Genomic DNA, 56,389 nt, shown 5'->3' with positions numbered 1-56,389 from the left:
GAGCTCGACTACGCGTTGCGAAAAAGCTTGTGGGACTTCCACGGCAACCGCATCGCCGTGCGGTTCCAGTACGAGTGCCACGACGCGAGCGGCCAATGGTATCGCAGCTACGGCAACGAGTTGTGGGAGTTCTCCCCGTCGGGGTTGATGGCACGCCGCGAGGCCAGCATCAACGACGTGCGGATCGACGAGTCCGAGCGCCGCTACTTCGGGCCCCGGCCGGAGGCGGAGCACGGGCGGGACATCCCGCTCTGGTAGCCGGCAGGCCACAACCCCGTCTTGTGGGTCCACAACGCGGCGGCCGCTTCTGCGTGCGGCTCGGGCAACGAACCATCGACGGGAGTCGATCTGCCGCGCCGGCGGTATCCCCGCTCGGTCGATCGCACGTCCGGGGCGAAATTCGGCAGGCGTTAAGGTAGCGAAGCGTGCGGCCAGCCAGCGGCACGTCAAACGGCAGGAAAGTGCGGGAAAGCAGATGTACGCGCCATGACAGATGCGCAGACGACGGTAGGGGTGGTCGCCGAGTCCGGGGCCGACGAACGGCGGGTCGCGCTGGTACCCAAGGCGGTGGCGTCGCTGGTCAGCAGCGGTGTGGCGGTAGTGGTCGAGTCGGGCGCGGGCGAGGGCGCTTTGCTTCCCGACCAGCTCTACACCGAGGCCGGCGCCAGCATCGGGGACGCCTGGGCCGCCGACATCGTCGTGAAGGTGGCGCCGCCGACCAAAGAAGAGGTCGGGAGGTTGCGCCGCGGCCAGACCCTGATCGGCTTCCTGGCACCGCGTAACGCGGACAACTCGATCGGCGCCCTCACCGAGGCCGGTGTGCAGGCGTTTGCGCTGGAGGCCATTCCGCGAATCTCGCGCGCCCAGGTCATGGACGCGCTGTCGTCGCAGGCCAACGTGGCGGGCTACAAGGCCGTGCTGCTGGCGGCGTCGGAGTCGACCCGGTTCTTCCCGATGCTGACGACGGCGGCCGGCACCGTGAAGCCGGCCAGCGTGCTGGTGCTCGGCGTCGGGGTGGCCGGGCTGCAAGCGCTGGCCACGGCCAAACGGCTGGGGGCGCGGACCTCCGGCTACGACGTGCGTCCCGAGGTGGCCGACCAGGTCCGCTCGGTGGGGGCGCAGTGGCTCGAGCTCGGGATCTCAGAAACAATCACAGCGGCCGGTGAGGGTGGGTACGCCCGCGAACTCACCGAAGAAGAACGCGCCCAGCAGCAGAAGTCCCTGGAGAAGGCGATCGCCGGGTTCGACGTGGTGATCACCACCGCGCTGGTCCCGGGACGGCCCGCGCCGCGCCTGGTGACCGCCGCGGCGGTGGAGTCGATGAAGCCCGGCAGCGTGGTGGTGGACCTGGCGGGGGAGACCGGGGGCAACTGCGAACTGACCGAACCGGGGCAGACGGTCGTCAAGCACGACGTCACCATCGCCTCGCCGCTGAACCTGCCGGCGACCATGCCCGAGCACGCCAGCGAGCTCTACAGCAAGAACATCACGGCGCTCCTGGACCTGTTGATCACCGACGGCAAGCTGGCCCCCGACTTCGACGACGAGGTCGTCGCGGCGGCGTGTGTCACCCGGGCCCAGTGACCCGGTAAGAGAGGACTACATGTACGACGAGCTATTGGCCAATCTGGCGATCCTGGTGCTGTCCGGGTTCGTCGGATTCGCGGTCATTTCCAAAGTGCCCAACACGCTGCACACACCGCTGATGTCGGGGACGAACGCCATTCACGGCATCGTGGTGCTCGGCGCGCTGGTGGTCTTCGGCGAGGTTGAGCATCCGTCGCTGGCGGTGCAGATCATCCTGTTCGTCGCGGTGGTGTTCGGGACGCTCAACGTGATCGGCGGCTTCATCGTCACCGACCGGATGCTGGGCATGTTCAAGGGCAAGAAGAGAGCCGCACCGGTCAAGACCGAGGACCTGGCGGCGAAATGAACTACCTCGTCACCGTTCTCTACATCATCTCGTTCGCCCTCTTCATCTACGGCCTGATGGGCCTCACCGGGCCCAAGACCGCGGTGCGGGGAAACCTGATCGCCGCGGTCGGCATGGCCCTCGCGGTGACGGCGACGCTGATCAAGATCCGCCACACCGACCAATGGGTGCTCATCATCGCGGGCCTGGTCGTGGGTGTCGTTCTCGGCGTGCCGCCGGCGCGGCTGACCAAGATGACCGCCATGCCACAGCTCGTGGCGTTCTTCAACGGCGTCGGCGGGGGCACTGTCGCGCTCATCGCGCTGGCGGAATTCATTGAGACCAAGGGTTTCTCGGCCTTCCAGCACGGGGAGTCGCCGACCGTGCACATCGTGGTCGCGTCGCTGTTCGCCGCGATCATCGGGTCGATCTCGTTCTGGGGGTCGATCATCGCCTTCGGCAAGCTGCAGGAGATCATCTCCGGTTCGCCGATCGGCTTCGGCAAGATTCAGCAACCGATCAACCTGCTGCTGCTGGCGGCGGCGGTGGCCGCCGCGGTCATCGTCGGCATCCACGCCCATCCCGGCACCGGTGGCGCGCCGCTCTGGTGGATGATCGGCCTTCTCGTCGCCGCGGGTGTGCTCGGCCTGATGGTCGTGCTGCCTATCGGCGGCGCCGACATGCCGGTGGTCATCTCGCTGCTCAACGCGATGACCGGGCTGTCGGCCGCGGCGGCCGGCCTGGCACTCAACAACACCGCGATGATCGTGGCCGGCATGATCGTCGGCGCATCCGGGTCGATCCTGACCAACCTCATGGCCAAAGCGATGAACCGCTCCATCCCGGCGATCGTCGCCGGTGGCTTCGGCGGTGGGGGCGTGGCCCCGGGCGCCGGCGGGGACGGCGGCGACAAGCACGTCAAGGCGACCTCGGCCGCCGACGCCGCGATTCAGATGGCGTACGCCAACCAGGTGATCGTGGTCCCAGGCTACGGGCTGGCGGTCGCGCAGGCCCAGCACGCGGTCAAGGACATGGCCAGCCTCCTCGAGGAGAAGGGCGTGCCGGTGAAGTACGCGATTCACCCGGTCGCGGGGCGGATGCCCGGGCACATGAACGTGCTGCTGGCCGAGGCCGAAGTCGACTACGACGCCATGAAGGACATGGACGACATCAACGACGAGTTCGCCCGTACCGACGTCGCGATCGTCATCGGGGCGAACGACGTCACCAACCCGGCGGCCCGCAACGAACAATCCAGCCCGATCTACGGCATGCCCATCCTCAACGTGGACAAGGCGAAGTCGGTGATCGTGCTCAAGCGATCAATGAACTCCGGATTCGCGGGCATCGACAACCCGCTGTTCTACGCCGACGGGACGACGATGCTGTTCGGGGACGCGAAGAAATCGGTGACCGAGGTCGCCGAGGAACTGAAGGCGCTGTAGCTAGTGGTGATCGCGAGCGCGGCGGAGCCGGGCGAAGCGGGTCACCACTAAAGAACGTGGCTAGTGGTGATCGCGAGCGCGGCGGGGCCGGGCGAAGCGGGTCACCACTAAAGAACGTGGTTAGACCGGCGGGTAGGCGGGCGGCGGATAGCCGTTGCCGTCGACGACGCCACGCAGACCCCACGGGACGTAGCGGAAGAAGAACTCGATCTCGTCGCTCATGTCATAGTCCGGGTTCGGATCCATGAAACCACCCCTCCAGTCGCGACTTGAGCTTTCGAAGCGAGTCTAGTCCCATCCTCGTCGGGGCAACACCTGGCGTTTGCCTAAACTGTCCAACCAGTTGATTGATAATTGGCCTTGCCCGGCACCCCAGCGCCCCGCCCGGCAGTGACGATAGCGAGGACAGATGCCATCCGAGAACGGACTAACCCGGCGTGAAGAGTTGTTGGCGGTTGCCACCAAACTGTTCGCCGCCCGCGGCTACCACGGCACCCGGATGGATGACGTCGCCGACGTGATCGGCCTGAACAAGGCGACGGTCTACCACTACTACGCCAGCAAGTCGCTGATCCTGTACGACATCTACCAGCAAGCCGCCGAGGGCACGCTGGCCGCCGTCCACGACGATCCGTCCTGGACGGCCCGCGAGGCGCTCTACCAGTACACGGTCCGGCTGCTCACCGGCATCGCGGCCAATCCCGAGCGGGCCGCCGTCTACTTCCAGGAGGCGCCCTACATCGCCGAGTGGTTCACGGAAGAACAGGTCGCGGCGGTCCGGGAGAAGGAGACGCAGGTCTACGAGCACGTGCACGGCCTCATCGACCGGGGAATCGCCAGCGGCGAGTTCTACCAATGCGACTCCCACGTCCTGGCACTCGGATACATCGGCATGACGCTCGGCGCCTACCGGTGGCTGCGGCCGAGCGGGCGCCGCAGCGCCAAGGAGATCGCCGCCGAGTTCAGCACCGCGCTGCTGCGCGGCCTGATCCGCGACGAAGCGATCCGCACGAGTTCCCCGCTCGGGCCCTAGCCCAATGGGGGCGACCCGCCTCGCCCGACTACGCCGCGTTCGCGATCGCCCCTAGGCGCCCTTCAGGTGCTTGTCGAGGAAGGCGATCTGGTCGGCGACGACACGGTCGAACGCCTCGTCGACGTAGATCTCGAAATGGCGCTCGGGATAAAGCTTGACCTCACCGCGCGGGGCCTTGGCCGCATGGCGCAGCGTCGCACCCGCGGGGGCCACCGAGTCGGCTTCGCACACGCAGAACAAGATCGGGCAGGTGATCTCGGACGCGAGGCGTCCCGGGCGATAGGTGAAGACGTGCAACGCGATTCGGGCCGCGACCTCATTGCGTAACTCGACTCCGTCGGGCACCAGCCGCAGGTAGCCCGAATACGCGTCGGGTGTGTTCATCAACGCCACCTCGTCGGGCTTGCCCGCCGTCGCGACCATCACCGGCGGCCGGCCCAGCCGGGCGCCGATCGCGTCGCGCACCGCCCGCGTGGTGATGCGCGCGGTGATCAACGGATTGGTGATGGTGCGCGCGGACGCGATGCCGTCGGTGAAAGGGCATTGGACGACCGCGGCGGCAATACCCGGCAGCCGCGCCGCCGTGGCGATGACGTGCCCACCGGCAAAAGATGTGCCCCACAGGGCAATCCGCTTGGCATCGATTCCCGGGATGGTGCGGGCGTGGGCGACCGCCGCGGCCCAGTCGGCGAGCTGCAGCCCGATGTCGAGCACCTGGCGCGGCCGGCCCCCGCTGTCGCCGAAGTTGCGGTAGTCGAACACCAGGCAGGCGTAACCCGCCGCGCTGAATCGTTCGGCATAGGCGTCGAGCCGCATGCTGCGCACCGCCCCCAGGCCGTGCGCCATCACCACGAGCGGAGCGGGCCCGGGGCCCGGCGGCCGGTAGAGCCAGGCGCTGATCAGATCGCCACCGGAGGGGAATTGGACGTCTTCACGTTGTGTCATCAGCGAGTCATTCTGCCCGGGGAATCGGCGGTCGGTCCGCCGGTATGCGCAACAAATGTTATGGACTAGTGTCTGGAAAAGTTTTGAGCGCCCAAAGGACGGAGACTCTCATGGCGATCCGCGTCGCGCACGTCGGTACCGGAAACGTCGGAGGGTTAGCCCTGGCCGAGCTGATCACCAACCCTCAGTTCGAGCTGACGGGCGTGTGCGTGTCCACTCCGGAGAAGGTCGGCAAGGACGCCGGCGAGCTGTGCGGGGTGGGCCTGCAGGCCGGTGTCGTCACGGGTGTCACGGCCGTCTCCGACCTCGACGCCCTGCTGGCCACCAGGCCCGAGTGCGTCGTCTACTGCGCCATGGGCGACACCCGGCTGCCCGACGCGATGGCCGACGTCATGCGCATCCTGGCCGCCGGCGTCAACGTCGTCGGCTCTTCGCCCGGGCTGCTGCAATACCCGTGGGGCGTGATGCCCGGCAAGTACATCGACCGCGTCGAAGACGCGGCCCGGCAAGGCAATTCGAGCATCTTCATCAGCGGTGTCGACCCGGGATTCGCCAACGACCTGATCCCGTTCGCGCTCGCCGGGACCTGCCAGCGCATCGAGCAGGTGCGCTGCATGGAGATTCACGACTACGCGTCGTACAACGGGACCGAGGTCATGGACTACATGGGATTCGCCAAGCCCATGGACGAGATCCCGATGCTGCTGCAGCCGGGCATCCTCAGCATCGCCTGGGGAACCGCTATCCGTCAGCTGGCGGCCGGCCTCGGCATAGAGGTCGACGAGATCACCGAGTCGTACCAACGCGAGCCCGCGCCCGAGGATTTCGACATCGCGGTCGGCCACGTGGCCAAGGGCACGGTGGCCGTGCTGCAGTTCGAGATTCGCGGCATGGTCAAGGGCCACCCCGCCATCGTCATCGAGCACGTCACCCGGCTGCGGCCGGACCTGCGCCCCGACCTACCCCGGCCCGCCGCGGGCGACGGCTCCTACCGCGTGGAGATCACCGGCGAGCCGTCGTATGCGGTCGACATCATCCCGAGCAGCCGCAAGGGCGACCACAACCACGCGGCGATCGCGGGCGCCGCGGGCCGTGTCGTCAATGCCATCCCCGCAGTGATCGCGGCGCCGCCGGGCATCCGGACCACGCTCGATCTGCCGCTGGTAACGGGCAAAGGCGTTTACGCACCAAGCACTTTGGTGACCACCTAAATCGAAAGGAGACCCACGTGGGTCGGGTAGACGGCAAGGTAGCGCTCATCAGTGGTGGCGCCGGCGGTATGGGAGCCGAAGATGCGCGTCTGCTGGTCCAGGAAGGCGCCAAGGTCGTTATCGGCGACATTCTGGACGACCAGGGCAAGGCGTTGGCCGAGGAGATCGGCGACTCCGCGCGCTACGTGCACCTCGACGTCACCCAGCCCAGACAGTGGGACGCAGCCGTCGCCACCGCGATCGGCGAATTCGGCAAGCTCAACGTGCTGGTCAACAACGCCGGCACCGTCGCGCTCGGCCCGCTGAAGAGCTTCGATCTGGCCAAGTGGCAGAAGGTGATTGACGTCAACCTGACCGGGACGTTCCTGGGCATGCGGGCGGCGGTCGAGCCGATGATAGAGGCCGGGGGCGGCTCGATCATCAACGTGTCGTCCATCGAGGGCCTGCGCGGTGCGCCCATGGTGCACCCCTACGTCGCGTCCAAGTGGGGCGTGCGCGGGCTGGCGAAGTCGGCGGCATTGGAGCTGGCGCCGCACAATATTCGGGTGAACTCGGTGCACCCGGGGTTCATCCGCACCCCGATGACCGCCCACCTGCCCGAGGACATGGTGACGATCCCGCTCGGGCGTCCAGGCGAGGTTCGGGAAGTCGCGACGTTCGTGCTTTTCCTGGCGAGCGACGAGTCGTCCTACTCCACCGGCAGCGAGTTCGTGATGGACGGTGGCCTGATCACCGACGTGAATCACAAGGAGTTCTAGGGCCGATTCGTCGCCGAGCGTGCACTCACGGCGAGAATCCGGCTTATTTTTCGCCGTCAGTGCACGTTCGGCGTAGGGGATGGTGTCGATGCTGCGTAGCCTGGCCGAGGTCGTCGGATCGAAGCACGTCGTCACCGATGCCGATGTGCTCGCGGGCCGCAGCGTCGACCACACCGGCCGGTACCGCGGGCGGGCCGGCGCGCTGGTGCGGCCCGGCTCGGCCGAACAGGTCGCCGAGGTGTTGCGGGTGTGCCGGGACGCCGGGGCGCACGTGACGGTGCAGGGCGGCCGCACGTCGCTGGTGGCCGGCACCGTGCCCGAGCACGACGACGTGCTGCTGTCCACCGAGCGGCTGCACGACCTCGATGACGTCGACGTCGCTGAGCGCCGCGTCCGGGCAGGCGCCGGCGCGACACTGGCGGCGGTGCAACGGGCCGCGGGCGCCGCGGGCCTGCTGTTCGGCGTGGACCTGGCCGCGCGCGACACCGCGACCGTCGGGGGGATGGCGTCGACGAACGCCGGCGGCCTGCGCACGGTCCGCTACGGCAACATGGGCGAACAGGTGGTCGGTCTGCAGGTGGCGCTGCCCGACGGTTCGCTGCTGGACCGGCACAGCCGGGTGCGCCGGGACAACACCGGTTACGACCTGTCGTCGCTGTTCGTCGGCGCCGAGGGCACCCTGGGCGTCATCACCGCGCTCGATCTGCGGCTGCACCCCATCCCCTCGCAGCGGGTAACGGCGGTCTGCGGGTTCGCCGAGCTGGATGCTCTCGTGGCTGCCGGCCGGACGTTCCGCGACGAGGACGGCATCGCGGCGCTGGAGTTGATCGACGGCCGCGCCGCCGCGCTGACCGCCGAGCACCTCGGCGTCGGCTCACCGGTCGATGGTGACTGGCTGTTGCTGGTGGAGCTGGCCGCCGATCACGACCAGTCGGACCGGCTCGCCGAACTGCTCGACGGCACGCGGTTGTGCTCCGAACCCGCGGTCGGCGTGGATGTTGGTGCACAGCAACGGTTGTGGCAGGTTCGCGAGTCACTCGCCGATGTGCTCGGCGTGTACGGGCCGCCGCTGAAGTTCGACGTCTCCTTGCCACTGTCGTCCATCGACGAATTCGCCAGGGGGGCAGTCGGTTTGGTGGCCGGCCACGCCCCGGAGGCGGTGCCCGTGCTGTTCGGACACATCGGGGAGGGCAACCTGCACCTCAACGTGCTGCGCTGCCCGGCCGACCGGGAGCGGGCGCTGTACGAGCCGATGATGGAACTGATTTCGCGATCGGGCGGCAACGTGAGCTCCGAACACGGCGTCGGCACCCGCAAGCGGCACTACCTCGGCATGTCACGGGAGGCCGCAGACATCGCGGCGATGCGGACCATCAAGGCCGCCTTGGACCCGACCGGCTACCTCAACGCCGCCGTGCTGTTCGACTAGCTGCCCTTGATTCCGACGGCGTGCCGCAGCTGGGCCAAGAACTGGTCCGCGTCGTCGCTGCGGACGATGTAGTGCGATATCGCGATCCGGATCACGGTCGCCGCCTTCACCGCGGCGTTGGGACCGGGCAGGTGCCGCTGCAGGCCCTCGCGCATCTGCGGGATGACCCAGGAGAACTGGGCGATGGTGTGCTCGGGCTCGACGTCGACCATGCGCACGCCCGAGTACGAGTGCTGGTATTCGACGATGAATCGCAGCACCGCGTCGAGTTTGTCGACCCCCTTCAGACCGGCGGTCGCCCGGACCAGGCCGCTCTCGAAGATCTGTCGCTCATAACTCGAAAAGGCCGACAGCAACTCCTCTTTGGACGCGAACCAGCGGTAGAGCGTCGGGCGAGACACCCCGGCCTGGGTGGCGACGTCGGACAGGCTGAGCTTGGTCTTGCCGTTGCGGCCGAGGACCTCGGCGGTGGCATCGAGGATGCGCTGACGCGTCGAGGTGTCAGGCTCTGCGGCCTGGGCCGGCCGGCTCATATCTGCAACTCTACGAAGTGGTTCAAGGTCATTTCGCTTCCCGGCCCGACTTGCCCGGGCGTGGGCGCACCAGCACGGACTGCTGGATGGCGCCGACCGCGCCCTGCTCGTCGAACAGTGTGCCGATCGTCGTCCCGATGCCGTCGGGGCCGTAGCTGGTCTCGGCGCGAATGCCGATCCAGTCGCCGTCCGGAACCCGGAACACGTGCACGGCCAGATCGATGTTGAGGAACGTCCACCGGGTGATGTCCAGCTTGCTGCCGATGCCGTTGGCGCAGTCGGCCACCGCGAACAGGCGCTCCATCGGGGTCATGCTCTCGCCGGTGACCAGGTCCGCGTTCGGGTGGATCCACGATTCGCCCGGGCCCTCGCTCAGCGGCTCCGTCAGCCAGAGCCAGTCCAGGCTGTGCACGTAGTTGCGGTCCCAATCCCGTGCCTTGAGGTTGCGGTTGCGCGCCGCGCTGCGCGGCCCGGGCAGGGGAGCCGCCGCGTGGGCCACCGCCCGGGTGTCCAGCGTCTGCAACCGCCATCCGCTGGCCCGCGCCACCGGCCGGGGTTCGCCATCGGGGCCGGGGGCTAGCATCTCGGCGCTCACGAGTTCGATCTGTTTGCCGCCCCGCTGCACCTGCGAGCCGACCCACAGGTCGCCTTCGGCGGGCACGCCGCCCAGCAAGTCGATGACGACGCGGGAAAGGCGGGTGTCGTCGCGCTGTTCGCACCGCTCCAGCGCCCGCACCAGCAACGCCGACACCGGCCCGCCGTGCTGTATCGCGGCCGACCAGGTGCCGCGTGCCAGGTCGGTGGCGCGAAACTTCTCACCTAACGGGTCGGCGCCGTCGATGAGCTCGTAGTAGGAGTCGGTCATCGTCAACCTCTCGTCAGGGCAGTCCGGCGCCGGGCGTGGTCACCGTGACGGCATCCAGCCGGGACAGCCGGGTGCCGACCAGGCGCTGGGGATAGGCCTCCGTGCTCGACAGCAAGAACAGCGTCCGGCGTTCCGGGCCGCCGAGGGCGCAGGCGATGGCGACGCGCTCGGCCATGTCGATGCGGTCGGTGACGGCGCCGCCCTCGATGATCCGCTCGAACTGGTGGGCCAGCGTCATCGACGCCCACACGGCGCCGTCGGCGTCGAGCGCGATGCCGTCGGGTGGCCCGTCCAAACCGTCGGCGAAGACGCGGCGGTCGGTGAGCGCGCTGTCCGCACCGATTGTGAACGCGGTCAGCCGCCGGCCGACCGACTCGGCGACGATCAGCGTCCTCCGGTCCGGCGTGATCACCATTCCGTTGGGAAAGTCGAGGTCTTCGGCGACGACGACGGCGCTGTCGTCGGGGTCGAGCCGGATGATGCAACCGCCGCTCATCGCCTGGCATCCGATGTACGCGCGGCCGGCGTCGTCGATGACCATGTCGCCGAGGTTGGCCGGTGCCAGTTCGGTGAGATCGGCGATGACGTCGACGGTTTCACCGTCGTAGCGCAACACCTTGCGGTCTTCGACCGAGACGATCAGGAGCGATCCGTCGGGGCGGAAACCCAGGCCCGACGGGCAGTGCCCGGGCAGCGGCAGCGTGGTCAGCGAGCCACCCATGGTCGAGGTGTGTACCGCCTCGCCCAGCATGTCGGAGAACCACAGCAATCCCTCGAACCAGCGCGGTCCTTCACCGAAGCAGAAGCCGTTGGCCAGCGGCTCGGGAATCATCCGCTGCCGCCTTTGACCACGTCTTCCGCTTTACAAAACACCGCCAAAGTGTCATGCACGGTGGGTGCCGGTGTCAATCTCGCGACCGGGCCAGTTCGCGCGCGACGGCCTCGTGGTACGCGTCGATCTTCGCCGGATTGACCTGCTGAAAGAGCTGATCCGGCGGCGGGGCGTCCTTGGCCGCCTCGATCGTCATCGTCCGGGAGAACAGCGTGATGTCCTGGCCCGGCCTGGTGAACCGGTACGTCACGGTGATGCGGCCCTCCATCCCGCCGTTGCCGTCGCGATCGTGGCCCAGGCGACCGATCGAGGTGAACACGAAGAGCGTCGGATGCGCGGCGATGGCCAGCTGCCAGCTGAAGATCCGGTCGCCGTCGGGTCCCGCCTCCTTCCACGTGTCGCCGACACGCAACGGAAGCTCCGGCAGCTTGCCGATGTGCGCGCTGCCGGGATAGGTCATCGTCGGGAGTTCTCCGGATTGGTGACGAAGTCGTAGACGGTCTCTGCGGACTGGGTGAATGCGGTTTCCGAAGTACTGGTCACGATGCCCAATTGCGTTGCCCCCCTGCCTTTGTTAGCCAAGCTTTACAAATCTTAGTCAAAGTGTCACGCTGAGCGATGAGCTGCCAACGAGAGATGGAGCGGATTTGACTACCGAATCTGAGCAGACTGAGTGGACGGTTCAGGGGCTGCTGGATCTGTTCGACGTGCAGGGGGACGGTCAGGACCGGTTCACCGGTGACACCGGCGGTGATGTTGGAGCCGCCGGCGACGAACGGCAGGTGGTGGAAGGCACCCAGGTGCTCGCCCAGGCGATTGTTGCGGTGGCCAAGCGATTTCCGGACAAGTCCGTGCGCTCGGCGCACGCCGTGTTCTCCCGCGCCGTCACCGTCGGCCCGCCGATCGAGCTCGTCCTCGACGTCGTCGCCGAGGGGCGGTCCACCGCCACCGCAGTGGTCGCCGTGCACCAGAACGGGCGGCGCTGCCTGAGCATCACGGTGCTGGCCGACGTCCCCACCGGTGACGTCATTCGCCACCACCTGCCGCGCCCCGACGTGGCCGCGCCCGCCGACGCCCACCCCTCGCCGATGCCGATGGTCGGCCGGGAACTGCGCCTGGTCGACGTGGTCGACGTCAACAGCCCCGACGAGGTCGGGCCGCCGGAGCTGTACGCGTGGCTGCACTACGACCCGATCCCGACCCGCGACGACCTGGCCAAGGCGCTCATCGCATACTTCACCGGACATCTCGGGATTTCCACCACGATGCGGGCGCACCCCGGTATCGGCACCGCCCAGGCGCACCTGACCGTGTCCACCGCGCCGATGAGCATCTCCGTGGCGTTCCACGAACCGGTGCGCTGGAACGGGTGGCTGCTCTACAGCCACGAAAGCACCCAGGTCGGCTCGGGCATGTCGTACGTGCGCGGCACGGTGCACTCCGAGGAGGGCGAGCTGCTGGCCTCCTTCGCCCAGGAGGCGTTGATCCGGCCGCTGCGCACCAGCGACACGGCGATCGATTCCCGCGCACGATTCTGACCGCCATGCGCTTCACCATCACCCACCCGATGCACAGCCACCCCTACAACCCGGAGCTGGTGAGCGGGGACGGCATCGGGAAGGTGGCCGCGGCCACCGAAGCGGCCGGCATCCACGGGTTCGGCTTCACCGATCACCCGGCGCCGTCGCAGCGATGGCTGGAAGCCGGGGGGCATGACGCGTTGGATCCCTTCGTCGCACTGGGTTTCGCGGCGGCCACGACGACCACGCTGCGGCTGATCCCCAACATCGTTGTGCTGCCGTATCGAAACCCGTTCGTGGTGGCCAAGTCTGGCGCGACGCTGGACCTGCTCTCCGGCGGCCGGTTCACGCTCGCTGTGGGCGTGGGTTACCTCAAGCGGGAGTTCGCCGCGCTGGGGGTCAGCTACGACGAGCGGGCCGAGCTGTTCGAGGAAGCCCTGCAGGTGATCCGCGCGGTCTGGACCGGCGACGACATCGCCTTCGAGGGAAGGCATTTCAGTGCGCGCGGGATCACCGCACACCCCCGCCCGCTGAGTGAACCGCACCCGCCGATCTGGATCGGCGGCAACACGTCGTCGGCGCGCCAGCGCGTGGCGCGATACGGTGACGGCTGGTGCCCGTTCCCCGCGCCGCCCCAACTGGCGCAGACGGCCGGCACGGCGGTCATCGACTCGCTGGCGCGCCTCACCGACGGCATCGACGACCTGCGCCGCCGGTGCGACGCCGCCGGCAGGGACTGGTCGGCGATCGACGTCACCTTCACCAACTTCGAGGGCGGCAGCCCCGCCGACGACGAATTCAACGCCAGCGCCTACCTCGACGGCCTGGAGAAGCTGGCGAAACTGGGCGTGACATGGGTGAGCGTGCACCTTCCCGGCGACAGCATGGCGCACGCGCTCGAGACGCTCGACCGGTTCCGCACCCTCGTGATCGACGCGGCCTGATGGACTTCTCCCGCGTCGAACTCTCCCCGGAGGACCAGGCCTTCCGCGACGAGACCCGCGCGTTCATCGCCGAGCACGTCACGGAGGAAGTGCTGCACCGGCAGGTGGAATTCGGCGAAAACTTCGACGAGCGCGTGCATCTGGCGTTGGGTGAAGCCGGCTACCTGGCGTCGGACTGGAAGCTCGAGTCCGAGGGCGGATTCAGCCCGGTTCGTCGCCGCATCTTTCACCTCGAGATCGCCCGGGCCCATACGCCGTGGTACCACTGGGGCACCACGTCCGTTGTCGCCCGTCTGGTGCGGCAATTCGGCGCGCCGGAACTCACCGACCAGGTGGTGCCGGGTGTGCTGTCCGGCGAGATCCGGCTGTGTTTGGGCTACACCGAGCCCGAAGGTGGCTCCGACGTCGCCACCTGCAAGACGCGGGCGGTGCGGGAGGCGGATGGATCTAGCTGGATCATCAATGGCTCCAAGATGTTCACGTCGAACGCGCAGAACGCCAGGTACGTCTTCCTCCTCACCAACACCGACCCCCAAGGCCCGAAACATCGCAACCTGACCATGTTTCTGGTGCCGCTCGATTCGCCCGGCGTCGAGATCCAGGGCATCCGCACCCTGGACGGTGACCGCACCAACATCGTCTACTACAGCGACGTCCGCGTCGACGATCTCTACCGCATCGGTGAAGTGAACGGCGGCTGGACGGTGATGCGCGCGGCGCTGGACTCCGAGCACGGCATCGTCGATCCGGAAGACCATGGCCTGCAATACATTGCCGCGATGGGAGCGCACGGCGATCTGATGGCCGAAGTGGTCGACGCCGTCGCGGCCGTGGTCGCTCAGCCGGGGCCGGATGGCCGGCGGCCGTTGGACGACGATTCGGTGAAGTACCGGTTCGGACGCGACGTGGCCCGGATGGAGGCGGCGCTGTCCACGCCCGGGATGTTCGGGCGGGTCGCGGTCGCGCAGACGATGCGTGACGTCACGCCGGATCTGATGGACCTGCTGGGGCCCGCGTCGGCGTTGCCCACCGAGACTCCGGGCTCGGCGACCGACGGCGCCGCAGAACACCTTTACCGGCTGGCGCTGCCGCTGGGGATCTATGGCGGCACCCTGGAAGTGTTCCGCAACATGATCGCCCAGCACGAGCTGAAGCTGGGCCGCCCTAGCTACGGCGGGTGAGCGGCAGCTCGGCCACGACATCAACGCGAGCGAGGTCGAAGCTCAGAAATCCCTTGATGGGCAGGCTTTCCGGTGGCGGGTCCGGATAGCTCCAAGCGATGTCGTCGACCAGATGGCCGTCCACGTCGGCGGACCAATAGGTGGCGAAGCCCTTGTAGTTGCAGTAGCTCAACGTGTCCGAGCGGCGCAACAGGTCGGTGCGCACGTGCACCGGATCGACGTAAAGCCTTGGAGCCAAGGATGTTTCGAACACGATCACCGTATCGTCGGTGTCCACCAGCACGGTGCCGCCGACCGACACGCGCAGGCGGCGCTTGGTGGGGCGGCAGTCGACGCGGTGGTAGGGATTGGGCGGGTAGTGGACGAGTTCGCGGCCCTCTTCCAGCCAGGTGTCGACGGCGTCCCAGGGCACGTGTACGAAGCCCGGCGCCTCCGGCTCGTGTTCGCTGGGCAGGTCACCGACCTCGTCGGCCCGGAAGACGTAGCTGAGTGGTTGGCCCCGGCGGTGCACCAGCAGCGCCCGTTCGGTGTCGATCACCAGCCGCCCATCCTGGACAGCTTGCACGCGGCGCGGATGAGGCTCGATGAAGACGACGTCTGCGGGCAGCGGGGGCGAGAATCGCCCGGCCGGATCACTGCTGAGCGGACCACGTCCGGCTACCAGACTCATGGCGCTCCTTCCATCGCACGCAAACGCCAACGGATGTCACGCTAGCGTGGCACTCACTATGCAGCGTCACGCTGGCGTGACATTCGGAGAGCGCAGGGTAGGAACTTAGCCATGGCGGGACCAATGGAGGGCGTCACGGTCGTCGAGCTCGGGGTCTGGGTGGCCGGGCCGGCCACCGGCGGCATCCTGGCCGACTGGGGCGCCGACGTCATCAAGATCGAACCGCCGACCGGCGACCCGGGGCGCATGTTCGGCAGGATGCTGGGCTGCGACCTGGGGGTCAACCCGCCTTTCGAAATGGACAACCGCTCCAAGCGCAGTATCGTGTTGAACCTCGCGGAGGAGGCGGACCTGAACACCGCCTTCGAATTGCTGGCGGGCGCCGATGTTTTCGTGACCAACGTGCGGCCGGGCGCGCTACAACGGCTGGGGCTCGACTTCGAATCGGTGTCCGCCCGCAACCCGAGCCTGGTGTACGGGCTGATCACCGGATACGGCGAAACCGGACCCGATGCGGACCGGGCCGCTTACGACGTGGCCGCTTTCTGGTCGCGCGCCGGGGTGGCACATCTGCTCACCCGGCCCGGCGACACGCCGCCGTTCCAGCGCGGCGGCATGGGCGACCATTCGGCCGGCATGACGCTGGCGGCCGCCATCTGCGCGGCGCTGGTTGCCCGCGCCCGCACCGGGACCGGTCAGCTGGTGAGCACGTCGTTGTATCGCCAGGGCGCCTACACGGTGGGCTTCGACCTCAACACCTACCTGCTCACCGGCCAGCCGATCGCGATCGGGCAACGCGAATCGATGGGCAATCCCTGCATGAACAACTACGCGACCGCCGATGGGCGGCGATTCTGGATCGTTGGGCTCGAAGGCGATCGGCACTGGCCCCCGCTCTGTCGCGCCGTCGGCCACCCGGAGTGGCTGACCGATCCGCGGTTCTGCGACGCTTACGCTCGCTTCGTCAACTCGACGGAGCTGATCGCCGAGCTGGATGCCATCTTCGCCACCCGCACCCTCGACGAGTGGGCGCAGGCCTTCGCGGCCGAGCCCGATTTTTTCTGGTCGCCGGTGAACAGCCTCGAGGATGTCGTCGCCGACGAGCAGTTTCACGCCGCGGGCGGCATCGTCGACGTGCCGGACGGGGAATCCAGCGTTCCGATGGTGGCCACACCGGCCGATTTCCACGGCACACCATGGGCACCGCGTTCTGCGGCACCGGAACTCGGGCAGCACACCGAGGAAGTGCTCGCCGAACTCAAGGCGCGCCGCGGCTCGTGACCACCGGTCGCACCTTTACAAATTTACTCTCAAGTGTCACGCTGTCCGGTGAGTCGCGTGAGGCGGCCCCCAGCCCAGAACAAGCGTTGCGGTAAAGGCCGATGCACCCATTCGGTGCGGCGGTGAGGAACGGATTAATGGTCACGTCAACGTTCGACATCAGGAAAGGCAGCCGGGCCCACGCCGCCCGGCCGAGCCGTGCCGAGCGGGAATGTCTGCGCTATCGGCTCGACGTCATTGCGGTCAGCGCCCTGGACGTCGTCGCATCGGCCGGAGGTTGGCTCTACGACCGGGCGATGGCCGGCTGGCACGTCACGGTGCTGCTGCCAAACCCCGGCGACGCCCGGCCCCTGCGGATTCTCGGCGTGCAGGCGCGCGACCTCGGCGAGTGGCTCGACGCGAACGGGCCCGGCCCGGCGAGTCAGAGCCTGGCGGTCAGCGCCGAGGCGTTCGCCGCGGATGCGCGCGTGCGCGACAAGGTGCTCACGTCGCTGGACGACCGATTGACCGAAGTCGCGTTGTGGGGCCAAGCGCCTTGCGGGTGGCCCCCGCGGGTGGACCGCGGGGTGGCCAGGGCGCAGTACGCGCTCAGTGCGGCCGCGCAAAGGTTCAAGGGCCACGCGCTGGCGGCGGGCGGAATCGGCTGCCCGGCAGTCTATTCCACGGAGACATTGCTCTGCGATTTGGTGACCTGTGAGCGCGGCGACTCGGGGCTGATCCGGCTCGACCGATGAAGAAGTACTACCGCCACACGCTGCTCTATCTGCACGAGACCATATCGCTCGGCTCCGGGCGAAGCGACCGCTTCACCGAGGTGTTCTCCGACACCTACCGGCCGATGATGGAAGAGATCGGCGCCCGGCTGTTCGCGATCTGGGAGACCACGCCCTACAACGGCCACTGGCCGCAAGTGACGATCATCTGGGAGATCGACGGGTTCGCCGACTATGCGCGGATCGGGAGCGCCCAGACCCGCGGCGGCAGTCACGAGGCCGCGGCGGGCAAATGGTCCGCCTTTCTGGCCGACATCGGCGCCGCGGGGGAGGGGCGAATCATGTACCCCAGCCCCAGCAACCGGACCCTTGCCCAGTTGCGTGAATCGAATTTCACTGCGCCGCTGGTGATTCAGGAGATCATGCAAACCAAGCCGGGCCGTCAAGACGACTACATCCGCGAGCTGGAGCGCCTTTACGTCCCGTGGTCGGAACGCACCGGCAAGCGCTGGCTGGGTTCGTTCACCACAACCTTCCGCTACAACGAGGTCATCCACTACTGGGCGCTGGACGGCGGCTGGGAATGCTTCGCCAACCACTACCCCTCGTGGAAGGAGAGCCCACCCGCCGAAATCGTCACCTGGATGAGTGTGGCGCCCGCCCTGCGCGACGGCTGGGAAGACTCGATCCTGCAGGCCCTACCGCCCTCACCGCTGCAGTGATGCGGCAGCACGAGGCCGTGAACTTCGCCTACGACCCCTTCGACGCGCAGGTGATGGCGAATCCCCTGCCGTATTACCGAATGCTGCGCGACCACCATCCCGTGTACTACATGCCGCAGTGGGACACCTTCGCGTTGTCCCGCTTCGAGGACATCTGGCAGGTGCTGGAAGTCAACGACGGGACGTTCGTCGCGTCGGAAGGGACCCTGCCGGCGGCGTCGGTTCTGGCCAAGCGCAACACCGGCCCGGTCGACGACCCGCCCCTGCACCCGCTGCCATTCCACGCGGTTTTCGACACGGATCTGTACGCCGAGATCCGGCGCGCGCACTCCCAGCCGCTGCGCCCCCGGGCCGTCACCGGCTGGGAGACCAGAATCCGCGAGCTGGCCAACGAGCGTCTCGATGAGCTGCTGCCCCGCGGTTCGTTCGACCTGACCCAGGACTATGGCGGTATCGTGGTGGCGTCCGTAGTATGCGAACTACTGGGCATCTCAGTAGATCTCGCGCCTCAAGTGCTGGCTGCGGTCAACGCCGGTAGCCTCGCCGAGCCCGGCGTCGGGGTGGACACCGCCGAATCGCGGCCCAACTATTTCGAATACCTGCTGCCGGTGGTGCGGCGCCGCCGCGCCGACCAGTCGGGGGGACCGCTCGCCGTCGTGGACGGCTTGCTCGGCTACCGCCTGCCCGACGGCAGCCCGCTCGATGACGTCGAAGTCGCGACGCAGATGCTCTGCATCTTCATCGGCGGCACCGAGACGGTGCCCAAGATCGTCGCCCACGGACTCTGGGAGCTCGACCGGCGGCCCGACCAGCTCGCCGCGGTGCGCGCCGACCCCGGAAACAACGTGCCGATCGCGCGCGAGGAGATGATCCGGTTCTGCGCGCCGGCGCAGTGGTTCGCCCGAACCGCCCGGAAGCCCTTCACCATTCACGGCGAGACCATCCGGCCCGGACAGCGCGTCATCACCCTGCTCGCCTCGGCCAACCGCGACGAGCGGGAATACCCTGAACCCGACGAATTCGTCTGGGACAGGCCCATCCGTCGCTCGCTGGCCTTCGGCCGCGGTCAACACTTCTGCATCGGCTACCACCTAGCTAGGCTGGAAGTCGCTGTGCTGCTGCAGGAATGGCTGCGCCGCGTGCCCGACTACGCGATCGAAGCCGAGGGCGCCAAGCGGCTGCCCTCCAGCTTCCAATGGGGATGGAACAACATCCCGGTGGAGGTCTGACGTGTGGTCCTACCGGATCGTCGCCCCCTACCTGTTCGAGCGGACAACGATTCCAGAGAAGACGCCCGAGTGCCTCGCCGAGGACCAGGTGTTGTTGCGGTTCATGGCCGCCGGTGTCTGCGGCAGCGATTTGCCTGCCTTTCGCGGCGCCCGCGGTCGCCTTCCGGGTGACGACGGAACCAGCGCCGCCGAAAAGGACGGCTTCCCCATCCACGAAGTCGCCGGGGAGGTGATCGCCAGCCAGCATCCCGAGCACCATGCGGGCGACCTCGTGGTCGGCTGGGCGTCCGGGTTCGACGGCATGATGGAGCGCGTGGTCAGCAATGGCGACGGCCTGGCGCCCTACGACCCCGCGCTGACCCCGGCGCAGGCCGTTGGTCTGCAACCACTGGCATGCGTCCTCTACGCCCTCGAGCAGCTGCCGGATCTGGCCGGCAGGCACGTGGCGATCATCGGCCAGGGCTCCATCGGCCTGTTGTTCTCCTACGTCGCCAAGGCGGCCGGCGCGCGGCGCGTCACCGGAGTCGATCCCGTCGACCGGTCAAGTCTGGCAACCGGATTCGGGGTCGACGACCCGGTGCGCGCCACCAGCGACCGCTGGGTGAGCCAGCTTGCGCCCGGCGACCGCGCCGACGTCGTCATCGAGGCCGTCGGTCACCAGGTCGCCACGCTGGGTCACGCCATCGACGCGACCGCGCCCGGCGGCACCGTCTTCTACTTCGGGGTCGCCGACGACGACGCCTATCCCATCAACATGCGCGCCATGTTGCGCAACAACCTGACGCTGAAATCCGGTGTGACACTGGACCGCCGGCGGATGCTGGAGCTGGCGGGGAAGTTCGCCGCCGAACATCCCGAGCTGCTCGCCATTTACCTGACGCACACCTTCGGGATCGACGACGTGCAGGGCGCGTTCGAGTTGGCCTGCCGTCCGGTGCCCGAACGCATCAAGATCGCGATCGGACAGTGAGCGTGGCCGACAATTCACAGAGCGCGTTGCAGCGCGCATTGAGCCGCGGCGGCCCGCTGTGGGGCGGCTGGATCACCGGGCCGACGCTGCTCGGGCCCGAGGAATTCGCCGGGGCCGGTTACGACTACGTGGGTTTCGACGCCCAACACGGCTACCTCGACGACGCCGGCATCGCCGGGATCCTGCGCCGGATCGAACACCTGCCCATCGGCACCGTGGTGCGGCTGCCCAACGCCGACGCTGCCCCGATCGGGCGCGTGCTGGACGCCGGAGCCGACGCGGTCGTCATCGCCATGATCGAATCGGCGGACCAGGCCGCCGCGGCCGTGGCCGCCACCCGGTACCAGCCCGCGGGCATTCGCAGCTTCGGCCCGCTGCGCGCCAGCCTGGGCCGCGACACCGCCGCGCTGGAATCCCGGGTGAGCGTGTTCGCGATGATCGAGACGGCCGCGGCGCTGTCCGGTCTCGACGAGATCTGCGCGGTCGACGGACTCGCCGGGCTGTACGTCGGCCCCGCCGACCTGGCCCTGTCACTGGGTGTGGACGTGGTTGGCGCAACCAAGGCTCCGGCCGTCCTGGATGCCATCGTGCGAATCCACCGAGCGGCCACCGACGCCGGATTGGTGACCGGCATTCACGCCGGCGACGGCAAGACGGGCCGCGCCATGGCGAAGCTGGGGCTTTCGATGATCACCCTGACGGCCGAAGCGCACGCGCTGCGGCGGGGAGCCGCCGAACACCTGCGCGAGGCGAAACATGACGGATGACCGGGCCGCGATCCGGGAGCTCATCGCCGGCTACGCCCTCGCGCTCGACGCGGGAGACGTCGACGAGTGCCTGGCCTTTTTCGCCGAGGACGCCGAATTCCTGGTCTATGGGCGGACATTCGCCGGCCACGACGGCATCGGGCGAATGTTCCGCGATGCCCCGCGCGGACTGCACCTGACCGGGGTCTCCCGAATCGCCGTCGACGACCACACCGCGACGGCCCGGTCGCAGGTGTTGTTCGTCCGGGCGGGCGACCTGCACCTGCGCCCAGCCCTCTACGACGACGAGTTGATCCGCACCGACGGGCAGTGGCGTTTCCGGCGTCGGCGCTGCCAGTTCGTCACGAGCCGCGGCCTGTCCGACTCCCCGGAGGTCACGTCATCATGACTCAACGCGTCGCATTGGTGACCGGCGGTGCGGGCGGACAGGGCTGGGCTATCGCCAAACGGCTGCGCACGGAAGGGTATTCGGTGGCCGCGTGCGACCGACGCGCCGACGAGCTGACCGCTTTGGTCGATGAATTCGGCGATGACAGGGTGATGGCGATCGAACTCGACGTGACCTCCGAATCGGCGTGGGAGTCGGCCGTGCACACCGTGATCGGTCGATTCGGGGCACTGACCACGCTGGTGAACAACGCCGGCGTGCTGCACCGGGCCTCGTTGGCCAACGAGACGGCCGACGGATTCGCCAATTCTTGGCGGGTCAATTGTTTCGGCGCTTTCCTCGGCATTCATGCGACGCTGGAGCACCTGCGCGCGGCGCAGCACGCCGCCATCGTCAACATCTGCAGCACCGGAGCGATCCGCGCGTTCCCGCACCATGCCGCATACAGTTCGGCGAAGTGGGCGCTTCGCGGCCTGACCCAAAACGCCGCCGCCGAACTGGCGCCCTTCAGCATCCGGGTCAACGCCGTGTTCCCCGGGCCGGTTGCCACCCCGATGCTCGATGACGCCACCCAGCTGCGACTCGCCGCGTCGTCGGCCTTCGGGCGGATCGGCCAACCGCGCGAGATCGCCGATGCCGTCGCGTTCCTGGCCTCCGAGGAGGCATCGTTCATCACCGGTGCCGAGTTGGTCGTCGACGGTGGCCAATGCGTGCAGATCCGATGAGCGGCCCCACGATCGGCATCATCGGCGCCGGGCCCGGCGGCTCGACCGTCGGGATTTTGCTGTCCTGAAATGGGTTTCGGAACTTCACCATTTTCGGTCGGGAAGACGATGTCGGCGCACTGACGCTGTCGGACAGTGGACCCGGATGACCGAATTGGGCGGAGCCGAACGGCTCGACCCGGAACTGCGTGCTGTCGCGACCACCCGGACCGATTTTTCCTTCAGCTCAATCCAACTCACCCGCGCCCCGTTCAACGAGCGCCGTCGCGCCGCGGCGGAACAGACCCACGCGCGGGGCGTGCGGATCGCCGAGCACAGCCCGCCGGACTCGGCTACGAAATCCGTTGGGACTACATCGAAGAACACCGTCTGCCGGACGCGGCGGTGGAACCCGTCGCGCCCCTGCACCCGAGATAGCGGCTAGTCGAACCTGATGAGCTGCCGCACGGCGGTGCCGTCGGCCAGGTTGTCCATCGCCTCGTTGATCTCATCCAACCGGATCGACGACGACACCAGCGATTCCACCGGCAGCCGCCCCGATTGCCAGAGCGCGACGAACCGGGGGATGTCGCGGCTGGGCACCGCCGAACCGAGGTAACTGCCGATCAGTGAGCGCCCCTCGGCCACGAAGCCCAACGGCGACACGGTGATTCGCGCATCCGGCGGTGGCAGCCCGACGGTGATGGTGCGGCCGCCCGGCGCGGTCAGGTCGATGGCCGTCTCGAGCGCGGCGGGATGACCGACGGCCTCGATGACCACGGCAGCCTTCACCCGAGCGTCGGCGGCCTGCTGCGGCGTGTACGCCTCGTGCGCACCGTGGGCGCGGGCGGCGGTCAACTTGTCGGGCAATTGGTCGACCGCGACGACGCGCACGCCTTCGTAGGTGAGCGCGGTGAGCACCGCCGCCATGCCGACACCGCCCAGGCCGACAACGGCCACCGTCTCGCCCGGCTGCGGATCGCCGACGTTGAGCACGGCACCCCCACCGGTCAGCACGGCGCACCCCAGCAGCGCGGCGACTTCGGGCGGCACGTCGGACGGCACCGGAACCACGCTGGCCCGGTTGACCACCGCGTGCGTCGCGAAGCCCGAAACCCCGAGGTGGTGATACACCCGATGGCCGGCTTGGTGGAGCCGGATGTCGCCGTCCAACAACGTCCCGGCGGCGTTGGCCGCGCTGCCCGGCTCGCACGGGGTCAGCCCCTGGGTCGCGCACGCCGCGCAATGACCGCACCGCGGCAGGAACACCAGCACCACCCGCTGACCGATGGCGAGGTCAGACACCCCGTAACCAACCTGCTCAACGATTCCGGCCGCCTCGTGACCGAGCAGCATCGGTACCGGCCGCACCCGGTTGCCGTCGACCACCGACAGGTCGGAGTGGCACACGCCGGCCGCCTCGATGCGGATCATCACCTCATCGCTGCCCGGCGGGTCCAGGTCGAGATCGACGACGCGGATTGGCCGGGAATCGGCGTACGGGCGGGGCAGACCGATCCGGTCCAGCACGGCCCCCCGAATCTGAACCATGTTGGAATACAACCATGGCTTCGGAACCCCCGGCCTCGCCGGCTCCGGCGGTACCGCCGGTCCCGGAGGGGCTCACCAGTGACGACTTTCCCGTGCTGTGGCCGGTGGGCACCCGGTGGGCCGACAACGACATGTTCGGCCACCTGAACAACGCCGTGTACTACCAATTGTTCGACACCGCCATCAACGCCTGGATCAACACCAGCACCGGGCTGGACCCGCTCACCACGCCGGCGCTGGGCATCGTCGCCGAGTCGGGCTGCCGGTACTTCTCGGAACTGCATTTCCCCGAGGGCCTCGCGGTGGGGCTGGCGGTGACGCGGCTGGGCCGCAGCAGCGTTACGTACCGGCTCGGCGTGTTTCTTGCGGCGAACGGCGAACGGGCGCAGCCCATCACCGCGGTGGGCCATTGGGTACACGTCTACGTCGACCGGTCCACTCGCAAGCCGATCGAGATTCCCGACGCCGTCCGCTCACTGCTGTCGACGGCGCGCGTGGACCGATAAACCCGAGAATGCCCGCAGGACCGGGGCTTTCGTGCAAAACCGCAGCCGGGCAGCACTGCCGGACCGCGTCGCCCGCCCGGCTATGCTTCGCCAATGCCCGTAATGAGCAAGACCGTCGAGATCAGCGCCGACGCCGCCTTGATCATGGCCATCGTCGCCGACTTCGAGGCTTACCCCCAGTGGAACGAGGAGATCAAGGGCCTCTGGGTGCTCGCCCGGTACGACGACGGGCGCCCCAGCCAGCTCCGGCTCGACACCGATTACCAAGGCATGCAGAGCATGTTCATCCAGGCCGTGTACTACCCGGGGGAAAACCAGATCCAGACCGTGCTGCAGCAGGGTGACCTCTTCACCAAGCAGGAGCAGCTGTTCAGCGTCGTGGAGATGGGCGCTTCGAGCCTGCTGACGGTGGACCTCGACGTCGAGACCTCGATGCCGGTCCCGGCGCCGATGGTGAAGCAGCTCCTCAACAACGTCCTCGACCACCTTGCCGAAAGCCTCAAGCGGCGCGCCGAGCAGCTGGCCGGCGGCTAATCGAAGATGCCCGTGCGGTCCCGCATCTCGGTCAGCCGGGCGGCGGCATCGGTGAATTGCCACACGGTGTGTTCGATCACCGCGGCGGCGTCGCGCCGGCGCAGCGCTGCGATCAGCTGCCGGTGATTGTCGACTGCGGCCGTGCCCCACTGCTGATCGGCGGCATACATCAGCACCGGCATGTAGCGCGCGGCGTTGAGCAGGAACCAGGCCAACTTGATCCGCCCGCTCGCCTGATTGAAGACCCGATGGAACGCGAACTCGATGCCCGCGATGGTCTCGGCATCGCTGGATCCGACGGCCGCGGTGAGCGTCTCGTTGATGCGTTCCAGCTCGTTGATTTGGGCGTCGGTGATGTGATCGGTGGCCGCGGCCGCCAGCTCCTTGGCGATGGTCGCCTGCAACCAGAAGATGTCCTCGACGTCTTGGCGCGTGAGCGGAAGCACGACGTGGCCGCGGTGCGGTTCGAGCTGCACCATGCCCTCACCGCGCAGCTTCAGCAGGGCTTCGCGCACCGGCGTGACGCTGACGCCGAGTTCGGCGGCGGTCTCATCGAGGCGAATGAACGTTCCCGGCCGCAGGGCCCCGGACATGATCGCCGCACGCAGGTGGCCCGCAACCTCGTCCGACAGCTGCGCCCGGCGCAGGGGCCCTCGGCGCCTCAGTCGTGTGGATATCGGTGCGTTCACGGGGGCTGCCAGGGCTTTCGGGGCGTCGCGGAGGTTGGTTTGAAACTTCTCTCGGGGGTTGTCAGCTGGGCGTTAAGGCCATAATGTGACCCAGACAACACCATGTTTTATCAAATATCAACCTGGCGCAAGCGGTGCGCGAGTGAAGGGAAGGGCGGGGTTGACCGCGCAATTAGCGAGCCATCTGACGCAGGGAACCGAGCAGCCGTACCTGGCCCGGCGACAGAACTGGGTGAACCAGCTCGAACGGCATGCCCTGATGCAGCCGGGCGCGACGGCGCTGCGGTTCCTCGGGAAGACCGTGACGTGGGGCGAACTACGGCGCCGGGTGGCGGCGCTGGCCGATGCGTTGAGCCGTCGGGGAGTCGGCTTCGGCGATCGGGTCATGGTCCTGATGCTCAACCGCACCGAATTCGTCGAGTCTGTGCTAGCGGTCAACATGCTCGGCGGGATCGCCGTTCCGCTGAACTTCCGCCTCACCGCCGCCGAGATCGCCTTCCTGGTGCAGGACTGCGAAGCCCGCGTGATGATCACCGAATCGGTGCTCGCCCCGGTTGCCACCGGGGTTCGCGACGTCGAGCCCCTGCTGGGCACGATCGTCGTGGCCGGTGGAGCAGGCGACGACAGCGTGCTCGGCTATGAAGACCTGATCAACGAGCCCGGCGCTTCGCACGAGCCCGTCGACGTTCCGAACGATTCGCCGGCGTTGATCATGTACACCTCAGGCACCACCGGCCGCCCGAAGGGTGCCGTGCTGACCCACACCAACCTGACCGGCCAGACCATGACGGGGCTGTACACCAACGGCGCGGACCTCAACAGCGACGTCGGTTTCGTCGGCGTCCCGTTCTTCCACATCGCCGGCATCGGCAACATGCTGACCGGGATGCTGCTCGGCACCCCCACGGTGATCTACCCGCTCGGCGCCTTCGAGCCCGGGCAACTGCTCGACGTGCTGGCCGAGGAGAAGGTCACCGGTCTGTTCCTGGTGCCCGCGCAGTGGCAGGCCGTCTGCGCCGAGCAACAAGCGCGGCCCCGCGACCTGAGGCTGCGGGTGATGTCGTGGGGGGCGGCGCCGGCACCCGATGCGCTGCTGCGTGAGATGTCGGCGACGTTCCCCGGCACCCAGATCCTGGCCGCGTTCGGCCAGACCGAGATGTCGCCGGTCACCTGCATGCTGCTGGGCGAAGACGCGATCCGCAAACGTGGATCGGTCGGCAAGGTGATCCCGACCGTGGCCGCACGCGTGGTCGACGAAAACATGAACGACGTACCGGTCGGCGAGGTCGGTGAGATCGTCTATCGCGCACCGACTTTGATGAGCGGTTACTGGAACAACCCGGAGGCCACCGCGGAGGCGTTCGCGGGCGGTTGGTTTCATTCCGGAGACCTGGTCCGGATGGACGCCGACGGCTACGTCTGGGTGGTCGACCGCAAGAAGGACATGATCATCTCCGGCGGCGAGAACATCTACTGCGCCGAGGTGGAGAACGTGCTGGCCAGCCATCCCAGCATCGTCGAAGTCGCGGTCATCGGGCGCTTCCACGACAAGTGGGGCGAGGTGCCGATCGCCGTCGCGGCGGTTGCCGGCGAGCAGCTGCTGCTCGAGGAGTTGGCCGAATTTCTGGGCGATCGTCTCGCGCGGTACAAGCACCCCAAGGCGCTCGAGATCGTGGACGCCCTGCCGCGCAACCCCGCCGGCAAGGTACTCAAGACTGAGCTACGGATCCGTTACGGCACCGCAACGATCAACGAAAACCGTTCCATGACAGAAGGTTTGACCGCCGGAGAGGAAGGCTGACAGAAACTGTAACGTTTGCCCGTTGTTGACGAAGGGTTAATTGTGCAGATGCAGTTCACACGTGCATGGCCATCGGGTACATTCCTGTGGTCTCCGTTACTACTTGCCAGTAGGGAGCCCATGGTCACACACGTTGGGTCGCGGCAAGGTGGGGGCACCCCCGGCCGCACAGCGGCGAGGGGGCGAGACGTGCTACACGATCCGCCGCGGCGCCCTGAGGCTCGCGGTATCGGCTGGAGGGGGCAGCGGTGACTTCAACGTCGGCGAGTCGACGGGGCCCCTACCTCGTCGGCTACGTGCGCGACCAACTGCAGACGCCGCTGACGCTCATCGGCGGGTTCTTCCGGATGTGCGTCCTCACCGGGAGGGCGCTGTTCCGCTGGCCGTTCCAGTGGCGCGAATTCGTCTTGCAGTGCTGGTTCATCATGCGCGTGGCCTTCCTGCCGACCATCTTCGTGTCGATCCCGCTGACCGTGCTGCTGATCTTCACGCTCAACGTGCTGCTGGCCCAGTTCGGCGCCGCCGACCTGTCCGGCGCCGGTGCGGCGATCGGCGCCGTCACCCAGCTCGGCCCGCTCACCACGGTGCTGGTGGTCGCCGGCGCCGGATCGACGGCGATCTGCGCGGACCTCGGTGCCCGCACCATCCGCGAGGAGATCGACGCGATGGAGGTGCTCGGCATCGACCCCATCCACCGGCTGGTGGTTCCCCGGGTGATCGCCGCGACCCTGGTCGCCACTCTGCTCAACGGCCTGGTGATCACCGTGGGCCTGGTCGGGGGCTACCTGTTCGGGGTCTACCTGCAAAACGTCTCGGGCGGCGCCTACCTCGCCACCCTGACCACGATCACCGGCCTGCCCGAGGTGGTCATCGCGACCGTCAAGGCCGCCATGTTCGGCCTCATCGCAGGGCTGGTCGGCTGCTACCGCGGGCTGACGGTGCGCGGCGGCTCCAAGGGGCTCGGCACCGCGGTCAACGAGACCGTCGTGCTCTGCGTCGTCGCCCTGTACGCGGTGAACGTGGTGCTGACGACCATCGGCGTCCGATTCGGGACGGGCCACTGACATGTCGACATCTGCCGTATTGCGCGCCCGCTTCCCCCGGGCAGCCGAAAACCTCAACCGCTACGGCGGTGCCGCGGCCCGCGGCGTCGACGACGTCGGCCAGATGGCCTGGTTCGGTGTGGTGGCCCTCGGGCACATCCCGCACGCGCTGCGCAATTACCGCAAGGAGACGTTGCGGCTGATCGCCCAGATCGGGATGGGCACCGGCGCCATGGCCGTCGTCGGCGGCACCGTCGCGATCGTCGGCTTCGTGACGCTGTCCGGTAGCTCCCTGGTCGCGATTCAGGGTTTTGCCTCGCTCGGCAACATCGGGGTCGAGGCGTTCACCGGCTTCTTCGCCGCATTGATCAACGTGCGCATCGCCGCCCCGGTCGTCACCGGCATCGCGATGGCCGCAACCGTCGGCGCGGGCGCGACCGCCGAGCTGGGCGCCATGCGCATCAGCGAAGAGATCGACGCCCTGGAAGTCATGGGGATCAAGTCGATCTCGTTCCTGGCGACCACCCGGATCATGGCCGGTCTGGTCGTCATCATCCCGCTCTACTCGCTGGCCATGATCATGTCGTTCCTGTCGCCGCAGATCACCACGACGGTGCTCTACGGCCAGTCGAACGGAACCTACGAGCACTACTTCCGGACGTTCCTGCGTCCCGACGACGTGTTCTGGTCGTTCCTCGAGGCCATCATCATCACGGCGGTCGTGATGATCACCCACTGCTTCTACGGATACAACGCCGGCGGCGGACCCGTCGGCGTCGGGGAGGCCGTCGGCCGATCGATGCGTTTCTCGCTGGTGTCGGTGCAAGTCGTCGTTCTAGCCGCCGCGTTGGCGCTCTATGGCGTCAACCCCAACTTCGCGCTCACGGTGTAACCGCCATGGCCCCACCGATTCAGACCAATGCCCCCCGGAAGCCGCCGTACAAGCTGGCCGGCATCGCCGCGTTGGTCATTGCCCTAGTGGCCCTGGTCCTGATCTACGGGCAGTTCCGGGGTGACTTCACACCGAAGACGAAGCTGACGATGCTGGCGTCGCGGGCCGGGCTGGTGATGGATCCGGGCTCGAAGGTCACCTACAACGGGGTGGAGATCGGCCGGGTGGCCAACATCTCCGAGACCGTGCGCGACGGCAAGCCGGCCGCGAAATTCACCCTGGACGTCTACCCCCGGTATCTGAAGCTGATCCCGGCCAACGTGAACGCCGACATCAAGGCGACCACGGTGTTCGGCGGCAAGTACGTCTCGTTGACGACGCCGAAAAACCCGTCGCCGCAGAGGCTCAACCCGCACACGGTGATCGACGCCCGGTCGGTGACCACGGAAATCAACACCTTGTTCCAGACCGTCACCTCGATCGCGGAGAAGGTGGATCCGGTCAAGCTGAACCTGACGCTGAGTGCGGCCGCCCAGGCGCTGACCGGGCTGGGCGACAAGTTCGGCCAGTCGGTGGTCAACGCCAACGCGATCCTCGATGACGTCAACCCGCAGATGCCGCAGGCGCGTCACGACATTCAGCAGCTCGCCGGGCTGGGCGACGTCTACGCCAACGCGGCTCCGGACCTGATCGACTTCCTGAACAACGCGGTGATCACCGCGCGCACCATCAACGCGCAGCAGAAGGACCTGGACCAGGCGCTGCTGTCGGCGGCCGGGTTCGGCAACACCGGCGCCGACATCTTCAACAGGGGCGGCCCGTACCTGGCGCGCGGCGCTCAGGACCTGGTGCCCACGGCCCAGCTGCTGGACACCTACAGCCCAGAGCTGTTCTGCACGGTGCGCAACTACCACGACATCGAGCCCAAGGCATCCTCGTTCCTGGGCGGCAACGGCTACTCGCTGAACGCCCACACCGAGGCGCTGTCGGGGCTCGGGTTGCTGGCCAACCCCGTGTCGGCGGTGGTCACCCTCGCCAGCCTGGTCGGTGGGCTCGCCGGGCTCGTCGGCGGCGCGCCGAACCCGTACACCTACCCCGAAAACCTGCCGCGGGTGAACGCGCGCGGCGGGCCGGGGGGTGCCCCCGGTTGCTGGCAGCAGATCACCCACGACCTCTGGCCCGCACCGGAATTGGTGATAGACAGCGGCAACAGCCTCGCGCCGTACAACCACCTCGACACCGGTTCCCCGTACGCCATCGAGTACGTCTGGGGCCGCCAAGTAGGGGATAACACGATCAACCCATGAAAATCACCGGAACCATCGTCAGGCTCAGCATCTTCTCGTTCGTGCTGCTGGTCTTTACTGTGATGATCGTCGTCGTATTCGGTCAGATGCGGTTTGACCGGACGAACGGCTACTCGGCGGAGTTCACCAACGTCAGCGGGCTGCGGGAGGGCCAATTCGTCCGCGCCTCGGGCGTGGAGATCGGCAAGGTCAAATCCGTGAAGGTCGTCGACGGCGGCAAGCGGGCGCGGGTCGAGTTCAACGTCGACCGCTCGGTCCCGCTGTACCAGTCGACGACCGCGCAGATCCGGTACCTCGACCTGATCGGTAACCGCTACCTGGAGCTCAAGCGCGGCGAAGGTGAGGGCGCCCAGAAGGTCCTGCCGCCGGGCGGCTTCATCCCCACGTCGCGAACCTCGCCGGCGCTCGACCTCGACGCCCTGATCGGTGGTTTCAAACCGCTGTTCCGGGCGCTGGACCCGCAGAAGGTGAACACCATCGCGACCTCCCTCATCACCGTGTTCCAGGGTCAGGGCGGCACCATCAACGACATCCTCGACCAGACCGCGCAGCTGACCAATCAGCTCGGTGAGCGGGACCAGGCGATCGGCGAGGTCATCAAGAACCTGAACATCGTCCTGGACACCACGGTTCGCCACCGACAGCAGTTCGACCAGACGGTCAACAACCTCGAGGTGCTCATCACCGGGCTGAAGGACCACGGTGACCAGCTCGCGGGCGGCACGGCGCACATCAGCAACGCGGCCGGGACGGTCGCCGATCTGCTCGCGGAGGATCGCGGCCTGCTGCACAGCACCCTCAACTATCTGGACGCGGTCCAGCAGCCGCTGATCGACCAGCGCGAACAGCTGAACGACTTCCTCAAGAAGGTGCCCACCGCGTTGAACATGATCGGGCGCGCCATCGGCTCATACGGCGACTTCGTGAACTTCTACGCCTGCGACATCACACTCAAGATCAACGGGTTGCAGGCCGGCGGCCCGGTCCGCACGGTCCGGCTCTTCCAGCAGCCGACGGGTAGGTGCACGCCGCAATGAGAACACTGGAACCGGAAAACCGGGTTCGCATCGGGCTGATGGGCATCATCGTGACCCTGCTCGTCATCGGCGTCGGTCAAAGCTTTACCAGCGTGCCCATGCTGATGGCCAAACCGCACTACTACGGCCAATTCAGCGACACCGGGGGTATCGGTGTCGGCGACAAGGTGCGGATCACCGGCGTGGACGTCGGCAAGGTCGAGGCGCTCAATATCGAGGGCGACCACATCTTGGTCAAATTCAATCTCGGCACCGCAACCATCGGCACCGAGAGCCGGCTGGCGATCAAGACCGACACCATCCTCGGGAAGAAGATCCTGGACGTCGAGGCCCGAGGCAATCAGAAACTGAGGCCCGGAGACTCGTTGCCGATCGGTCAAAGCACGACGCCCTACCAGATCTACGACGCGTTCTTCGACGTCACCAAGGCGGCCCAGGGCTGGAACATCGACACGGTCAAGGAATCGCTGCACGTGCTGTCGCAGACCATCGACCAGACTTACCCCCACCTGAGCGCCGCGCTCGACGGCGTCGCCAAGTTCTCCGACACGATCGGAAAGCGTGACGAGCAGGTCAAGCATTTGCTCGCCCAGGCGAACCAGGTGGCCAGCGTCCTCGGCGACCGCAGCGAGCAGATCGATCGCCTGCTGGTCAACACGAAGACGCTGCTGGCCGCCTTCAACGAACGCGGCCAGGCCATCAACGCGTTGTTGGCCAACGTCGCCGCCTTCTCCGAACAGGTCAAGGGCTTTATCAACGACAACCCGAACCTCAACCACGTCCTCGAACAGTTGCGTCAGGTCAGCGACATCTTGAAGGAGCGCAAGGACGACGTCGCCGCGGGGCTCACCGAGGTCGGCAAGTTCCTGCCGTCCTTGAACGAGGCCATCGCCTCGGGCCCCTTCTTCAAGGTGGTCCTGCACAACCTCGCGCTGTACCAGATCATTCAGCCGTGGGTCGACGCCGCGTTCAAGAAGCGCGGCATCGACCCGGAGAACTTCTGGCGCAGCGCCGGTCTGCCCGAATTCCGGTGGCCTGACCCCAACGGCACCCGATTGCCCAACGGCGCACCGCCGCCGGCGCCCCCGGTGCTGGAGGGCACGCCGGAGCACCCGGGGCCGGCCGTTCCGCCCGGGTCGCCATGCTCCTACACGCCGGCCAACCCCGGCGGCAACGTAACCGTCGGTGACGAGGGTCTGCCGCGGCCGTGGAATCCGCTGCCGTGCGCCGGTGGGGCCATCGGACCGTTCGGCGGCCCGGGCTTCCCGGCACCGGTCGACGTGCTGACCTCGCCGCCGAACCCCAACGGTCTCCCGCCGACGCCGGGCATTCCGATCGCCGGCCGGCCGGGCGACCCGCCGCCGGACGTCCCGGGCACGCCCGTGCCGTTGCCGGCGCAGGCGCCGCCGGGCGCGCGCACCGAGAACCTCGCGCCGGCCGGACCGACACCACCGCCGTCGACGTTCGCGCCCGGCTTCCCGCCGGGACCGCCGGCGCCACCGGGACCCGGCGCCCAACTGCCGGCGCCCTTCATCAACCCGGGCGGAGCGGGAGGCAGCGGCGCTGCCGGGGGAGGTAGCCAGAATTGAGCACCGCCTTTGATATCCGGAACATCCGGCTACCGAAGCTGACCCGGGCGACCGTCATCCTCGGGTCGCTGGTGATCGTGCTGGCCCTGGTCGTCGGGTTCGTCGGCTGGCGGCTCTACCAGAAGCTGACCAACAACACCGTGGTGGCCTACTTCCCGGCGGCGAACGCGCTCTACCCGGGCGACAAGGTCCAGATCATGGGGTTGCGGGTTGGCGCGATCGACAAGATCGAGCCGGTCGGCGACAAGATGAAGGTCACCTTCCACTACGAGAACAAGTACCGGGTCCCCGCCAACGCCAACGCGGTGATCCTGAACCCGACGCTGGTGGCGTCGCGGGCCATCCAGTTGGAGCCGCCCTACAAGGGCGGCCCGGTGCTGGCCGACAACGCGGTGATCCCCGAGGAGCGCACGCAGGTCCCGGTGGAGTGGGACCAGCTGCGCAACAGCATCACCAACATCATCTCCAAGCTGGGTCCCACACCCGAGCAGCCGAAGGGCCCGTTCGGTGAGGTCATCGAGTCCTATGCCAACGGCCTGGCCGGCAAGGGCAAGGAATTCAACACCACGCTGACCAACCTGTCGCAGGCGTTGACCGCGCTGAACGAGGGACGCGGCGACTTCTTCGCGGTCGTGAAGAGCCTGGCGCTGTTCGTCAACGCGCTGCACAAAGACGACCAGCAGTTCGTCGCGCTGAACGAGAACCTCGCGGACTTCACCACGCGGCTCGCGCACAACGACCACGACCTCGCGAACGCGATCGAGCAGTTCGATGGTCTGCTGTCCACCGTGCGCCCGTTCTTGGACAAGAACCGCGAGGTGCTGACCTACGACATCAACAACCTGGCGACGGTGACGAACACGATCCTGCAGCCGGACCCGCTGAACGGGCTGGAGACCGCGCTGCACGTCCTCCCGACGGCCGCGGCGAACATCAACCAGATCTATCACCCGTCGCACGGGTCGGTGGTCGCCATCCCGGCGATCACGAACTTCGCCAACCCGATGCAGTTCATCTGCAGCTCGATCCAGGCGGGCAGCCGGCTCGGGTATCAGGAGTCCGCCGAGCTGTGCGCGCAATACCTGGCGCCGATCCTCGATGCCATCAAGTTCAACTACCTGCCGTTCGGCGTGAACCTGTTCAGCACCGCCGAGACCCTGCCCAAGGAAATTGCCTACTCGGAAGATCGGCTGCATCCGCCGAACGGGTACAAGGACACCACCGTGCCCGGCATCTGGGTCCCGGACACCCCGACGTCACACCGCAACACCCAGCCCGGCTGGATCGTCGCGCCCGGGATGCAAGGCCAGCAGGTCGGGCCGATCACCGCGGGTTTGATGACCCCGGACTCGCTGTCCGAGCTCATGGGAGGCCCCAACATCGCGCCCGTCCAGTCGAACCTGCAGACGCCGCCGGGACCGCCGAACGCCTACGACGAGAACCCGATCGTTCCGCCGATCGGCCTGAACGCGCCGGTGCCCATCCAGCCGCCGCCACCCGGGCCGAACGTGGCCCCGGGTCCGGTCGCCCCGACGCCGGCGCCGGTCGCGGCGCCCGCGCCGAACGCCGGGGGGCCCGCGGTCCCGGCTGACGGGGGTGGCCAGTGAGGCGCGGGACGAGCGCGGTACGCGCGAGGAGCAAGCCGAACCGACGGCCACTGAGGCGCGGGACGAGCGCGGTACGCGCGAGGAGCAAGCCGAACCGACGGCCAGTGATGAACGTGCTGAATCTGGTCCACCGGCGGGCCTGGCAGGCGATGGTCCTGCTGGTGGCCGCGCTGGTGCTGAGCTCGTGCGGCTGGCGCGGGATCTCGAACGTCGCGATCCCCGGTGGCCCGGGCAGCGGTTCGGGCGCCATGACGATCTACGTGCAGGTGCCCGACACCCTGGCGATCAACGGCAACAGCAAGGTGATGGTCGCCGACGTCTTCGTCGGGTCGATCAAGAAGATCGAGCTGAAGAACTGGATCGCCACCCTGACGCTGGGTGTCGACAAGAGCGTCAAGCTGCCCAAGAACGCCACCGCCAAGATCGGTCAGACCTCGCTGCTGGGTTCCCAGCACGTCGAGCTCGCCGCGCCGCCGAACCCGTCGCAGGAATTGCTCAAGAACGGCGACACCATTCCGCTGAAGAATTCCTCGTCGTATCCCACCACCGAGCAGACTCTGGCCAGCCTGTCGCTGATCCTGCGTGGCGGCGGCATCCCCAACCTGGAGGTGCTGCAGAACGAGGTCTACAACATCTTCAATGGGCGGGGCGAGGCGATCCGGTCCTTTCTCGGCAAGCTGGACACTTTCACCGACCAGCTCAACCAGCAGCGCGATGACATCACCCACGCGATCGACTCGACCAACCGGCTGCTCACCTACGTGGGCGCCCGCGCCGACGTCCTCGACCGAGTGCTCACCGACATCCCGCCGCTGATCAAGCATTTCGCCGACACCAAGAACCTGCTGATCAACGCCGTCGACGCGGTGGGACGACTCAGCCAGGCCGCCGACCAGTACCTGTCGGAAGCCCGCGGGCCGCTGCACACCGACCTGCAGGCGCTGCAGTGCCCGCTCAAGGAGCTGGGCAAGGGTGCGCCGTATCTGATCGGGGCGCTGAAGCTGATCCTGACTCAGCCGTTCGACATCGACACCGTGCCGAAGATCTTCCGCGGCGACTACATCAACATTTCGCTGACGCTCGACGTGACCTACAGTTCCGTCGACAACGCGTTCCTCACCGGTACCGGATTGTCGGGGGCCCTGCGCGCGCTCGAGCAGTCGTTCGGGCGTGATCCCGAGACGATGATCCCCGACGTCCGCTACACGCCGAACCCGAATGACGCGCCTGGCGGGCCACTGGTGGAAAGGGGGGACAGGAATTGCTGACTCCTTTCGTCAGACGCCAGTTGGTCGCGTTCGGGATCCTGACGGTCATCTCGCTGCTCGTACTCGGGGTGTACTACCTGCAGATCCCGAGCCTGGTGGGCATCGGTCGATACACGCTTAAGGCCGAGCTGCCCGCCTCGGGGGGCCTGTATCCGACGGCGAACGTGACGTATCGCGGCATCACGATCGGCAAGGTCACCGATGTGGAACCGACCGAGCGCGGCGCCGAAGCGACGATGAGCATCGACAGCCGCTACAAGATCCCGACCGACGCGACGGCCAACGTGCACTCGGTGTCGGCCGTCGGTGAGCAGTACCTGGACCTGGAGTCGACCGGGAACCCGGGCAAGTTCTTGTCGGACGGTCAGACGATCACGAAGGGCACCGTGCCCGCCGAGATCGGTCCGGCGTTGGACACGGCCAACCGTGGGCTCGCGGTGCTGCCCAAGGACAAGATCGCCCAACTGCTCGACGAGACGGCGCAATCCGTGGGTGGGCTGGGTCCCGCCCTACAGCGGCTGGTGGACTCCACACAGGCGATCGTCGGCGATTTCAAGACCAACATCACCGACGTCAACGACATCATTCAAAACTCGGGCGGCGTGCTGGACAGCCAGGTCAATTCGGGCAATGCCATCGAACGCTGGGCGCGCAATTTGAACCGGCTGGGCGCGCAGTCCGCGCAGGAAGACCAACACGTCAAAAGCATTCTGCGCCAGGCGGCGCCGACGGCCGATCAGGTCAACGACGTATTCAACGACGTGCGGGATTCGTTGCCGCAGACGCTGGCGAATCTCGAGGTGGTGTTCGACCTGCTCAAGCGCTACCACACCGGCGTGGAGCAGGTCTTGGTGTTCCTGCCGCAGGGCGCCTCGATCGCCCAGACGGTGGCAGCGCCGTTCCCGAACATGGCGGCGCTGGACCTGGCGTTGTCGATCAACCAGCCGCCGCCGTGTCTGACCGGCTTCATCCCGGCGTCGGAGTGGCGGTCCCCGGCTGACACCAGCTTGCAGCCGTTGCCGTCCGGCACGTACTGCAAGATTCCGATGGACACCCCGGCCAACAGCGTGCGCGGATCGCGGAATATCCCGTGTACGGACATCGAGGGCAAGCGGGCGGCCACTCCACGGGAATGCCGCGACCCCCATCCATACGTCCCGGCCGGGACCAACCCCTGGTACGGCGACCCCAACCAGATCTTGACCTGCCCCGCCCCCGCGGCGCGGTGTGACCAGCCGGTGAAACCCGGTCAGGTGATCCCGGCGCCGTCGATCGACACCGGCCTGAACCCGGCACCCTCGGACCGGGTGTCGGGGACGCCTCCGCCTACCAGTGACCCCTTGTCGCGGCCGGGGTCGGGTACCGTGCAGTGCAACGGCCAGCAGCCCAACCCGTGTGTCTATACCCCCAGCGGGCCTCCCGTGGCGGTCTATAGTCCCCAAAGCGGCCAACTGGTAGGGCCAGACGGAGTTAAATACTCCGTCGAAAACTCGGCCAGAACAGGAGACGACGGATGGAAGGAGATGCTGGCGCCAGCCGGCTGAACCCCCCACCCATGCCGAAGTTTCGTCGTCTGCGCAGACGGCGTCCGAAGAACGAGGACCCGGCGGCCGCCGCCGACCCGACCAATCCCGACGTGACGACCGAGGGTTCGGCCGATCCCGAGGACGCAACCGAAGAGACCAGCGCCGAGGGGGCGGGGTCGATCGACGCGGCGGCGACGACCGAGGAGCCGTCGGCGACCGAGGACCCGTCGGCGGACGACGTGGCGACGGACGAAGTGGCGGCGGCGGAGCCGGCGGAACCCGAGGCCGCAACCGAGGAGACCAGCCCCGAGACCGCCGCCGAGGAGCCGTCCGAATTCGAGGCGGAGCCCGCGGCCGTCGCCGGACGTCGTCCGTCGCGGCTGGGCCGCCGCGGATGGTTGGCCGGCATCGCGACGGTGCTCGTGCTCTGCGCCGCAGGTGTCGGCGCCGGCGGATACTTCGCTTTGCGCTACCACCACGAAAGCCAGGCGATAGCCCGCAACGACGCCGCGGCGCTCAAGGCGGCAGTCGACTGCGTTTCGGCGACGCAGGCCCCCGACACCAATGCGATGGCGGCGAGTGAGCAGAAGATCATCGACTGCGGCACCGACGCCTTCCGGTCGCAAGCCCTGCTCTACACCAGCATGCTCGTTCAGGCGTATCAGGCCGCCAACGTTCACGTACAGGTGTCCGACATGCGGGCGGCGGTCGAACGCAACAACCCCGATGGTTCGGTCGAGGTGCTCGTCGCCGTCCGCGTCAAGGTCGCCAACGATCAGACGCAGAACGAAACCGGGTACCGCCTGCGGGTGAAGATGGCCCAGGCCGAAGGGCAATACAAGATAGCCAAGCTCGACCAGGTGACGAAGTGACGGTGGTGGTCGAGAAGCCACCGGCCACGGCCGTCCAGGAGTCCCCGCGGAAACCGTTGGCGCCCTGGCATGTTCGCGCCGGCGCGCTCGCCATAGATGTGCTGCCCGGTATCGCCGCGATGGCGACGATGGCGCTGGCCTGTTTCACCGTGCCCGCCGGCGGCGTGTGGTGGTGGCTGTCCATCGCGGTCATCGGGGTCGTCGTCCTGCTGGTGCTGGTGAACCGGTTGCTGCTTCCGACGATCACCGGCTGGAGCGTGGGACGGGCACTATTCGGCATTGCGGTGGTGCGGCGCGATGGCGAACCGATCGGCCCATGGGGGCTGCTGCTCCGGGATACGGCACACCTGCTCGACACCGTATCGGTGGTGGGATGGCTTTGGCCGCTGTGGGATTCGGGGCGCCGCACCTTCGCAGACATGCTGCTGCGTACCGAAGTGCGGCGGCGGGAATCGGCCGAGCCGGCGTTCAACGTGCGGCGGTGGACGACGGTGGTGGTACTGGGTGCGGCGGCATTGTGCCTCGCGGGTGCGGCGATGAGCTATGGGGCCGTGTTCTCCCGGGATCGGGCCACCGACCAAACGCGGGCACAGCTTGACACGCAGGGCCCGAAGATCGTCGCGCAGATGCTGACCTACGACCCGAAATCGTTGCACGACGACTTTGCCCGAGCCCTGTCGTTGGCGACCGACAAATACCGGAGGCAGCTGGCCGACCAGCAGGACGTGGTACAGAAGGGCAAGCCGGTCATCAACGAGTACTGGGTGACCGACCACGCGATCCAGTCCGCGTCGCCCAATCGCGCGACGATGCTGATGTTCATGCAGGGGCGGCGCGGCGCGGCGCCCGATGAACGCTACATCTCCGCCACCGTTCGGGTGGCTTTCGTTAAAGACGGCGGCGGCCGCTGGCTCGTCGACGATCTCACGGTGCTCACCAAGCCCAAACCGCCCGGGAGCGGAAAATGAGCCCGCGCCGCAAGTTTCAGCCGGGCGAGGAGCCGCTGCTGGTCCCGCATCCGGTCCCGCGGGCACGGCCGTGGGGCCTGCCGCTGGCCACCGCCATCGCCGCGCTCGTCATGACGGCCGCGATCACGGTGTGCGCCCTGATGCTCGTCAACCATGAAACCCGCGAGCGCGCCGCGTCGAAGAATCGCGAGGTGCTCAGCTACGTGACCGGCTTCATGGCGCAGTTCACCTCCATCGATCCATTCCATGCCAATGACTACGTGACGCGGGTGCTCTCCCAGGCAACCGGCGACTTCGCCAAGGAGTACCGCGACAAGGCGAACGAGATCTTGCTGCAGGTGGCCCGGGCGGAACCGGCCACCGGCACCGTCTTGGACGCAGGGGTGGAGCGATGGAACGACGACGGCAGCGTCACCGTCATCGTGGCCACCTCGGTCAGCTCCAAATCGCCGGACGGTAAACAGGTTTGGGAGAACGCCAATCGGTGGACGGCGACCGCCACGCAGGAAGGAAATCAGTGGAAGATCAGCAACCTGCAGCAGGTGATCTAGCCGCCGACGGGAGCGCCGCCTCGGAGGAGGCGCCGACCGAGGTGCGCACCGAGTCGTCGACCGCCGACGAGGACGCCACTGCCGCAGCGGAATCCACCGCGGACGGCGGTGACGCCGAGGCGGCCGAGGCGCAACCCGCCGGTCGCAAACGCCGCAAATGGCTGGCCGGTAAGCGGCTGGGCATCACGGTCGTCGTGGCCGCTTTGCTGTTCGTCGGCTCGGCGGCGTTCGCCGGCGCGGCGGTGCAGCCGTACCTGAGCGATCGGGCCGCCGCGGCGACGAAACTCAAAGTGGCGCGGACCGCGGCCGACGCGATCACCACCCTGTGGACGTACACGCCGGAGAACATGGACACCCTCGCCGACCGCGCCTCTCGCTACCTCAGTGGGGATTTCGAGGCGCAGTACCGCAAGTTCGTCGACGCCATCGTGGCCCCCAACAAGCAGGCCAAGATCACCAACCACACCGATGTCACCGGCGCGGCGGTCGAGACGATCGACGATGCCAATGCAGTTGTCATCGTGTACACCAACACCACGTCCACCAGCCCGCTGACCAAGAACGTGCCGTCGCTGAAGTACCTGTCCTACCGGCTGTTCCTGAAGCGCGTGAAGAGCCGCTGGCTGGTGACTAGGATGACGACGATCACGTCGCTGGATTTGACGCCGCACGTCTAGCGCGGTCTGCTGCGACCCATGGCCGTTACTTCGCCGGTGTCGGAGCGATCGACCGTCGCGGCGTTGTTGCTGTTGACCTTCGCCACCGGCCTGGCCGACTCGATCAGCATCCTGGTGCTCGGCCACGTGTTCGTCGCCAACATGACGGGAAACGTGATCTTCCTGGGCTTTTGGCCGGCGCCCAGGACCAGCATCGACCTGACGGCGGTCGTGGTGGCGCTGCCCACCTTCGTCTGCGCCACGATCCTCAGTGGCCGGATATCCCGGCACTTCGCTGACCGGACGCGAAGCTGGATCACCACCGTATTGGCAACGGAGATCACGCTTTTGGTGGCGTTGGCGATCCTGGCCGGCGCCGGGACCCTGCGGTATCACGACAACACCAAGCTGATCCTGATCGGCATCCTCGCGGTCACGTTCGGTCTGCAGCACTCGAGCGCCCGCCAATTCGGCATCCAGGAGCTGTCCACTACGGTGCTGACGTCGACGATCGTCAGCCTCGGCCTGGACAGCCGCCTGGCCGGCGGCACGGGCGACCGTCAAACATTGCGTCTGGGCGTCGTCGCGACGATGTGTGCCGGCGCTTTTCTGGGAGCGACGATGTCACGATTCGTCGTGGCGCCGGTGTTCGCCGTGACGGCGGCGGTGGTGGCGGCCAGCCTCCTGATCTTCCGCTTGGGCCGGGCTAGTTGAAGGCCAGCCAGCTGGGCAGCGCCCGCTCGTGCGAATCGCAGAGCACCTGCCGGGTGTCGCAGGATCCCCGTGGCGAGCCCGCACCGGCCCACATGCCGCCGGTGTCGCGGCGCAACACAATGGCCGACGACCCGCCCCCGTCGAGCAGGACGGCGTTGTCGCTGCCCAGCCCGCGGAACAGGTCCTGCATGTTGTCCGGCGTGTAGCTGCCGCCCTCGAAGACGTACATCTCGTCTTTTTGCCTCGAGTACGCCAAAGCCGTTCGCGCGGCGCTGGGTCCGCCGTCGTGCAGCTGCCCGGTGTTGCCGGGCGCCAGCAGCCCGATGCCGGACACCGCGACGAACCGCTCGTTCTTGTTCAGCAGATCCTGGACCACGGGAGTCGCGGAGTCGTAGTCGTTCTTGGCCCGGGGCCACACCACGTAGGGCGCACCGCCGGACGGCAGGATCATCGTCGTCAGGGCGCTCCAGCTTTCGCCGCCGCCCGACAGGCCCTGCTTGCCGGGGTAGGCGACGGTGCCGGTGACGGCCTGATTGGCGCGGCCCTGGCCGTGGGTGTTGTCCACGAAGGCGCCCAGCGGTGAACTGCAACCGGTCTGACGCCACGAGCCCGCCTTCTGACCCCGCACGTCGAAGAAGTTGGCGTTGACGGCGATCGTCGGTTGGCCCATCCGTTGCCACGCCTGCAGCGGGGAATAGAGTTCCGATGCCTGCCAGAGCCCCTCGCCGGTGCGTGCGCCGGGGTTGTTCTCGCAGCGCGCCTGATCGCCTCGATGGGTGTCGACCAGCAGGTGGGGCGAGAGCCGTCCCGCCGCATTCTTGATGATCATCAGGTGGCCGCCGTTGTTCATCTCATACCAGCTGCCACCGGCGTTGAGCATCGGCGCGGGGTGACCCGGGCCGAAGTTATAGACCAGGTAGGAACCTTTGGTGGTGTTGATGGCATTGGCCAGCAGGTCGCGGCCGTCGGCGGCGTGCGCGAGCGGCTGTCCCGTCGTGCACGCCAGGGCGACCCACGCAACCGCGGCGGTGCAGCCGGCCACCAGCCGGCGCAAGCTGGCGCGTCGGGTCAGCACGATCGCCCTTTCCGCCCTGGTCTGGATGCAACACCAACATCATCTGTCACGTCTGTCACACTGTCAATCTAGATAACGGGCGGATGACACTTGGGCGGCGTTCGAATTACGTTTCCTCGCTTGAGCTTTCGAGCTCAGCGGCGCTCGTCTGTTCGTGCTTGCTTCGGCGCGCCTGATGCTGGGCCTGGTGCTCCATGGCGATCGCCATCTCGACCGCCCCGGGAATCCGGTGGAACCCCTTGCGGTCGTACAGGTGGGTGATGATGCCGCCCAGCAGCAGGCCGATCACGAGGCCGATCGACGTCATGATCAGCGCCTGGGATATCCCGGTATCCGCGTGCCCCTTGAAGTACAGCAGCGACCGAGCGCCCAGGAAAACCTGGTGCATGGGCTCGAATTCGGCCAGCCAGCGGAAGAACGGCGGCGTCGCCTCCAGCGGGACGGTGGCGCCGGCCGACGGCAACCCGAGGATCACGAAGATCAGCATGCTGACCAGCAGGCCGCCCGTGCCCAGCACCGAGAGCAGCGAGCTGGAGGTGATGCCCACCGCGGCGATCGCGAACACCCCGTAGGCCCAGAGTTGCCAGCCGAGGTCGATGGGCATGCCGAGCCCGTGGGCGATCGCCAGGTAGACGGCCGAGGTGAGCAGCCCCAGCAGCACCATGATGGCCCACTTGAGCAACAGGGTCTGAAAGCGTGAAATTCGCACTTGCTCGGCGAAGCGATAAACCGGGCCGAATTCGGCCGGTACGTAACCGAGTAACGCATCGACCAGCGTGCTGACCACGATGCTGCCGGTGAACCCCGCGAGCAGTAGCAAGAGCGCGTAGTAGAAGGCCGACAGCCCGTTGCCGGTGCCGTTGGGCAGCGGGTTGTACACCTTCGACTCGATGTCGATCGGACTGGCAAGGCCCACCTCCGCGGCCCCGGCGATCGGGGCGCCGCCCGTCTGCGCCTTGACCTCGGCGATAAGCCGTTCGCCCACTTCGCCATTGGCCATACCCATCGCCATGTTCAGGGTCTGGCTGGCGATGCTGGAGCCGAGCGTGCCGGCCCGCGGGTTGGTCGAAATCGTGATGACGGGCCGTTCCGCATGGCCCGGCAGCACGGCGCTCGTCCCCAGGTCCCGCAGCTTCGACGAGAAGCTCGGCGGTATCAGCACCGAGCCGTACACGTGGCCGGTGTCCAGCTGGCGCTTGGCTGCGTCGCGGGTGAGTACGCGGACGTCGAATTTGTTCTTGTCAAGCCCATTGACCAAGCGGCCGGTCAACTCCGCGCCCGCCGGTCCGGCATCCTCGTTCACCACGGCGATGGGGAAGTGCCGAAGGTTGGTCATCGGGTTGACGATGCCGCCGAGGTAGAGCGCGCACAACGCCGACATCAGGGCCAACGTGATGACGAGCGGCGCCGCCCAGAACCGTACGGTCCGGACCGCCTTGATGTTCCGGTTGGGGTTGGGCGCCGCGTGTTGCGGTCGCGATTGAGACATGCCGGCTCCTGTCTGTCACGCCCACTCTATGGGCTCAGTCACCGAGCTTCGCGTGCATCTCCCAGAGCAGCAGTTCCGCTGGCTCGATGGCCGTCAACCGCCGGCCGTCGCCGTCGGTGAACCGAACGGCGTCACCCTCCTGCAGGTCGCCGACGCCTTCGCAGGTGACGGCGCCCCGGGCCGTGAATAAGTGCAGGTACGGCGCTGTCGGTAGGCTCACCGCCTCGCCGGCCCGCAACCGCGCGGCGTGCAGTGCGGCATTGCGGTTGTGTAGGGCGATCGCCCCGTCTTGCCCGGGGATACCTGAGGCGATCGTCACAAGTGTGCCGTCCAACACCTTCGCGTCGATCTCGTGCTGTTGATAGCCCGCGGCGATGCCGGCCTCGTCGGGCAGCACCCACATCTGAACGAAATGCACTGGCTCCGTGGACGAGTCGTTCGTCTCCGAATGCAGGATTCCGCTGCCCGCCGACATGCGCTGAGCCAGGCCCGGATAGATGACGCCGCCATTGCCGATGGAGTCCCGATGCGCCAGTTGACCCTGCAGGACCCAGGTCACGATCTCCATGTCCCGGTGCGGATGGGTGTCGAATCCGGTTCCGGGCGCGATGATGTCGTCGTTGTTCACCAGGAGCAGCCCATGGTGGGTGTTGTCCGGATCGTAGTGCTCGCCGAACGAGAACGAGTGCCGGGACGTCAGCCAGGGCGTGGTGGTGACGGCCCGCGCGGCCGCGCGACGCACTTCCGCGTGGGCTGCCATGTCGTCAGCCTAATCGGCGCCGCGGTCAGGCCACCGTCGCGGTGAGCACCCCCTGGGCATGCCGGAGCGCGGCGTCGAGCTCGGGCAGGGTCAGCCCGGCGGAGCGGCCCAGGTGGATCTCGATCTGGTATTCTGGCTGCCCGTCCCGGCCGAAGACCGGCAGGACCACGAATTCCGCTGTGGGAAGGTCGGTTTCGAGCGTTTCGGTGACCGATCGCAGCGTCACCATCGTCATCAGCGTGGTGAGCTGGCGGGTGACGTGGGCCGTCGGCTCGAGGGAGGCGAGCACGTCCGCCAGCCGGTTGTGCAGCGACTGATGGGTGTCGTCGAACCGCCATGCGCCGTACCCGCGGGCGCGGATATCGGCGAGCACCCGCTGGTGTTCCGCGATTTCTGCCCTCGTCAGCCGCGGCATCACCCGGTGCAGCCAGGCGTGGACGAAATCGTCGTCGCGCCAGGCCATCGCGACCAGGCCGAACGGCGGGTCGATCGGGAAGCGCTGACCGACGGCCTGCCCGCCGTCGGTGCCATGGCCGACCGCGTCGACGGTGGTCAGGTGGCGGCCGCCGATTCTCGACATCGAGCAGCCCGCGCCTAGCGCTTCGTGCAGGAACTGCAGCGCCTCGCGGCCCCGGTCCAGCAGCGGGAACTGCTCCCGCAGCCCGTGCACCAGCCCGAACAGGCCACTGCCCAGCACGTACCGGCGATCATCGCGGCGCGCCACCCAGGCGCGCCCCTCCAGCTCGGCCAGCACCAGGGCGCAGGTGGAGGTACTGATCGCGCAGCGCTTCGCCAGCTCGGCCGACGTGCGCCCGGACGGGGAATCCGCCAGAGCGGCAAGCAGATTCATCACGCGGGCGGTGGGCCGTGATTTGGCGGTTGACGTACCGATGTGCGCCTCCCTACGATCCGTCCAAAATGCAACAATACGCATCCTAATATTAGGAGATACTCCGTCATGATCAAGGTGGGGGTGTGGGGGCCGGGCTCCATGGGAGTGATCGCGTTGCGTGGCGTGATCGACCACCCGGAATTGCAGTTGGTCGACCTCGTCGTGCACAGCGACGCCAAGGCGGGCCGCGACGCGGGCGAGTTGTGCGGAACCGGGCCGGTCGGGGTGGTGGCCACTCAGGACCCGGCGGCGCTGCTCGCCGGCGACGCCGACGCGGTGGTGTACGCCGCCGGCGCCAACCTGCGGCCGCTGGAGGCCATCGCGGACATGGTCTCGATCCTGCGGGCCGGTAAGAACGTGGTGTCCTGTTCGGTAGTTCCGCTGGTTTTTCCCGATGCAGTGGACGCCGTGTTCACCGATCCGCTGCGGCAGGCCGCGCTCAACGGCGGTGTGTCGTTCTTCACCACCGGCATCGACAGCGGGTTCGCCAATGACGTTCTGCCGCTGGTGCTTACCGGGGTTTCCCGGTCGATCGACTCGGTGCGGGTGACGGAGATGTTCAACTACGCCACCTATCCGGACCGGGCCGCGGTGTACGAAATCCTCGGGTTCGGCAAGCCACCGGAATACCGGGCGTTTGCCGCCCAGCCCGGGATCTTCACCTTCGGCTGGGGACCCGTCCTGCACCAGCTCGCCGCCGGACTGGGGGTGAAGATCGACGACATCGAGGAAAGCAATGAACGGATTCCCGCCATTGAATCCTTCGACACGCCCACCGGCCACATCGCCGCCGGGACCATTGCGGCCATGCGCTCTACGTTGACCGGATACGTCGGCGGGAAGCCAACTTTCATCCTCGACCACGTCACCCGGATGCGCGACGACGTCGCACCGGACTGGCCGCAGCCGAACATCTCGATCGCGCCGAAGGAGCTCGGTTACGGGGGCGCATCCGGGCGCGGCCTGTATCGGGTGGAGATCGAGGGATCTCCAAGCATGCGATGCGATTTCGAGATGGCCGAAGACCACGACCATGACCTGGGTGCGCGCATCGCCGGCGCCTCGCGGATGGTCAACGCCATCCCCACGGTTTGCGCGGCCCCACCCGGGCTGCTTTCGGCGCTGGACCTGCCGCCGATCACCGGGGTGGGCCTGGTCCGCCCGGTGGCGGGACCGCCGCCGGACAGCCGCCTGTTCTAGGGGCGGTCGGCGGGATAGGTGGCGGCGGCCAGCTCGAGGATCTCGGCCCGGTCCGCCGCCAGGATGAACCCGCAGCGGATCGACGCATCGAGCGCGGCGGTGAAGCGTTCCAGGTACTGTGCCTTTCCGGCCGGATAGAGCCGGCGCAGCGTGTCGACGTCGAAGAGTTCGCCGGAGCCGAAGAGCGACGACATGACGCTCTCTTCACCGCCGAGTCCCGAGGTTCGCGCGACGGGTACGTCGACCCACGGCGTTCTGACGCCGCCCTGCGCCAGGCCGTTGGCGTCCGGAACGGGTTGCGGCCCATCGGCATCGCGCACCTGCATGGGTGCCGCGCTGGGCGGTGGCGCGCCCGTGCCCACCCACGTGTTCAGCGCGGCGAGCGCCGCCTGCACCACGTAGTGGTGTTGCGGGCCGAAGTTGATGTGGTGCGAAAAGCGTTGTCCCAGCAGCACGTTGGTGGGTGCGTAGGCGGCGACGAGGTGCGCGAGCGGTGCCGATCCGCTGTCGATCGGCGCCACCTGGATGGTGTAGTTGTCGGCGTGCGCGGCGCCGGGAATCTCCCAGACCCGCAGCCATTGGTTGTCGGGCTGCCTGGCGAAGTAATAGCCCTCCCGCGCACCACCGAAGAGATCCGTCTCGGTGATGATGGTCAGCAGCGGAACCCGCAGGTCCGGACGGAACGCGACTGCCCGGGGTGCGCCGGTTTCGTCGAAGATCGAGCTGCCGTCGAGCGGTGCGGCGGGGCCGAACCTGGAATGGACGAAGAAGCCGTCGTATGTCGCGGCCAACGGGTCGACCGCGTTGACGTAGGTGGTGAGGAACATGGCCGATTGCGACTCGCCCAGCGCGATGACGTGTCGGACCCGCAGATCACCCAAAACGGCGGCGCCCCCGGGCTTTTTGATGAGGCCGGCGACTTGGGAGAAGATGTCGTAGGAGAAGGCGTCGCCCGGGTGGTGCAGGGGCGCATAGCGTGTCGGCTCCTGGCTTTTCAACGACATGTCGACACCGAGCAGGCTCGCGCCACCGTCGATACCGACCCGCTGGGCCGACACGGCGATGTACGCGTAGCCCGCGCGAACGATCTCCCGGTGCGCCATCATCCACACCGCGGGGGCGTCGATGCCGCCGCTCACGTTGAGCCATTCGACCAGCGCCGTCCCGTTGAATCGCGCCGGATCGGCGGGCGTCAGCACCACTATTCGGGTGGTGTAATCCGCTGTCGCGGATGGTGTTACGCTCCACCGCCCATCGGACTCCGGAGCCGCTGCGGGGGCGTAGGACGTGGCCGTCCCGGAGACGAAGAACTCCTCGGTGCGGTACCCCACGTCGGCGAGGTCGAAAGCCCCCAACAGCAGCAGGGGCCGCCCGGGCGCGGGTGTGATGCCGAGCGGGTAGGTCATAGCGAATCGGGCAGCCCGAATTTTGCGAACAACTTCTCGTCGAGGAACGCGACCACATGGGACACCCGGTCGCCGTGCACGTCCAGCACGTGCAACTGGAAGGGGACGTGCCGCTCCCCGGCACGCATGTACATGGCGGCGCCGGGCTGGCCGTTGGCCACCAGCGGCAAAAGGCGCATGTCGCCGGGGGACTCGGCGGGGCATTGCTGGTGAATGAGGGTGACGATGTCGCGCGCACCCTGGTACCAGCCGGTGTAGGGCGGCATCTCCCAGATCGCCTCGGCGGTGAACAGCTCCACCAGGCGGTCGATGTCGTAGGTTTCGAAGGCGGCGATGTAGCGGTCCAGCAGGTCCTGCGTCTCGGCCGAGTCCGGTGCCGCCAACCGGTCGCCGGTGCTGGGCCCGACGGCGTCCAGCTGAGACCGGGCCCGTTGCAACAGGCTATTGACGGCGGTCGTGGTGGTGCCGATCGCCGCGGCGACTTCGGCGGACTTCCACTGCAGCACGTCGCGCAGCAGCAGCACGGCACGCTGGCGCGGTGAAAGATGTTGCAGCGCCGCGACAAACGCCAGCCGGACCGACTCGCGCGACCCGACGATGACCGACGGGTCGGCCGGGTCATTGGTCAGGTCCGGGAGCGGCTCCAGCCAGGGCACCTCGCGGCGCTCCTGCAGCTCGGCGGTGGGGTCGGCACTGGGTGCGCCCAGGCCGGTCGGCAGCGGCCGGCGCTGCCGCCCCTCCAGCGCGCTCAGGCAGGTGTTGGTGGCGATGCGATGCAGCCAGGTCCGCATCGAGGACTTGTTCTCGAAGCGGTCGTAGGCCTTCCACGCCCGCAGCAACGTTTCCTGAACCAGATCCTCGGCGTCGTGCAACGACCCGGTCATCCGGTAGCAGTGGGCGAGCAGCTCACGACGGTACGGCTCGGCATGCGCCGAGAAATCCCCGCCGACCACCGGGCCGAGGTCGGAGGTTGCGGTGTTTTGCGCGAGCAGGCCCACGTGCATGAGCCTACGACAGTGTCCGGCAGGGCGATCCGCACCGGGAGCCATTACGCTGCCCGTAATGACTAGGACCGTGCAGTGAACCGAGCCGAACGGAATTTCGACGGATTCGGTGGCGTGCGCATCGTTTACGACGTCTGGACACCCGACACGCCGGCACGCGGGGTGGTAGTCCTGTCCCATGGTCTCGGCGAATATGCCCGCCGGTACGACCACGTCGCGCAGTGTTTCGGTGCGGCGGGCCTGGTCACCTACGCGTTGGACCACCGGGGGCACGGCCGCTCGGGCGGCAAGCGGGTGCTGGTCCGGGACATCTCCGAGTACGCCACGGACTTCGACAGCCTGGTCCGGATCGCCACCCGCGAGCATCCCGGCCTCAAGTGCATCGTGCTCGGGCACAGCATGGGCGGCGCCATTGTGTTCGCCTACGGCGTCGAACGCCCCGACAGCTACGACCTGATGGTGCTGTCGGGGCCGGCCGTGGCGGCGCAGGACCAGGTGTCGCCGCTGATGGTGCTGGCCGCCCGCGTGCTCGGCGCCCTGGTGCCCGGCCTGCCGGTGCAGGAGCTCGACGTCGACGCCATCTCCCGGGATCCCGCGGTGGTGGCGGCCTACAAGAACGATCCGCTGGTGTACCACGGCAAGGTTCCGGCCGGCATCGGCCGGGCGCTCCTTCAGGTCGGCGAGACCATGCCGGAGCGGGCGCCGGCGCTGACGGCGCCGCTGCTGGTGGTGCACGGCTCCGACGACCGCCTCATCCCGGTCGCCGGCAGCCGGCGCCTGGTCGAGTGCGTGGGATCCACAGATGTCGAATTGAAGGTCTACCCGGGGCTCTACCACGAGGTCTTCAACGAGCCGGAGCGCCACCAGGTGCTGAGCGACGTGGTCTCGTGGATCACCGCCCGGCTCTGAGGCGAAGGTGTCGGATCGCTCCCGTAGTTTGGCGCATATGACCGACGACAAAACGCTGGCCCGCATCGCCGCACTGTTGCGTCAGGCGGAAGGCACCGACAACCCGCACGAGGCGGACGCCTTCATGAGCGCCGCGCAGCGGTTGGCGACGGCGGCCTCCATCGACTTGGCGGTGGCGCGGTCGCACGCGGCCAACCGCTCGCCGGCGCAGGCACCGACCCAGCGCACCATCACCATCGGAAACGCGGGCACCAAGGGGCTGCGGACGTATGTGCAGCTGTTCGTGTTGATCGCTCTGGCCAACGACGTGCGCTGTGATGTGGCATCGAATTCGACGTTCGTTTACGCCTACGGGTTCGCCGAGGACATCGACGCCGCTCACGCGTTGTATGCCAGCCTGGTCGTCCAGATGGTGCGGGCGTCGGACGCCTACCTCGCGTCCGGCGCGCACCGGCCCACGCCCACCATCACTGCGCGGCTCAACTTCCAGCTGGCCTTCGGCGCGCGGGTGGGCCAGCGCCTGGCGGAGGCGCGCGAGGAGGCCCGGCGCGAGGCGACCAGGGACCGCCGGCGCCCGCCGGGCACCGCTATTGCATTGCGCGACAAGGATGTCGAGCTGCACGATTATTACCGGAGCGCGTCGAAGGCGCGTGGCACCTATCAGGTCAGCCGGGCGACGGCCGGCTATTCCTCGGCGGCGCGGCGCGCCGGCGATCGGGCCGGTCGGCGCGCGCGGCTGGGCAACAGCCCCGAACTGCCCGGAGCGCGCGCCCCGCTGGGCCGGTGAGCCCGGGGCAGTCCGCCAAGCGGGACTCCCAGCGCGCCAAGGTTTACGCGGCCGAGGAGTTCGTCCGGACGCTGTTCGACCGCGCCGCCGAGCACGGGTCGCGCGCCGTGGACTTCTTCGGCGGGCAGCTCACGCTGCCGCCGGAGGGACGATTCGGCTCGGTTTCCGCCGTGCAGCGCTATGTTGACCAGGTGCTTGCGTTGCCGACGGTGCGCCGGCGTTGGCCATCCACCGCGCCGCTGCGGGTGCGCCCCCGACGGGCCGCCACCGCGGCTCACTACGAATTTCGTGATGGCGCAGGCATCATCGCGGTCCCCGACCGCGACACGGCCGAGTGGGCGCTGCGCGAGCTGGTGGTGCTCCACGAAGTCGCGCACCACCTGTGCCAGGCCGAGCCGCCACACGGCCCGGAGTTCGTCGCCACGTTGTGCGAGCTGGCGGAGCTGGTGATGGGACCCGAACTCGGGCACGTGCTGCGCGTCGTGTACGCGAAACAGGGTGTGCGGTGAGCTCGTTCGGCGATGATGCCGACGCCCGGGCGCGCGAGGTCGAAGCCCTGCTGACCGACGACGAGCGATTCGCGCTGCTGGTCGGGGTGATGGGCGCCGGCGAAATGTGGCCGGTGCGCGACGAGCGCATCCCGCCGGACGTTCCGATGAGCGCCGCCTACGTCCCCGGCATTCCCCGGCTCGGCGTGCCGGCGTTGCTGATGAGCGACGCCGGGCTGGGCGTGACCAATCCCGGCTATCGCCCGGGCGACACGGCCACCGCGCTGCCCGCCGGGCTCGCGCTGGCCGCCGGCTTCGACCCGTCCCTCGCCCGCGCCGCCGGCCAGGTGATCGGCCGGGAAGCCCGCAGCCGCGGGTTCAACGTACAGCTCGCGGGGTCCATGAACCTCGCGCGGGACCCGCGCAACGGACGCAACTTCGAATACCTTTCCGAGGACCCGCTTTTGACCGCGACAATCGCCGCGGAGTCGATCGACGGGATCCAGCAGCAACGGGTGATCTCGACCGTCAAGCACTACTCGCTAAACTGCAACGAGACCAATCGGCACTTCCTGGACGCGGTCATCGACCCCGACGCGCATCGCGAATCCGACCTGCTGGCCTTCGAGATCGCCATCGAACGCGCGCAGCCGGGCGCGGTGATGACCGCCTACAACAAGGTCAACGGAACCTACGCCGCCGCCAACGACGTCCTGATCAACCGCGTGCTGAAAGGCGCATGGGGATACCGGGGCTGGGTCATGTCGGACTGGGGGGCCACCCCGTCCTGGGAGTGCGCGCTGGGCGGGCTGGACCAAGAGTGCGGGGCGCAAATCGACGCGCTGCTATGGCAGTCCGAGGCTTTCGGTGAGCCGCTGCGGGTCGCCCACGCCGACGGCAGGCTGACGCGCGAACGCCTCTCGGACATGGTCCGGCGGATCCTGCGGTCGATGTTCGCGGTCGGTGTCGACCGTGCCCAAGCCGCGCCCGCGCCGGACATGGCCGCGCACAACGAGATCGCGTTGCGGATCGCCCGGCAGGGGATCGTGCTGTTGACCAACCGCGGGCTACTGCCCCTGGCGCCGCAGTCGACCGCCCGGATCGCCGTCATCGGCGGATACGCACACGTCGGGGTGCCGGCCGGCTACGGCTCGAGCGCCGTGGTCCCGCCGGGCGGCTACGCGGCCGTCATCCCGATCGGCGGCTCGGGGCTGGAGGCCGGGCTGCGCAAGCTGCACCTGCTGCCGTCGAGCCCGCTCGACGAGCTCCGAAGACAATTCCCAAGCGCGCAAATCGAGTTCGACCCCGGCATCAGTACGGCCGAGGCCGTGCTCGCGGCGCGACGCGCGGACATCGTTATCGTGTTCGCGATCCGTGCCGAAGGGGAGGGCTTCGACATCGCCGACCTGTCGCTGCCGTGGGGGCAGGACGCGTTGATCAGCGCCGTAGCGGCCGCCAACCCCAACACCGTCGTGGTGCTCGAAACCGGCAACCCGGTGACCATGCCCTGGCGGGACTCGGTCCAGGCCATCGTGCAGGCGTGGTATCCGGGGCAATCCGGCGGCCGGGCCATCGCGGAAATCCTTGCCGGTCGGGTCAATCCATCGGGCCGGCTGCCGATCACCTTTCCGGTTGACCTGGCCCAGACGCCGCGCCCGGAGCTGCCCGGCCTCGGCATTCCCTGGGGGGCGCCGAGCACGATCGACTACGCCGAGGGATCCGACGTCGGCTACCGCTGGTTCGCCACCACCGGCGAGGCTCCGATGTTCGCCTTCGGTCATGGCTTGTCCTACACCGACTTCGAGTACCGGGATCTGACCGTCACCGGCGGGGACACGGTGACCGCCAGCTTCAGCGTCGCCAACACCGGCGACCGCGCCGGCGCCGACGTCCCGCAGCTGTACCTGACCGCCGCCCCGGACCGGCAATGCCTGCGGTTGCTGGGATTCGAGCGGGTCGAGCTCGAGCCCGGCGCCAGCCACCGCGTCACCATCGAAGCGGACCCGCGTCTGCTCTCCCGCTACGACGGCAGCGTTGGATGCTGGCGAATCGGGGCGGGCGATTACCTGGTCGCGGTCGGCACGTCAGCGGTCGCGCCGCGGCTGGCGGCGACGGTCGAGCTCGCCGATCGTACGTTCGGGCGCTGATTCCGGCCGCGTCGAGTGTGCGTTCACGGCGTTGACCGTGCGCTCAGGGTTGGTTTCCCCGGCGCGTCGCCGCCCTGGGCGCACACTCGACGCGGACCTCAGCGGACTACTTGACCGGGGTCAGCTCGTCGCCGCAGGTGCAGCGGTACGGCTCACCCGCACCGGAGCAGTGGCAGGGAACCTCGATGCGAACGCGACACCCGCAGCCCTCGTGGCCACAAGTCAGCTCGGTGCCTGCTTCGTAATTTGCCATTTCACTCACCCATTTCTTTGTCGTGGACTCTTGCGGCTGTGATCGACCACATGGCCACTATATACCCCCCATGGGTATCTGGTAAATGGTCGTGACCCGTCCGGTACCGGCTAGCGTTGATCGCATGACCCCGAACCCAACCCCCCAAGACGTCGACGCTTTTCTGGACGGAACCGTGGTCGGCGACGATCCGGCGCTGAGCGCGGCGCTGGAGGCCAGCGACGCCGCCGGCTTGCCGCGGATCGCCGTGTCCGCCCAGCAGGGCAAGTTTCTGGGCCTGTTGGCCGGGGCGATCCAGGCGCACCGCATCCTCGAGATCGGCACGCTGGGCGGCTTCAGCACCATCTGGCTCGCGCGCGGCGCCGGACCGCAGGGCCGGGTGGTGACGCTGGAATACGAGCCCAAGCACGCCGAGGTCGCGCGGGCCAACCTGGAGCGGGCGGGACTCGCCGACCGGGTGCAGGTGGTAGTCGGCGCCGCGCTGGACACGCTGCCCACATTGGACGGCGGCCCCTTCGACATGGTGTTCATCGACGCCGACAAAGAGAGCTACGTCGAATACTTACAGTGGGCGGTCCGGCTGGCTCGCCCGGGCGCACTCATCTTGGCGGACAACGTGATTCGGGAGGGCGAGATCCTCGAGCCGCAGCGCAATGCCCAGGCCGAGGCGGTGCGCAACACTTTGCAGCTGATGGGCGAACACCCACGGCTGGACACGGCCGTTATCCAAACGGTCGGCGCCAAGCGCTGGGACGGCTTCGCGCTCGCCCTGGTGCGCTAGCGTCGGGTCAACGCGGGCTGAGATCGGCGACCGCTTGGGCGGCCGAGGTGAGTTCGCCGATCCGCAGCGCGGTTTCACCGGCGTAGAGCGCCGCGCGGTCCACCCACTCATCGGGCATGGTGGCGAGCGGCGCCAGCGGCGTGAACAGCGGGCGGCCTGCAGACTGCAGGCGCATCAATGCGCCGGCGTCGAAATAGCCCAGCGCGGCCATTAAGCGGCTCGCCGAGTTGATGGACGCCGGCAACGACTTTGCCCAGCCGTCGTCGCGGCACCAGCGCCGCGTCGCGGCGTTGGGCACGACGCGATGCCGCAGCGGCCAGCTCAGGCCGAACAGGTTGGTTTCGATCGTCTTGTCCGCCTGGGCTATTCGCCGCTGATACTCCCGGTTGGCGTTGGCTTCGTGCGTCATCAGGAATCGCGTCCCGGCGACGACGCCGCTGGCGCCCGCCGCCAGGGCGTCGCGCGTGTCGGTGGCACTGGCGATACCGCCGGCGAGAAACACCGGGCGACCGGCGGCCGCGGTCAGCGCCTCCGGCAGGAACTGCAGCGCCGGCATGGTGCCGACGAGGTGGCCACCGGCCTCGCGGCCCTGGGCGATCAAACCGTCGGCGCCCCAACCGATAGCGGCGCGGGCCTGCGCCGCAGTACCGACCATCACGAAGACGAAGATGCCGGCATCGCGCAGATGCTGAACGAGTCCACGCTTTTCACCGAACGCCAGCACGACGGCATCGACGCCGGCGTCGACGCAGACCGCGACGTGCGAGCGATGCACGAACGGCATCAACAGATTCACCGCGACCGCGCGGCCCGGCGCCCGCTCACGCACCTGATCGATGGCCGCCCGTAACTGGCGCGGGGTGGCAATGCCCAGGGTGCCGAGACCGCCCGCCTGGGCGACCGCGGCCGCCAGCGGCGCTGTCGCCAGGCCGCCGCCCATGCCCGCCTGAGCGACCGGAACGTCCATTCGCAGCCGGTCCGCGATGTCCATGTCTTACGACGCTACGCGCCAGGTCAATCGGGTTGTCAGTGGGTCCCGGGCGCCCGCGAATTCGTTGCTGGCCCAGCGCGATCGAGCGTAATCTTAACGGCAGATGGATGGGTGCGGACAGCCCAAAAGGCTTGCTGCATAACAGAAAGGTCACAAAATGAGTACAGTCCATTCATCAATCGATCACCACCCGGATTTGTTGGCTCTGCGCGCGAGCTATGACCGCGTTGCCGAGTCGATGAGTGCGCACGTCACCTTCGGGCTGGCGTTGCTGACCGGCCTGTATGTGGCCGCGTCACCGTGGATGGTGGGTTTCAGCACGACGGGATCGCTCGCCACGTCCAACCTGGTCGCCGGGATCGCGGCGGCGTTCTTGGCGTACGGGTTCGCCACGGCGCTCGACCGCGCACACGGCATGACCTGGACGATGCCGGTGCTCGGTGTGTGGGTCATCGTCTCGCTGTGGATTCTGCCGGGCGTCGCGCTGACCGCCGGCATGACGTGGTCGAATGTCGTCGCCGGTGCGTTGCTGACGCTGTTGGGCCTCAACGCGACGTACTTCGGCAGGCGTACGCGCGCGGCGGCCAGCCACGCATAGTTTCCAAACCCGTTGAGCGAAGCGGCGATCGGGCCTAGCCGCAGACCGCACCGATCGCCGCCGAGCTCACCAGCTTGACGTACTTGGCCAGTACGCCGGTCTTGTAGCGTGGCGGCGGAGGTGTGAAACCCTCTCGCCGGGAAGCGAATTCGGCCGGATCGACCAGGACGTCGAGGACACGATTGGCGACATCCAGGCGGATCCGGTCACCGTCGCGCAGGAAGGCGATAGGCCCGGCGTCGACCGCCTCGGGTGCGATGTGGCCCACGCACAGGCCGGTCGTCCCGCCGGAGAAGCGGCCGTCGGTCAGCAGCAGCACGTCCTTGCCCAGGCCGGCGCCCTTGATCGCGCCGGTGATGGCGAGCATCTCGCGCATCCCGGGGCCGCCCTTGGGGCCCTCGTAACGGATCACCACGGCATCACCCTTGGCGATCGTCCCGTCCTCG

Annotated in this window: 58 protein-coding genes and 3 pseudogenes (2 of these 61 cut by a window edge); 43 read left to right on the top strand and 18 right to left on the bottom strand. The window is 67.9% G+C overall.

All coding sequences use genetic code 11. The features are described from left to right. The 4 genes from A5678_RS14240 to A5678_RS14225 all read left to right on the top strand — a co-directional run. Positions 1-258: the 3' portion of a nuclear transport factor 2 family protein gene (locus A5678_RS14240; RefSeq protein WP_068043611.1), read on the top strand. It extends 204 nt beyond the left edge of the window; the window shows 258 of its 462 coding nt (coding positions 205-462); its start codon lies off the left edge, out of view; its stop codon occupies positions 256-258. Between the two features lie 228 nt (positions 259-486). Further along, entirely contained in the window at positions 487-1,584 is a 1,098-nt protein-coding gene (locus A5678_RS14235) for a Re/Si-specific NAD(P)(+) transhydrogenase subunit alpha (protein ID WP_068043322.1), read from the top strand. 19 nt (positions 1,585-1,603) lie between these two features. Further along, a complete protein-coding gene (locus tag A5678_RS14230; RefSeq protein WP_068043320.1) occupies positions 1,604-1,933 on the top strand; it encodes an NAD(P) transhydrogenase subunit alpha in 330 nt (109 codons plus the stop codon). Beyond that, positions 1,930-3,357 (top strand): NAD(P)(+) transhydrogenase (Re/Si-specific) subunit beta, encoded by a 1,428-nt coding sequence (locus A5678_RS14225; RefSeq protein ID WP_068043318.1) that lies wholly within the window; start codon positions 1,930-1,932, stop codon positions 3,355-3,357. The genes A5678_RS14230 and A5678_RS14225 overlap by 4 nt, the downstream gene beginning before the upstream one ends. A 120-nt stretch (positions 3,358-3,477) precedes the next feature. Here A5678_RS14225 and A5678_RS27155 read toward each other — a convergent pair whose 3' ends face one another. Then, positions 3,478-3,603 carry a hypothetical protein gene (locus A5678_RS27155; protein ID WP_156746919.1) on the bottom strand — a complete coding sequence of 42 codons (126 nt, stop codon included), beginning with the start codon at positions 3,601-3,603 and terminating at the stop codon, positions 3,478-3,480. Between the two features lie 163 nt (positions 3,604-3,766). Between A5678_RS27155 and A5678_RS14220 the strand changes: the two genes are divergently transcribed. Then, on the top strand, positions 3,767-4,390 hold the full coding sequence (locus A5678_RS14220) for a TetR/AcrR family transcriptional regulator (RefSeq protein ID WP_068043316.1): 624 nt from the start codon (positions 3,767-3,769) through the stop codon (positions 4,388-4,390). 51 nt (positions 4,391-4,441) lie between these two features. On the opposite strand, the gene A5678_RS14215 is transcribed toward A5678_RS14220, so the two are convergent. Continuing rightward, positions 4,442-5,335, bottom strand: a complete 894-nt coding sequence (locus A5678_RS14215; protein ID WP_068043309.1) for an alpha/beta hydrolase — start codon at positions 5,333-5,335, stop codon at positions 4,442-4,444. 110 nt (positions 5,336-5,445) lie between these two features. Between A5678_RS14215 and A5678_RS14210 the strand changes: the two genes are divergently transcribed. From A5678_RS14210 to A5678_RS14200, 3 genes are all read left to right on the top strand, one after another. Continuing rightward, positions 5,446-6,546 (top strand): diacylglycerol kinase, encoded by a 1,101-nt coding sequence (locus A5678_RS14210; protein ID WP_068043307.1) that lies wholly within the window; start codon positions 5,446-5,448, stop codon positions 6,544-6,546. A gap of 17 nt (positions 6,547-6,563) precedes the next feature. Continuing rightward, on the top strand, positions 6,564-7,304 hold the full coding sequence (locus tag A5678_RS14205; protein ID WP_068043304.1) for a glucose 1-dehydrogenase: 741 nt from the start codon (positions 6,564-6,566) through the stop codon (positions 7,302-7,304). A gap of 88 nt (positions 7,305-7,392) precedes the next feature. Beyond that, positions 7,393-8,733 carry an FAD-binding oxidoreductase gene (locus A5678_RS14200; RefSeq protein WP_068043609.1) on the top strand — a complete coding sequence of 447 codons (1,341 nt, stop codon included), beginning with the start codon at positions 7,393-7,395 and terminating at the stop codon, positions 8,731-8,733. Here A5678_RS14200 and A5678_RS14195 read toward each other — a convergent pair. From A5678_RS14195 to A5678_RS14180, 4 genes and pseudogenes are all read right to left on the bottom strand, one after another. Then, entirely contained in the window at positions 8,730-9,266 is a 537-nt protein-coding gene (locus A5678_RS14195) for a TetR/AcrR family transcriptional regulator (protein WP_068043302.1), read from the bottom strand. The two genes, A5678_RS14200 and A5678_RS14195, sit on opposite strands and share 4 nt — an antisense overlap. 28 nt (positions 9,267-9,294) lie before the next feature. Beyond that, positions 9,295-10,131: a thioesterase family protein gene (locus A5678_RS14190; RefSeq protein WP_068043300.1), complete on the bottom strand. Its 837-nt coding sequence runs from the start codon at positions 10,129-10,131 to the stop codon at positions 9,295-9,297. Between the two features lie 13 nt (positions 10,132-10,144). Beyond that, complete coding sequence (locus tag A5678_RS14185; RefSeq protein WP_068043298.1) at positions 10,145-10,963, bottom strand: SMP-30/gluconolactonase/LRE family protein; 819 nt, start codon at positions 10,961-10,963, stop codon at positions 10,145-10,147. 73 nt (positions 10,964-11,036) lie between these two features. Continuing rightward, a pseudogene (locus A5678_RS14180) lies at positions 11,037-11,515 on the bottom strand (SRPBCC family protein). Positions 11,516-11,610: 95 nt separating this feature from the next. On the opposite strand from A5678_RS14180, the gene A5678_RS14175 reads away from it, so the two are divergent. Genes A5678_RS14175 through A5678_RS14165 form a run of 3 tightly spaced genes read left to right on the top strand, consistent with a single transcriptional unit; the run spans position 11,611 to position 14,608 of the window. Then, a complete protein-coding gene (locus A5678_RS14175; protein WP_068043295.1) occupies positions 11,611-12,501 on the top strand; it encodes an acyl-CoA thioesterase II in 891 nt (296 codons plus the stop codon). 5 nt (positions 12,502-12,506) lie between these two features. Further along, positions 12,507-13,427 carry an LLM class F420-dependent oxidoreductase gene (locus A5678_RS14170; protein ID WP_068043293.1) on the top strand — a complete coding sequence of 307 codons (921 nt, stop codon included), beginning with the start codon at positions 12,507-12,509 and terminating at the stop codon, positions 13,425-13,427. Then, entirely contained in the window at positions 13,427-14,608 is a 1,182-nt protein-coding gene (locus A5678_RS14165) for an acyl-CoA dehydrogenase family protein (protein ID WP_068043291.1), read from the top strand. Before A5678_RS14170 ends, A5678_RS14165 begins: the two co-directional genes overlap by 1 nt. On the opposite strand, the gene A5678_RS14160 is transcribed toward A5678_RS14165, so the two are convergent. After that, on the bottom strand, positions 14,592-15,278 hold the full coding sequence (locus A5678_RS14160) for a DUF427 domain-containing protein (RefSeq protein WP_068043289.1): 687 nt from the start codon (positions 15,276-15,278) through the stop codon (positions 14,592-14,594). The genes A5678_RS14165 and A5678_RS14160 overlap by 17 nt on opposite strands. A gap of 111 nt (positions 15,279-15,389) precedes the next feature. Here A5678_RS14160 and A5678_RS14155 point away from each other — a divergent pair, with 111 nt between their 5' ends. The 9 genes and pseudogenes from A5678_RS14155 to A5678_RS28345 all read left to right on the top strand — a co-directional run. Further along, positions 15,390-16,559 (top strand): CaiB/BaiF CoA-transferase family protein, encoded by a 1,170-nt coding sequence (locus A5678_RS14155; RefSeq protein WP_068043287.1) that lies wholly within the window; start codon positions 15,390-15,392, stop codon positions 16,557-16,559. A 137-nt stretch (positions 16,560-16,696) separates the two neighbouring features. Then, positions 16,697-17,293 (top strand): hypothetical protein, encoded by a 597-nt coding sequence (locus A5678_RS14150; protein ID WP_068043285.1) that lies wholly within the window; start codon positions 16,697-16,699, stop codon positions 17,291-17,293. After that, on the top strand, positions 17,290-17,994 hold the full coding sequence (locus tag A5678_RS14145) for an NIPSNAP family protein (RefSeq protein WP_068043282.1): 705 nt from the start codon (positions 17,290-17,292) through the stop codon (positions 17,992-17,994). Before A5678_RS14150 ends, A5678_RS14145 begins: the two co-directional genes overlap by 4 nt. A 17-nt stretch (positions 17,995-18,011) precedes the next feature. Next, the gene (locus A5678_RS14140) at positions 18,012-19,223 is read left to right on the top strand and encodes a cytochrome P450 (protein WP_068043607.1); all 1,212 of its coding nucleotides are present in this window, start codon (positions 18,012-18,014) and stop codon (positions 19,221-19,223) included. Between the two features lies 1 nt (position 19,224). Continuing rightward, positions 19,225-20,193, top strand: a complete 969-nt coding sequence (locus A5678_RS14135) for a zinc-binding dehydrogenase (protein WP_068043280.1) — start codon at positions 19,225-19,227, stop codon at positions 20,191-20,193. A gap of 2 nt (positions 20,194-20,195) precedes the next feature. Then, positions 20,196-20,960 (top strand): HpcH/HpaI aldolase/citrate lyase family protein, encoded by a 765-nt coding sequence (locus tag A5678_RS14130; protein ID WP_068043605.1) that lies wholly within the window; start codon positions 20,196-20,198, stop codon positions 20,958-20,960. Beyond that, positions 20,950-21,348 carry a nuclear transport factor 2 family protein gene (locus tag A5678_RS14125; RefSeq protein WP_068043278.1) on the top strand — a complete coding sequence of 133 codons (399 nt, stop codon included), beginning with the start codon at positions 20,950-20,952 and terminating at the stop codon, positions 21,346-21,348. Before A5678_RS14130 ends, A5678_RS14125 begins: the two co-directional genes overlap by 11 nt. After that, on the top strand, positions 21,345-22,073 hold the full coding sequence (locus A5678_RS14120; protein WP_068043276.1) for an SDR family NAD(P)-dependent oxidoreductase: 729 nt from the start codon (positions 21,345-21,347) through the stop codon (positions 22,071-22,073). Before A5678_RS14125 ends, A5678_RS14120 begins: the two co-directional genes overlap by 4 nt. 145 nt (positions 22,074-22,218) lie before the next feature. Then, a pseudogene (locus A5678_RS28345) lies at positions 22,219-22,380 on the top strand (alpha/beta hydrolase); the annotation flags it as partial. Between the two features lie 113 nt (positions 22,381-22,493). On the opposite strand, the gene A5678_RS14110 reads toward A5678_RS28345, so the two are convergent. Continuing rightward, positions 22,494-23,603 carry an alcohol dehydrogenase catalytic domain-containing protein gene (locus tag A5678_RS14110; RefSeq protein WP_068043603.1) on the bottom strand — a complete coding sequence of 370 codons (1,110 nt, stop codon included), beginning with the start codon at positions 23,601-23,603 and terminating at the stop codon, positions 22,494-22,496. Between the two features lie 131 nt (positions 23,604-23,734). Between A5678_RS14110 and A5678_RS14105 the strand changes: the two genes are divergently transcribed. After that, positions 23,735-24,109 (top strand): thioesterase family protein, encoded by a 375-nt coding sequence (locus tag A5678_RS14105; protein WP_231983674.1) that lies wholly within the window; start codon positions 23,735-23,737, stop codon positions 24,107-24,109. Positions 24,110-24,202: 93 nt separating this feature from the next. Continuing rightward, the gene (locus tag A5678_RS14100) at positions 24,203-24,643 is read left to right on the top strand and encodes an SRPBCC family protein (RefSeq protein WP_068043271.1); all 441 of its coding nucleotides are present in this window, start codon (positions 24,203-24,205) and stop codon (positions 24,641-24,643) included. Here the strand turns inward: A5678_RS14100 and A5678_RS14095 are convergent. Then, positions 24,640-25,332 (bottom strand): GntR family transcriptional regulator, encoded by a 693-nt coding sequence (locus A5678_RS14095; RefSeq protein WP_068043270.1) that lies wholly within the window; start codon positions 25,330-25,332, stop codon positions 24,640-24,642. The genes A5678_RS14100 and A5678_RS14095 overlap by 4 nt on opposite strands. A 160-nt stretch (positions 25,333-25,492) precedes the next feature. Between A5678_RS14095 and fadD5 the strand changes: the two genes are divergently transcribed. The 14 genes from fadD5 to A5678_RS14025 all read left to right on the top strand — a co-directional run bounded on the left by fadD5 (position 25,493) and on the right by A5678_RS14025 (position 41,163). Beyond that, complete coding sequence (fadD5, locus tag A5678_RS14090; protein ID WP_068043268.1) at positions 25,493-27,133, top strand: fatty-acid--CoA ligase FadD5; 1,641 nt, start codon at positions 25,493-25,495, stop codon at positions 27,131-27,133. 248 nt (positions 27,134-27,381) lie between these two features. Further along, positions 27,382-28,197, top strand: coding sequence for an ABC transporter permease (locus A5678_RS14085; RefSeq protein WP_068043267.1), 816 nt, complete (start codon positions 27,382-27,384; stop codon positions 28,195-28,197). 1 nt (position 28,198) lies between these two features. Further along, positions 28,199-29,068, top strand: a complete 870-nt coding sequence (locus tag A5678_RS14080; RefSeq protein ID WP_068043265.1) for an ABC transporter permease — start codon at positions 28,199-28,201, stop codon at positions 29,066-29,068. Between the two features lie 5 nt (positions 29,069-29,073). After that, complete coding sequence (locus tag A5678_RS14075; protein WP_068043263.1) at positions 29,074-30,375, top strand: MCE family protein; 1,302 nt, start codon at positions 29,074-29,076, stop codon at positions 30,373-30,375. Continuing rightward, positions 30,372-31,412, top strand: coding sequence for a virulence factor Mce family protein (locus tag A5678_RS14070; protein WP_068043262.1), 1,041 nt, complete (start codon positions 30,372-30,374; stop codon positions 31,410-31,412). Before A5678_RS14075 ends, A5678_RS14070 begins: the two co-directional genes overlap by 4 nt. Continuing rightward, the gene (locus A5678_RS14065) at positions 31,409-33,001 is read left to right on the top strand and encodes a virulence factor Mce family protein (protein ID WP_068043260.1); all 1,593 of its coding nucleotides are present in this window, start codon (positions 31,409-31,411) and stop codon (positions 32,999-33,001) included. The genes A5678_RS14070 and A5678_RS14065 overlap by 4 nt, the downstream gene beginning before the upstream one ends. Continuing rightward, positions 32,998-34,608 carry a virulence factor Mce family protein gene (locus A5678_RS14060; protein ID WP_068043259.1) on the top strand — a complete coding sequence of 537 codons (1,611 nt, stop codon included), beginning with the start codon at positions 32,998-33,000 and terminating at the stop codon, positions 34,606-34,608. The genes A5678_RS14065 and A5678_RS14060 overlap by 4 nt, the downstream gene beginning before the upstream one ends. Before the next feature lie 104 nt (positions 34,609-34,712). Then, complete coding sequence (locus A5678_RS14055) at positions 34,713-35,876, top strand: virulence factor Mce family protein (protein WP_197502141.1); 1,164 nt, start codon at positions 34,713-34,715, stop codon at positions 35,874-35,876. After that, a complete protein-coding gene (locus A5678_RS14050) occupies positions 35,870-37,420 on the top strand; it encodes a virulence factor Mce family protein (RefSeq protein WP_068043256.1) in 1,551 nt (516 codons plus the stop codon). Before A5678_RS14055 ends, A5678_RS14050 begins: the two co-directional genes overlap by 7 nt. A 362-nt stretch (positions 37,421-37,782) precedes the next feature. After that, on the top strand, positions 37,783-38,274 hold the full coding sequence (locus A5678_RS27930; RefSeq protein WP_156746921.1) for an Mce protein: 492 nt from the start codon (positions 37,783-37,785) through the stop codon (positions 38,272-38,274). Continuing rightward, positions 38,271-39,242: an RDD family protein gene (locus tag A5678_RS14040; protein ID WP_068043253.1), complete on the top strand. Its 972-nt coding sequence runs from the start codon at positions 38,271-38,273 to the stop codon at positions 39,240-39,242. The genes A5678_RS27930 and A5678_RS14040 overlap by 4 nt, the downstream gene beginning before the upstream one ends. Continuing rightward, positions 39,239-39,793: a mammalian cell entry protein gene (locus tag A5678_RS14035; RefSeq protein WP_068043252.1), complete on the top strand. Its 555-nt coding sequence runs from the start codon at positions 39,239-39,241 to the stop codon at positions 39,791-39,793. The genes A5678_RS14040 and A5678_RS14035 overlap by 4 nt, the downstream gene beginning before the upstream one ends. Before the next feature lie 41 nt (positions 39,794-39,834). Next, positions 39,835-40,470 (top strand): Mce protein, encoded by a 636-nt coding sequence (locus A5678_RS14030; RefSeq protein ID WP_231983673.1) that lies wholly within the window; start codon positions 39,835-39,837, stop codon positions 40,468-40,470. 18 nt (positions 40,471-40,488) lie between these two features. Beyond that, positions 40,489-41,163, top strand: coding sequence for a YoaK family protein (locus tag A5678_RS14025; RefSeq protein ID WP_068043250.1), 675 nt, complete (start codon positions 40,489-40,491; stop codon positions 41,161-41,163). Here A5678_RS14025 and A5678_RS14020 read toward each other — a convergent pair. The 4 genes from A5678_RS14020 to A5678_RS14005 all read right to left on the bottom strand — a co-directional run bounded on the left by A5678_RS14020 (position 41,156) and on the right by A5678_RS14005 (position 45,337). Beyond that, entirely contained in the window at positions 41,156-42,265 is a 1,110-nt protein-coding gene (locus A5678_RS14020; protein WP_156746918.1) for a phosphodiester glycosidase family protein, read from the bottom strand. The two genes, A5678_RS14025 and A5678_RS14020, sit on opposite strands and share 8 nt — an antisense overlap. A 79-nt stretch (positions 42,266-42,344) precedes the next feature. Continuing rightward, positions 42,345-43,727 (bottom strand): YhgE/Pip domain-containing protein, encoded by a 1,383-nt coding sequence (locus A5678_RS14015; protein ID WP_068043246.1) that lies wholly within the window; start codon positions 43,725-43,727, stop codon positions 42,345-42,347. A 34-nt stretch (positions 43,728-43,761) separates the two neighbouring features. Continuing rightward, positions 43,762-44,487, bottom strand: a complete 726-nt coding sequence (locus tag A5678_RS14010; protein ID WP_068043244.1) for a pirin-like bicupin family protein — start codon at positions 44,485-44,487, stop codon at positions 43,762-43,764. 25 nt (positions 44,488-44,512) lie between these two features. After that, positions 44,513-45,337, bottom strand: a complete 825-nt coding sequence (locus A5678_RS14005; protein WP_068043601.1) for a MarR family transcriptional regulator — start codon at positions 45,335-45,337, stop codon at positions 44,513-44,515. Positions 45,338-45,445: 108 nt separating this feature from the next. Between A5678_RS14005 and A5678_RS14000 the strand changes: the two genes are divergently transcribed. Beyond that, entirely contained in the window at positions 45,446-46,579 is a 1,134-nt protein-coding gene (locus A5678_RS14000) for a dihydrodipicolinate reductase (protein ID WP_082945561.1), read from the top strand. On the opposite strand, the gene A5678_RS13995 is transcribed toward A5678_RS14000, so the two are convergent. Next, entirely contained in the window at positions 46,576-47,985 is a 1,410-nt protein-coding gene (locus A5678_RS13995) for an alpha/beta hydrolase domain-containing protein (protein WP_068043243.1), read from the bottom strand. The two genes, A5678_RS14000 and A5678_RS13995, sit on opposite strands and share 4 nt — an antisense overlap. After that, positions 47,982-49,111 (bottom strand): annotated as a pseudogene (locus A5678_RS13990) (sigma-70 family RNA polymerase sigma factor). Before A5678_RS13990 ends, A5678_RS13995 begins: the two are co-directional and overlap by 4 nt. Here A5678_RS13990 and A5678_RS13985 point away from each other — a divergent pair. The 4 genes from A5678_RS13985 to A5678_RS13970 are packed head-to-tail and all read left to right on the top strand — an operon-like array spanning position 49,104 to position 53,320. Then, positions 49,104-49,898 (top strand): alpha/beta hydrolase, encoded by a 795-nt coding sequence (locus tag A5678_RS13985; RefSeq protein ID WP_231983667.1) that lies wholly within the window; start codon positions 49,104-49,106, stop codon positions 49,896-49,898. The pseudogene A5678_RS13990 and the gene A5678_RS13985 sit on opposite strands and share 8 nt — an antisense overlap. 37 nt (positions 49,899-49,935) lie before the next feature. Beyond that, entirely contained in the window at positions 49,936-50,685 is a 750-nt protein-coding gene (locus A5678_RS13980; protein WP_068043239.1) for a DUF2786 domain-containing protein, read from the top strand. Further along, positions 50,682-51,194, top strand: a complete 513-nt coding sequence (locus A5678_RS13975; protein WP_068043238.1) for a TIGR04338 family metallohydrolase — start codon at positions 50,682-50,684, stop codon at positions 51,192-51,194. Before A5678_RS13980 ends, A5678_RS13975 begins: the two co-directional genes overlap by 4 nt. Beyond that, the gene (locus A5678_RS13970) at positions 51,191-53,320 is read left to right on the top strand and encodes a beta-glucosidase (RefSeq protein ID WP_197502139.1); all 2,130 of its coding nucleotides are present in this window, start codon (positions 51,191-51,193) and stop codon (positions 53,318-53,320) included. Before A5678_RS13975 ends, A5678_RS13970 begins: the two co-directional genes overlap by 4 nt. A gap of 106 nt (positions 53,321-53,426) precedes the next feature. On the opposite strand, the gene mymT is transcribed toward A5678_RS13970, so the two are convergent. Continuing rightward, the gene (gene mymT / locus A5678_RS26545; RefSeq protein WP_007167279.1) at positions 53,427-53,573 is read right to left on the bottom strand and encodes a metallothionein MymT; all 147 of its coding nucleotides are present in this window, start codon (positions 53,571-53,573) and stop codon (positions 53,427-53,429) included. Between the two features lie 124 nt (positions 53,574-53,697). On the opposite strand from mymT, the gene A5678_RS13965 reads away from it, so the two are divergent. Continuing rightward, on the top strand, positions 53,698-54,354 hold the full coding sequence (locus A5678_RS13965; RefSeq protein ID WP_068043237.1) for an O-methyltransferase: 657 nt from the start codon (positions 53,698-53,700) through the stop codon (positions 54,352-54,354). Between the two features lie 7 nt (positions 54,355-54,361). Here the strand turns inward: A5678_RS13965 and A5678_RS13960 are convergent, their stop codons facing one another. Further along, positions 54,362-55,345 (bottom strand): nitronate monooxygenase, encoded by a 984-nt coding sequence (locus A5678_RS13960; RefSeq protein ID WP_068043235.1) that lies wholly within the window; start codon positions 55,343-55,345, stop codon positions 54,362-54,364. Between the two features lie 157 nt (positions 55,346-55,502). Between A5678_RS13960 and A5678_RS13955 the strand changes: the two genes are divergently transcribed. Next, a complete protein-coding gene (locus A5678_RS13955; protein ID WP_068043234.1) occupies positions 55,503-55,943 on the top strand; it encodes an SPW repeat protein in 441 nt (146 codons plus the stop codon). A gap of 34 nt (positions 55,944-55,977) precedes the next feature. Here A5678_RS13955 and ilvD read toward each other — a convergent pair whose 3' ends face one another. Continuing rightward, positions 55,978-56,389 carry the 3' portion of a dihydroxy-acid dehydratase gene (ilvD, locus tag A5678_RS13950; protein ID WP_068043232.1) on the bottom strand. 1,304 nt of this gene lie beyond the right edge of the window, so 412 of the gene's 1,716 nt are visible here — the last part of the coding sequence; its start codon lies off the right edge, out of view; it ends in the stop codon at positions 55,978-55,980.

This window comes from Mycobacterium sp. E2733 (assembly GCF_001667585.1).
Taxonomy (GTDB): domain Bacteria; phylum Actinomycetota; class Actinomycetes; order Mycobacteriales; family Mycobacteriaceae; genus Mycobacterium.
The sequence above is the reverse complement of the archived record's forward strand: the minus strand, read 5'-3'. Positions and strand labels throughout refer to the sequence as shown.

Excerpts from the sequence above, each read along its gene's own strand:
- A5678_RS14215 (WP_068043309.1), bottom strand. The coding sequence starts at position 5,335 with ATGACACAACGTGAAGACGTCCAATTCCCCTCCGGTGGCGATCTGATC.
- A5678_RS14070 (WP_068043262.1), top strand. The coding sequence starts at position 30,372 with ATGAAAATCACCGGAACCATCGTCAGGCTCAGCATCTTCTCGTTCGTG.
- A5678_RS14185 (WP_068043298.1), bottom strand. The coding sequence starts at position 10,963 with ATGATTCCCGAGCCGCTGGCCAACGGCTTCTGCTTCGGTGAAGGACCG.
- A5678_RS14105 (WP_231983674.1), top strand. The coding sequence starts at position 23,735 with ATGTTCGGCCACCTGAACAACGCCGTGTACTACCAATTGTTCGACACC.
- A5678_RS14190 (WP_068043300.1), bottom strand. The coding sequence starts at position 10,131 with ATGACCGACTCCTACTACGAGCTCATCGACGGCGCCGACCCGTTAGGT.
- A5678_RS14225 (WP_068043318.1), top strand. The coding sequence starts at position 1,930 with ATGAACTACCTCGTCACCGTTCTCTACATCATCTCGTTCGCCCTCTTC.
- A5678_RS14005 (WP_068043601.1), bottom strand. The coding sequence starts at position 45,337 with ATGAATCTGCTTGCCGCTCTGGCGGATTCCCCGTCCGGGCGCACGTCG.
- A5678_RS14230 (WP_068043320.1), top strand. The coding sequence starts at position 1,604 with ATGTACGACGAGCTATTGGCCAATCTGGCGATCCTGGTGCTGTCCGGG.
- A5678_RS14235 (WP_068043322.1), top strand. The coding sequence starts at position 487 with ATGACAGATGCGCAGACGACGGTAGGGGTGGTCGCCGAGTCCGGGGCC.
- A5678_RS14000 (WP_082945561.1), top strand. The coding sequence starts at position 45,446 with ATGATCAAGGTGGGGGTGTGGGGGCCGGGCTCCATGGGAGTGATCGCG.
- A5678_RS14065 (WP_068043260.1), top strand. The coding sequence starts at position 31,409 with ATGAGAACACTGGAACCGGAAAACCGGGTTCGCATCGGGCTGATGGGC.
- A5678_RS14165 (WP_068043291.1), top strand. The coding sequence starts at position 13,427 with ATGGACTTCTCCCGCGTCGAACTCTCCCCGGAGGACCAGGCCTTCCGC.
- A5678_RS13965 (WP_068043237.1), top strand. The coding sequence starts at position 53,698 with ATGACCCCGAACCCAACCCCCCAAGACGTCGACGCTTTTCTGGACGGA.
- A5678_RS14010 (WP_068043244.1), bottom strand. The coding sequence starts at position 44,487 with ATGGCAGCCCACGCGGAAGTGCGTCGCGCGGCCGCGCGGGCCGTCACC.
- A5678_RS14120 (WP_068043276.1), top strand. The coding sequence starts at position 21,345 with ATGACTCAACGCGTCGCATTGGTGACCGGCGGTGCGGGCGGACAGGGC.
- A5678_RS14075 (WP_068043263.1), top strand. The coding sequence starts at position 29,074 with ATGGCCCCACCGATTCAGACCAATGCCCCCCGGAAGCCGCCGTACAAG.
- A5678_RS14035 (WP_068043252.1), top strand. The coding sequence starts at position 39,239 with ATGAGCCCGCGCCGCAAGTTTCAGCCGGGCGAGGAGCCGCTGCTGGTC.
- A5678_RS27155 (WP_156746919.1), bottom strand. The coding sequence starts at position 3,603 with ATGGATCCGAACCCGGACTATGACATGAGCGACGAGATCGAGTTCTTC.
- A5678_RS13995 (WP_068043243.1), bottom strand. The coding sequence starts at position 47,985 with ATGACCTACCCGCTCGGCATCACACCCGCGCCCGGGCGGCCCCTGCTG.
- A5678_RS14155 (WP_068043287.1), top strand. The coding sequence starts at position 15,390 with ATGGCGGGACCAATGGAGGGCGTCACGGTCGTCGAGCTCGGGGTCTGG.
- A5678_RS14125 (WP_068043278.1), top strand. The coding sequence starts at position 20,950 with ATGACGGATGACCGGGCCGCGATCCGGGAGCTCATCGCCGGCTACGCC.
- A5678_RS14025 (WP_068043250.1), top strand. The coding sequence starts at position 40,489 with ATGGCCGTTACTTCGCCGGTGTCGGAGCGATCGACCGTCGCGGCGTTG.
- A5678_RS13955 (WP_068043234.1), top strand. The coding sequence starts at position 55,503 with ATGAGTACAGTCCATTCATCAATCGATCACCACCCGGATTTGTTGGCT.
- A5678_RS14160 (WP_068043289.1), bottom strand. The coding sequence starts at position 15,278 with ATGAGTCTGGTAGCCGGACGTGGTCCGCTCAGCAGTGATCCGGCCGGG.
- A5678_RS14170 (WP_068043293.1), top strand. The coding sequence starts at position 12,507 with ATGCGCTTCACCATCACCCACCCGATGCACAGCCACCCCTACAACCCG.
- A5678_RS14015 (WP_068043246.1), bottom strand. The coding sequence starts at position 43,727 with ATGTCTCAATCGCGACCGCAACACGCGGCGCCCAACCCCAACCGGAAC.
- A5678_RS14080 (WP_068043265.1), top strand. The coding sequence starts at position 28,199 with ATGTCGACATCTGCCGTATTGCGCGCCCGCTTCCCCCGGGCAGCCGAA.
- A5678_RS14145 (WP_068043282.1), top strand. The coding sequence starts at position 17,290 with ATGAAGAAGTACTACCGCCACACGCTGCTCTATCTGCACGAGACCATA.
- A5678_RS14100 (WP_068043271.1), top strand. The coding sequence starts at position 24,203 with ATGCCCGTAATGAGCAAGACCGTCGAGATCAGCGCCGACGCCGCCTTG.
- A5678_RS14195 (WP_068043302.1), bottom strand. The coding sequence starts at position 9,266 with ATGAGCCGGCCGGCCCAGGCCGCAGAGCCTGACACCTCGACGCGTCAG.
- A5678_RS14150 (WP_068043285.1), top strand. The coding sequence starts at position 16,697 with ATGGTCACGTCAACGTTCGACATCAGGAAAGGCAGCCGGGCCCACGCC.
- A5678_RS14110 (WP_068043603.1), bottom strand. The coding sequence starts at position 23,603 with ATGGTTCAGATTCGGGGGGCCGTGCTGGACCGGATCGGTCTGCCCCGC.
- A5678_RS14220 (WP_068043316.1), top strand. The coding sequence starts at position 3,767 with ATGCCATCCGAGAACGGACTAACCCGGCGTGAAGAGTTGTTGGCGGTT.
- mymT (WP_007167279.1), bottom strand. The coding sequence starts at position 53,573 with ATGGCAAATTACGAAGCAGGCACCGAGCTGACTTGTGGCCACGAGGGC.
- A5678_RS14210 (WP_068043307.1), top strand. The coding sequence starts at position 5,446 with ATGGCGATCCGCGTCGCGCACGTCGGTACCGGAAACGTCGGAGGGTTA.
- A5678_RS14200 (WP_068043609.1), top strand. The coding sequence starts at position 7,393 with ATGCTGCGTAGCCTGGCCGAGGTCGTCGGATCGAAGCACGTCGTCACC.
- A5678_RS13980 (WP_068043239.1), top strand. The coding sequence starts at position 49,936 with ATGACCGACGACAAAACGCTGGCCCGCATCGCCGCACTGTTGCGTCAG.
- A5678_RS13960 (WP_068043235.1), bottom strand. The coding sequence starts at position 55,345 with ATGGACATCGCGGACCGGCTGCGAATGGACGTTCCGGTCGCTCAGGCG.